This is a genomic window from Mesorhizobium sp. M0621, assembly GCF_040320745.1.
GTDB lineage: Bacteria > Pseudomonadota > Alphaproteobacteria > Rhizobiales > Rhizobiaceae > Mesorhizobium.
The window spans coordinates 1-42,500 of the sequence record NZ_JAMYQF010000054.1; the positions used below are offsets into that span (position 1 = coordinate 1).

General features: G+C 62.8%; 37 protein-coding genes (1 of these 37 running past the window's edge). 27 read left to right on the forward strand and 10 right to left on the reverse strand.

Annotated features, from left to right (window positions below; all coding sequences use genetic code 11):
• From NKI38_RS27055 to NKI38_RS27065, 3 genes are all read left to right on the forward strand, one after another.
• The coding region (locus tag NKI38_RS27055) for an Eco57I restriction-modification methylase domain-containing protein (protein ID WP_352663080.1) at positions 1 to 1,607 on the forward strand (1,607 nt) is incomplete at its 5' end.
• A complete protein-coding gene (locus NKI38_RS27060; RefSeq protein ID WP_502899394.1) occupies positions 1,604 to 2,545 on the forward strand; it encodes a BsuBI/PstI family type II restriction endonuclease in 942 nt (313 codons plus the stop codon). The genes NKI38_RS27055 and NKI38_RS27060, both read left to right, overlap by 4 nt.
• A 37-nt stretch (positions 2,546 to 2,582) precedes the next feature.
• A complete protein-coding gene (locus NKI38_RS27065; protein ID WP_352663086.1) occupies positions 2,583 to 3,443 on the forward strand; it encodes a restriction endonuclease in 861 nt (286 codons plus the stop codon).
• A gap of 153 nt (positions 3,444 to 3,596) precedes the next feature.
• Here NKI38_RS27065 and secA read toward each other — a convergent pair whose 3' ends face one another.
• Complete coding sequence (secA, locus tag NKI38_RS27070; RefSeq protein WP_352663089.1) at positions 3,597 to 6,329, reverse strand: preprotein translocase subunit SecA; 2,733 nt, start codon at positions 6,327 to 6,329, stop codon at positions 3,597 to 3,599.
• A 247-nt stretch (positions 6,330 to 6,576) separates the two neighbouring features.
• Here secA and NKI38_RS27075 point away from each other — a divergent pair, with 247 nt between their 5' ends.
• Positions 6,577 to 7,494, forward strand: a complete 918-nt coding sequence (locus NKI38_RS27075; protein WP_352663092.1) for a peptidylprolyl isomerase — start codon at positions 6,577 to 6,579, stop codon at positions 7,492 to 7,494.
• Positions 7,495 to 7,547: 53 nt separating this feature from the next.
• Here NKI38_RS27075 and NKI38_RS27080 read toward each other — a convergent pair whose 3' ends face one another.
• Both NKI38_RS27080 and NKI38_RS27085 read right to left on the reverse strand, forming a co-directional pair.
• The gene (locus tag NKI38_RS27080) at positions 7,548 to 8,144 is read right to left on the reverse strand and encodes a TetR/AcrR family transcriptional regulator (RefSeq protein ID WP_352663095.1); all 597 of its coding nucleotides are present in this window, start codon (positions 8,142 to 8,144) and stop codon (positions 7,548 to 7,550) included.
• 337 nt (positions 8,145 to 8,481) lie between these two features.
• Complete coding sequence (locus NKI38_RS27085; protein ID WP_352663098.1) at positions 8,482 to 9,765, reverse strand: caspase family protein; 1,284 nt, start codon at positions 9,763 to 9,765, stop codon at positions 8,482 to 8,484.
• A 115-nt stretch (positions 9,766 to 9,880) separates the two neighbouring features.
• On the opposite strand from NKI38_RS27085, the gene argJ reads away from it, so the two are divergent.
• From argJ to NKI38_RS27110, 5 genes are all read left to right on the forward strand, one after another.
• Positions 9,881 to 11,122 (forward strand): bifunctional glutamate N-acetyltransferase/amino-acid acetyltransferase ArgJ, encoded by a 1,242-nt coding sequence (argJ, locus tag NKI38_RS27090; RefSeq protein WP_352663101.1) that lies wholly within the window; start codon positions 9,881 to 9,883, stop codon positions 11,120 to 11,122.
• Between the two features lie 29 nt (positions 11,123 to 11,151).
• Positions 11,152 to 11,904 carry a GNAT family N-acetyltransferase gene (locus NKI38_RS27095; RefSeq protein WP_352663104.1) on the forward strand — a complete coding sequence of 251 codons (753 nt, stop codon included), beginning with the start codon at positions 11,152 to 11,154 and terminating at the stop codon, positions 11,902 to 11,904.
• A gap of 8 nt (positions 11,905 to 11,912) precedes the next feature.
• Positions 11,913 to 12,335: a (deoxy)nucleoside triphosphate pyrophosphohydrolase gene (locus NKI38_RS27100; RefSeq protein WP_352663107.1), complete on the forward strand. Its 423-nt coding sequence runs from the start codon at positions 11,913 to 11,915 to the stop codon at positions 12,333 to 12,335.
• Positions 12,336 to 12,463: 128 nt separating this feature from the next.
• Positions 12,464 to 12,781, forward strand: a complete 318-nt coding sequence (locus tag NKI38_RS27105) for a hypothetical protein (protein WP_352663109.1) — start codon at positions 12,464 to 12,466, stop codon at positions 12,779 to 12,781.
• Between the two features lie 109 nt (positions 12,782 to 12,890).
• On the forward strand, positions 12,891 to 13,076 hold the full coding sequence (locus NKI38_RS27110; RefSeq protein ID WP_352663112.1) for a Flp family type IVb pilin: 186 nt from the start codon (positions 12,891 to 12,893) through the stop codon (positions 13,074 to 13,076).
• Positions 13,077 to 13,104: 28 nt separating this feature from the next.
• Here NKI38_RS27110 and NKI38_RS27115 read toward each other — a convergent pair whose 3' ends face one another.
• A complete protein-coding gene (locus NKI38_RS27115) occupies positions 13,105 to 13,980 on the reverse strand; it encodes a methyltransferase domain-containing protein (protein WP_352663115.1) in 876 nt (291 codons plus the stop codon).
• Between the two features lie 65 nt (positions 13,981 to 14,045).
• On the opposite strand from NKI38_RS27115, the gene NKI38_RS27120 reads away from it, so the two are divergent.
• The 4 genes from NKI38_RS27120 to NKI38_RS27135 are packed head-to-tail and all read left to right on the forward strand — an operon-like array spanning position 14,046 to position 16,439.
• Positions 14,046 to 14,846, forward strand: coding sequence for a ComF family protein (locus NKI38_RS27120; protein WP_352663118.1), 801 nt, complete (start codon positions 14,046 to 14,048; stop codon positions 14,844 to 14,846).
• 27 nt (positions 14,847 to 14,873) lie between these two features.
• Entirely contained in the window at positions 14,874 to 15,143 is a 270-nt protein-coding gene (gene grxC / locus NKI38_RS27125; protein WP_352631733.1) for a glutaredoxin 3, read from the forward strand.
• Between the two features lie 10 nt (positions 15,144 to 15,153).
• Positions 15,154 to 16,017: a carbon-nitrogen hydrolase family protein gene (locus tag NKI38_RS27130; protein ID WP_352663121.1), complete on the forward strand. Its 864-nt coding sequence runs from the start codon at positions 15,154 to 15,156 to the stop codon at positions 16,015 to 16,017.
• A complete protein-coding gene (locus NKI38_RS27135; protein ID WP_352663124.1) occupies positions 16,014 to 16,439 on the forward strand; it encodes a DUF1178 family protein in 426 nt (141 codons plus the stop codon). The genes NKI38_RS27130 and NKI38_RS27135 overlap by 4 nt, the downstream gene beginning before the upstream one ends.
• Before the next feature lie 4 nt (positions 16,440 to 16,443).
• Here NKI38_RS27135 and NKI38_RS27140 read toward each other — a convergent pair whose 3' ends face one another.
• A complete protein-coding gene (locus NKI38_RS27140) occupies positions 16,444 to 16,929 on the reverse strand; it encodes a MarR family winged helix-turn-helix transcriptional regulator (protein ID WP_352631739.1) in 486 nt (161 codons plus the stop codon).
• A gap of 97 nt (positions 16,930 to 17,026) precedes the next feature.
• Between NKI38_RS27140 and NKI38_RS27145 the strand changes: the two genes are divergently transcribed.
• Positions 17,027 to 17,941 (forward strand): DMT family transporter, encoded by a 915-nt coding sequence (locus NKI38_RS27145; protein ID WP_352663127.1) that lies wholly within the window; start codon positions 17,027 to 17,029, stop codon positions 17,939 to 17,941.
• Positions 17,942 to 17,954: 13 nt separating this feature from the next.
• Here NKI38_RS27145 and NKI38_RS27150 read toward each other — a convergent pair whose 3' ends face one another.
• On the reverse strand, positions 17,955 to 18,554 hold the full coding sequence (locus NKI38_RS27150) for a winged helix DNA-binding protein (RefSeq protein ID WP_352663130.1): 600 nt from the start codon (positions 18,552 to 18,554) through the stop codon (positions 17,955 to 17,957).
• 105 nt (positions 18,555 to 18,659) lie between these two features.
• Between NKI38_RS27150 and NKI38_RS27155 the strand changes: the two genes are divergently transcribed.
• Both NKI38_RS27155 and NKI38_RS27160 read left to right on the forward strand, forming a co-directional pair.
• Positions 18,660 to 19,784, forward strand: a complete 1,125-nt coding sequence (locus NKI38_RS27155) for an LLM class flavin-dependent oxidoreductase (protein WP_352663133.1) — start codon at positions 18,660 to 18,662, stop codon at positions 19,782 to 19,784.
• 72 nt (positions 19,785 to 19,856) lie between these two features.
• Positions 19,857 to 20,372, forward strand: coding sequence for a flavin reductase family protein (locus NKI38_RS27160; RefSeq protein WP_352663136.1), 516 nt, complete (start codon positions 19,857 to 19,859; stop codon positions 20,370 to 20,372).
• Positions 20,373 to 20,407: 35 nt separating this feature from the next.
• On the opposite strand, the gene ubiG is transcribed toward NKI38_RS27160, so the two are convergent.
• Positions 20,408 to 21,157 (reverse strand): bifunctional 2-polyprenyl-6-hydroxyphenol methylase/3-demethylubiquinol 3-O-methyltransferase UbiG, encoded by a 750-nt coding sequence (gene ubiG / locus NKI38_RS27165; protein WP_352663140.1) that lies wholly within the window; start codon positions 21,155 to 21,157, stop codon positions 20,408 to 20,410.
• A 282-nt stretch (positions 21,158 to 21,439) separates the two neighbouring features.
• Between ubiG and NKI38_RS27170 the strand changes: the two genes are divergently transcribed.
• Together NKI38_RS27170 and NKI38_RS27175 are read left to right on the forward strand one after the other, a co-directional pair.
• Positions 21,440 to 22,003 (forward strand): putative glycolipid-binding domain-containing protein, encoded by a 564-nt coding sequence (locus tag NKI38_RS27170; RefSeq protein ID WP_352663143.1) that lies wholly within the window; start codon positions 21,440 to 21,442, stop codon positions 22,001 to 22,003.
• A 140-nt stretch (positions 22,004 to 22,143) separates the two neighbouring features.
• Positions 22,144 to 24,375 carry a diguanylate cyclase gene (locus NKI38_RS27175; protein ID WP_352663146.1) on the forward strand — a complete coding sequence of 744 codons (2,232 nt, stop codon included), beginning with the start codon at positions 22,144 to 22,146 and terminating at the stop codon, positions 24,373 to 24,375.
• Positions 24,376 to 24,407: 32 nt separating this feature from the next.
• Here NKI38_RS27175 and NKI38_RS27180 read toward each other — a convergent pair whose 3' ends face one another.
• Entirely contained in the window at positions 24,408 to 26,264 is a 1,857-nt protein-coding gene (locus tag NKI38_RS27180) for a CHASE3 domain-containing protein (RefSeq protein WP_352663149.1), read from the reverse strand.
• Between the two features lie 258 nt (positions 26,265 to 26,522).
• Between NKI38_RS27180 and NKI38_RS27185 the strand changes: the two genes are divergently transcribed.
• From NKI38_RS27185 to NKI38_RS27220, 8 genes are all read left to right on the forward strand, one after another.
• Positions 26,523 to 27,776, forward strand: coding sequence for an aspartate kinase (locus NKI38_RS27185; protein ID WP_352631755.1), 1,254 nt, complete (start codon positions 26,523 to 26,525; stop codon positions 27,774 to 27,776).
• 83 nt (positions 27,777 to 27,859) lie between these two features.
• On the forward strand, positions 27,860 to 30,130 hold the full coding sequence (gene ptsP / locus NKI38_RS27190) for a phosphoenolpyruvate--protein phosphotransferase (RefSeq protein WP_352631757.1): 2,271 nt from the start codon (positions 27,860 to 27,862) through the stop codon (positions 30,128 to 30,130).
• 10 nt (positions 30,131 to 30,140) lie between these two features.
• Positions 30,141 to 31,220 (forward strand): peptide chain release factor 1, encoded by a 1,080-nt coding sequence (prfA, locus tag NKI38_RS27195; RefSeq protein ID WP_352663152.1) that lies wholly within the window; start codon positions 30,141 to 30,143, stop codon positions 31,218 to 31,220.
• Positions 31,213 to 32,091: a peptide chain release factor N(5)-glutamine methyltransferase gene (gene prmC / locus NKI38_RS27200; RefSeq protein ID WP_352663154.1), complete on the forward strand. Its 879-nt coding sequence runs from the start codon at positions 31,213 to 31,215 to the stop codon at positions 32,089 to 32,091. The genes prfA and prmC overlap by 8 nt, the downstream gene beginning before the upstream one ends.
• A 302-nt stretch (positions 32,092 to 32,393) precedes the next feature.
• On the forward strand, positions 32,394 to 33,344 hold the full coding sequence (locus NKI38_RS27205; protein WP_352663157.1) for a DUF4167 domain-containing protein: 951 nt from the start codon (positions 32,394 to 32,396) through the stop codon (positions 33,342 to 33,344).
• 220 nt (positions 33,345 to 33,564) lie between these two features.
• Positions 33,565 to 36,171: an ATP-dependent chaperone ClpB gene (gene clpB, locus NKI38_RS27210; protein WP_352663160.1), complete on the forward strand. Its 2,607-nt coding sequence runs from the start codon at positions 33,565 to 33,567 to the stop codon at positions 36,169 to 36,171.
• A 58-nt stretch (positions 36,172 to 36,229) separates the two neighbouring features.
• The gene (locus NKI38_RS27215) at positions 36,230 to 36,595 is read left to right on the forward strand and encodes an MmcQ/YjbR family DNA-binding protein (protein WP_352631767.1); all 366 of its coding nucleotides are present in this window, start codon (positions 36,230 to 36,232) and stop codon (positions 36,593 to 36,595) included.
• A 151-nt stretch (positions 36,596 to 36,746) separates the two neighbouring features.
• On the forward strand, positions 36,747 to 38,252 hold the full coding sequence (locus NKI38_RS27220) for a L,D-transpeptidase family protein (protein ID WP_352663172.1): 1,506 nt from the start codon (positions 36,747 to 36,749) through the stop codon (positions 38,250 to 38,252).
• On the opposite strand, the gene NKI38_RS27225 is transcribed toward NKI38_RS27220, so the two are convergent.
• Positions 38,226 to 38,858 (reverse strand): TMEM175 family protein, encoded by a 633-nt coding sequence (locus tag NKI38_RS27225; protein ID WP_352663163.1) that lies wholly within the window; start codon positions 38,856 to 38,858, stop codon positions 38,226 to 38,228. The genes NKI38_RS27220 and NKI38_RS27225 overlap by 27 nt on opposite strands.
• Positions 38,859 to 39,012: 154 nt before the next feature.
• On the opposite strand from NKI38_RS27225, the gene NKI38_RS27230 reads away from it, so the two are divergent.
• Entirely contained in the window at positions 39,013 to 40,572 is a 1,560-nt protein-coding gene (locus tag NKI38_RS27230) for an MFS transporter (RefSeq protein WP_352663166.1), read from the forward strand.
• Positions 40,573 to 40,601: 29 nt separating this feature from the next.
• On the opposite strand, the gene NKI38_RS27235 is transcribed toward NKI38_RS27230, so the two are convergent.
• Positions 40,602 to 42,500, reverse strand: partial view of a M23 family metallopeptidase gene (locus tag NKI38_RS27235; RefSeq protein ID WP_352663169.1) — the 3' portion only. 69 nt of this gene lie beyond the right edge of the window; the window shows 1,899 of its 1,968 coding nt (coding positions 70–1,968); its start codon lies beyond the right edge, outside the window — the gene reads right to left on this strand; the stop codon is at positions 40,602 to 40,604.

The following is a 42,500-nucleotide window of genomic DNA, read 5'->3' on the forward strand; positions in this document are numbered from 1 at the left end:
CAGCCTGCCAGCAGTGGCGCGCTGATCAGCCCGGCCCATGCCGGAGAGCACGGCGACCAATGCCGCCAGCTACACCACGCCGCGGGACACGATCGATTGCGCCGCCCGAAGGTGCCTTGCACGATCAAATGCCGTTCCTGTTGGGAAACGAGAGTTTGCCCAACTCGACCAGCAACCAAGTTGTTAAAGCACCAAGTTCGAAAGCCTCGCAGCTCGGTCAGTTCATGACGCCCGAATCAATATCGAGATTTATGGCTGGGCTGTTTGGCGAAACGCTCCCTTCTGAAATTCGACTCTTGGATGCTGGGGCAGGCAAAGGCGCCTTAACAACGGCATTTATAAATCACTGGATGATCTCTCGTTCGGATGGAGTTATCCAAACAACTTGTTATGAAATTGATCAAGAATTCTCGGATATTTTGCGGGAAAACATTTCCCTTTTGGGACCAGATAGAAATATTTCTTCTGAAGTACGAAACGAAGATTTTATCGACCATGCATCTTCTATGATCCGCCTAGGAAAAGGTCAGAGATTTACCCATGCTATCCTTAATCCGCCATACAAGAAAATAAACACTGCATCGCATCACAGGGCATGCCTGAGTGCTATAGGCTTGGAAACCGTAAATCTATATGCTGGATTTGTTGGTCTTGCTATTGCGATGATGGAGAGCGGTGGTGATCTAGTTGCTATTATTCCACGTAGCTTCTGCAATGGCCCTTACTACCAGCCATTCCGGCATTTTATTTTTCGTCACGCCTCTATTCGACATATTCATCTGTTCGGCGCGCGCAACAAAGCCTTTAAGGGTGATGGTGTACTCCAAGAAAACATTATCATCCATCTAACGCGGGGCGAAAAACAGGGTGAGGTGACAATTTCGACCTCGACCGACGACACATTTTCAGATTACCGTGAGACCATTCATGCCTTCGGCAGCATTGTTTTGGCCCGCGACGCCGAGCAATTCATTCATATCCCGACAGACGACGGGCCCGACCTGCTAACAGGCTCAGCCTTCCAGTATCGGCTTGACGAATTAGGTGTGTCTGTTTCCACCGGTCCCGTCGTCGACTTTAGGATGAAAAATGATCTTCGTGCCGAGTACGAACCGGGCACGGTCCCATTGCTCTATCCCGGTCATTTCACGCGCGACGGATTCGCGTGGCCAAAGCCCGGCTTCAAGAAAGCAAACGCCATCCGCGAAACGCGGGAAACAGTTAAATGGCTGTTTCCGTGCGGCTTCTATACGGTCGTGCGCCGCTTTTCCTCCAAAGAGGAGCGCCGCCGCATCATCGCCAACGTGGTTGAGCCTGCGGCACTGCCGACCAAAATGATCGGCTTTGAAAATCATTTGAACGTGTTTCACGACAGGAAGCAACCGCTCAGCGAAGACATGGCGCGCGGTATGGCCGTCTATCTGAACGCCACGGTGGTTGATCAGTGTTTCCGGCGCTTCAATGGGCACACCCAAGTCAACGCAACGGATCTCAAGACTATGAGGTACCCCAGTCGCGATGCACTGACCTTGCTTGGCAAATGGGCAAAGAGTTACCCGCAACCCTCACAGGAGGTGATAGATGCGCGGGTGACCGAACTCGCATGAGACATCCTCACGTTGATGCAGCCATGCAAATTCTGACCGATCTTGGTTTTCCTCGTAGACAGAGAAATGAGCGCTCCTCGTTGACGCTGCTCGCACTTTTAAATTTGCATCCGAACCAAACATGGGACGCCGCGGCTGCACCCCTAATGGGCATAACACCTATAATGAATTGGTTCCGCGAGCATTACGGCAAGACCTACAAACCGAACACTCGGGAATCCATTCGCCGCCAGACGATACACCAGTTTGTTGATGCCGGGCTCGTTCTTCGAAATCCTGATGACTCCAATAGGGCGATAAACAGTCGGGATACTGTTTATCAGATCGCGCCAGGCGCTCTGGCTCTAATGCGATTGTACGCGACGGCGGAGTGGGACATCGCTCTGCCCCGTTATCTTGAACAATGGAAAACTCTAGCCGACCGCTATGCTCGCGAACGCGAAATGACTCTTGTTCCTGTTCGTATTGCGGATGGCACCAGCATCCACTTAAGTCCGGGCAAGCACAGTGACCTTATCCGTGCTATCATCGAAGAGTTCGCACCGCGCTTCGCCCCGGATAGCGCACTGATCTATGCCGGGGATACTGGCGACAAGACAGGCTATTTCGACCACGAGCGACTTGCCGCTCTTGGTGTTACCGTCGATAGCCATGGCAAGATGCCTGACGTTATCCTACACTACGCAGATCGTGGTTGGCTTTTACTCGTGGAATCAGTCACAAGTCACGGTCCAGTCGACGCAAAACGGCACGAAGAGTTGGTGCAATTGTTCACGACTTCGACTGCGGGCCTAGTCTATGTCACCGCATTCCCAACGCGAACTGTGCTTGCGCGTTACATCGCCGAGATTGCTTGGGAAACTGAGGTGTGGGTAGCGGATGCGCCTACGCATCTTCCATTTCAATGGCACGCGGTTTCTTGGGCCATATGCGGTTGAATGATGTCGTTAACAAGCGTGAGAAGAAGAACTCTCGATGAAAGCGACCGTCCCACCCTTCGCAGAGTTCTTTGTGCCGGTCTTGCGGGCGCTGGACGCGCTTGGCGGCTCGGCTTCGATCGAAGAGATCGACGATAAGACGGCTGTGTTGATGAACATTTCCGACGCCGCGCGGGCAGTGCTGGTTGGCGATGGGCCAAGGGCGAAATTCGACTATCGCTGCGCCTGGGCGCGGAGCTGGCTGAAGAATGCGGGCCTCACAAACAACAGCGAGCGCGGCGTATGGGCGCTCACGGCGGAAGGCCGTGCATCGCTGTCACTTGATCCGGAAGAAATCGTACGGCTTGTCAGGCGAGCCGACGCGGCATTGCGCAAGGCGAAAACTGTCGCTGCCCCTGAGCGTGCCGAGGCTGAAGCGGAAGCAGCTGATATCGCTTTGAAGGACTGGCGAGAACAATTGCTCGACGTTCTCCTTGCGCTTGATCCGGCAGCTTTCGAGCGGTTGTGCCAAAGGCTTCTCCGAGAGGCTGGCTTCATTAAGGTCGAGGTGACCGGGCGAAGCGGTGACGGTGGCATCGACGGAACCGGCGTATTGCGAGTCAACCTGCTTTCGTTCCACGTGCTGTTCCAGTGTAAGCGTTGGAAAGGCTCGGTGGGGTCAGGCGTCGTGCGCGACTTTCGCGGCGCAATGGTAGGTCGAGCCGACAAGGGTCTTGTCATCACCACCGGTACATTTACCGCGGATGCGCGGCGCGAGGCTGTACGCGACGGAGCTCCGGCCATCGACTTGATCGATGGGGACGGATTATGCGACCTGCTCAAGGATCAGAAGATCGGCGTGCGGGTGAAGATGGTCGAGGAAGTAACCGTGGACGAAGCCGCTTTCGCGGGATTTTAGCGGGCTAGTCGGCGCTAAGCCCCCCCCTCTGGCCTGCCGGCCATCTCCCCCTCAGGTGGGGAGATTGGCTAATCGCGAACGCCCGCGCCGCCCCTCATCCGCCCTTCGGGCACCTTCTCCCCGTAAACGGAGAGAAGGGAAGAGGGCGCTCCCTTACGCGAACGCCCCATGGCAGTGCTTGTATTTCTTCCCCGAACCGCAGGGGCAGGCTTCGTTGCGGCCGACCTTGCCCCAGGTAGCAGGGTTGTTGGGGTCGCGGTCTTCGGGAGCGACGATGGCGGTTGTTTCCGGGCGGACCAGGAGGGCGGTCTCGCCGCCTTCGAAATCGTTCTCGCCGGTGGTGCCGTCGATATGGGTGCCGAACATGTCGGGGGCCTCGGGCGGCGGTGCGTCGGCGGCCTGGCGGACCAGTTCGACGCGCATCAGCTGCGCGGTGACGGCCTGGCGCAGATTGCCCAGCATCGCCTGGAACAGCTCGAACGCCTCGCCCTTGTATTCCTGCAGCGGATCGCGCTGGGCGTAGCCGCGGAAGCCGACGACCGAACGCAGATGGTCGAGATTGACGATGTGCTCACGCCACAGATGGTCGAGCGTCTGCAGCACCACCGAACGTTCGACATAGCTCATCACCTCCGGGCCGAAGCGCTCGGCGCGCTCCTTGGCGGCGGCGTCGGCGGCCTGGGTGATGCGTTCGCGGATGTCGTCCTCGGCGATGCCCTCTTCCTTGACCCATTCTTCGATCGGCAGGTCGAGGTTGAGGAATTCGGCGACCTCGGCCTTCAGGCCGGCAACATCCCACTGCTCGGCATAGGCGTTTTCGGGAATGGCCTTGGCGACGATCTCGTCGATGACGCCCTCGCGCATCTCGCCGATGGTTTCAGAGAGGCCTTCGCCGTCCATCAGTTCGATGCGCTGCTCGAACACCACCTTGCGCTGGTCGTTGGAGACGTCGTCATATTTCAACAGGTTCTTGCGGATGTCGAAGTTGCGCGCCTCGACCTTCTTCTGCGCCTTTTCCAGCGCCTTGTTGATCCACGGATGGATGATCGCCTCGTCTTCCTTGAGGCCGAGCTTCTGCAGCATGCCGTCCATGCGCTCGGAGCCGAAGATGCGCATCAAATCATCCTGCAGCGACAGGAAGAATTTCGAGCGGCCGGGGTCGCCCTGGCGGCCGGAGCGGCCGCGCAGCTGGTTGTCGATGCGGCGCGATTCGTGGCGCTCGGTGGCGAGCACGTAGAGGCCGCCGGCGGCCAGCGCCTTTTCCTTCAGGCGCTCGACGTCGGCATTGATTTCCTTTTCGCGTGCTTCGCGCTCCGGACCGGCCGGCATGTCGCCGAGTTCCTCTTCGATGCGCATCTCGGCGTTACCGCCAAGCTTGATGTCGGTGCCGCGGCCGGCCATGTTGGTGGCGATGGTGATGGCGCCGGGCTTGCCGGCCTGGGCGACGATCGCCGCTTCGCGCTCGTGGTGGCGGGCGTTCAGCACCTCGAAATCGGTAAAACCTTCCTTGCGCAGGCGCTCGGCCAGCTGCTCGGACTTTTCGATGGAAGTGGTGCCGACCAGCGTCGGCTGGCCCTTGGCGCTGGCTTCGCGGATCTCCCTGACGATCGCCTTGTATTTCTCCTCGACCGTCCGGTAGACCTCGTCGTCCTCGTCGATGCGGATGACCGGCAGGTTGGTCGGGATCTCGGTGACGTCGAGGCCGTAGATGTTGCCGAATTCCTCAGCCTCGGTCAGCGCCGTGCCGGTCATGCCGGACAGCTTCTTGTAGAGGCGGAAATAGTTCTGGAAGGTGACGGAGGCCAGCGTCTGGTTCTCCGGCTGGATCGCCACATGCTCCTTGGCTTCGAGCGCCTGGTGCAGGCCTTCCGAATAGCGGCGGCCCGGCATCATGCGGCCGGTGAATTCGTCGATGATGACGATTTCGCCGTTGCGGACGATGTAGTCCTTGTCCTTCTGGAACAGCCGGTGCGCCTTCAGCGCGTTGTTGACATGGTGGACGATGGCGACGTTCTCGACGTCATAGAGCGACTCGCCCTTGAGCAGGTCGGCGTCGCGCAAAAGGTTTTCGAGCTTCTCGGTGCCTTCCTCGGTGAAGATCGACGTCTTCTGCTTCTCGTCGATCTCATAATCCTGCGGCTGGAGCTGGATGATGAAGGTGTCGATGGTGTTGTACATTTCCGAACGGTCCTCGAGCGGACCGGAAATGATCAGCGGCGTGCGCGCCTCGTCGACCAGGATGGAATCGACTTCGTCGACGATCGCGTAATTGTGACCGCGCTGCACCATCTGGGCGCGCTCGTATTTCATGTTGTCGCGCAGATAGTCGAAGCCGAGCTCGTTGTTGGTGGCGTAAGTGACGTCGGAGGCATAGGCGGCGCTGCGCTCCTCGTCGGACAGGCCGTGCACGATGACGCCGACCGAGAGGCCGAGGAACTTGTAGACGCGGCCCATCCATTCGGAGTCACGGGTGGCCAGATAATCGTTGACGGTGACGACGTGGACGCCCTTGCCGGCGAGCGCGTTGAGGTAGACCGGCAGCGTGGCGACCAGGGTCTTGCCCTCGCCGGTGCGCATCTCGGCAATGCCGCCATTGTGCAGCACCATGCCGCCGATCAGCTGGACATCGAAGGGGCGCATGCCGAGCACGCGGCGGGCCGCCTCGCGCACAGTGGCAAAGGCTGGCACCAGAAGGTCGTCGAGCGTGGCGCCGTTGGCGATGTCCTGGCGGAATTTCGCGGTGCGACCGACCAGCTCCTCGTCGGAGAGCGCCCGCATCTCGTTTTCCATGGCGTTGATCGCCTCGACACGGGGCCGGGTCGATTTGACCCGACGGTCGTTGGAGGAACCGAAAACCTTACGGGCGAGACCGCCGAGACTGACCATCCAATGGTCCTTTCGATAGAATTCTCAATCTTGAGATGGGCGCCGGCCGGCCCCATCAATTCCACGTGAACGTGGACAAACACAAAAAGCGCCCGGAAAACGGTTCTGGACGCAAAGTCGTTGGACAGATAAGAGGGGGCTCAACTGATGTCAACGCCGCGCTGGCCCTGCCGGGCGCGCCAAATTCCGCCACAATCTGGCTGATCTGGAAGCCACCCGTCCTTACAATCCCCACCGGAGTCGTCTTATGTCCTTGTTGTTTCGCCGTGCGTCGCTTGCCAGCCTTGGCCTGGCCTTCGGCTTGTCGGCCCTTTCGCTGTCGCCGCTGATGGCGCAGCAGACCGCTCCCGCTCCGGCGGATGCAGCAGCGCCGGCCGCGGCACCGGTCGATCCGAATACGGTTATCGCCACGGTCAACGGCCAGCCCCTGACCGAAGCCGACCTGGTGCTTGCCGAAGGCGAGTTGTCGCAGCAGTTCGCACAGCTGCCGCCCGAGCAGCGCCGCGCCGCCGCGCTTTCGGCCGCCATCGAAATCCGCGTCATGGCCGCCCAGGCGGTCACGACAGGGCTCGACAAGAATCCCGACTTCCAGCGCCGCATGGCCTTCCTGCAGCAGCGCGCGCTGCATGGCGAGATGGTCGAGAAGGGCGTTGTCGACAAGGTCACCGACGCCGAGGTTCGCGCCCGCTACGACCAGGAAATCGCCAATACGCCGCCCGCCAACGAGGTGCATGCCCGTCACATCCTCGTGAAGACCAAGGAAGAGGCCGAGGCCATCATCAAGCAGCTCGACGGCGGCGCCGACTTCCAGAAGCTCGCCAACGAGCACACCAGCGATCCTTCGGGCAAGACCAGTGGCGGCGACCTCGGCTGGTTCGGACCTGGCCAGATGGTGCCGGAGTTCGACAAGGCGGCCTTCGCGCTCGAGGTCGGCAAATACACCAAGCAGCCGGTGCAGTCGCAGTTCGGCTGGCATGTCATCAAGCTCGAGGACAAGCGCACCAAGCAGCCGCCGGCCTTCGACGACGTCAAGGACCAGGCCAAGCAGGCGGTCATCCGCGACAAGTATTTCGCGCTGGTCAAGTCGCTGCGTGCCGGCGCCAAGGTCGAGATCCCCGACGCGAACCTGAAGAAGGCGGTCGATACGCTGGAAAGCGCCAAGTAAGCCTGAAAGATTTTTTGAAAAGGGGCGCGGCAGCCAAGGGTTGCCGCGCCTTTTTACCTTCCGGGCGCCGCTATGCCTCGCATCACGTAGCCGACCACCTTGCGTATGGTCGCTTCGTCCTCGTCGAGCCTGTTGGTCAACAGATGCTTCCAGGCGAAGGAGGCGATCAGGTCGGCGACAACAGCTGAATCGATCTCAGCCGGGATTTCGCCCCTTGCCTTGGCGCGTTCGATGATCTGGCCGGTATGGGACCGTCGGCCCAGTGCATAGTCGGCAAGGGCCGCGGACGCCGTATCATCCGACTGCGCCTCGGCGATCAATGACCTGAATACGCTGCCCGACGATGTCTCGCGCCAGTGGGCGAACAGGTTTTTCAGGAAGCCGACGAGATCCTCCTCCAGTCGCCCGGTATCGGGAACATCGACGCGTTTCTGGCGCTGGTAGACTTCGAGCAGCAATGCCGCCTTGCTCGGCCACCAGCGATAGATGGTGGGTTTGCCGGCGCGGGCCCGCCGCGCCACCGCCTCGATCGAGAAACCGGCATAGCCGGCCTCGACCAGCACAGCCTCGGCAGCGTCGAGAATGGCATCGGCGCTGTCGGGGTTGCGCCGTGCACCGATCGATCTGCGCGGATCAGCGTCCTCGGCCATGTCTGTCGTCCTCGCCACCAGGTTTGCCGGCAGCATAGGTGACCTGACGCTCAAACGAAACGCCGCGTTTTCAAACTTCTGGACGGCGGTGATGGTCGCGCCAGCAACGAGTCCGCGATAACAACGAACCCGCGTTAACTTTGTCCCTTGGAGCCCTTACGTGTTGGGTGGAGAAGCCCCTAACGCAAAAACCCGCCTGCGCGGCGGGTCACTGGCGCAATAAGCACCATAGCCAAAAATCTAGCACAGCTGCCCTCACGGGTCAAGGAAAAAATTCCTATCGACATGAAACGCGACGGGCACAGAACTATCCGACAACGCCACCGTCGGATGATGTCTACTGCATCGCTTTCGATGTCTCGGACTCGATGCGCCAGCCGCCGTCGGCTTTGACCAGTCCAAGCGTGACGCGCGCCTTGCCGGTCAGGCGTGCCGCCGATTTGTCCTTTGGTACATAATCGTAGCGCATGGCAAAGATGGCCTCGGCGCGGTCCTCGCCATGCGGGGTGACCTCCAGGCTGCCTGATACCAGGCCCAGCGACCAGGAGGCCCACTGCGCGAACCAATCGGTCTTGACCCTAGCGATGGCATCGGCGTCGTAGCGCGCGCCGAAAATGATCGCGGACGGGCCGTAGAGGCGCTTGACGGTCTCGCTCATCGCCTTGATGTCCGGCGTCAGATAATCCTGGCGGAGGAATTTCTCGATCGATCCCTTGTCGTCGCCCACCGAGCGCTCAAGCAGAGCAACTTCCGTCGAGGGCGCAGGCGCCGCGGCTGGCTTCCGTGGCTGGGCGGGTTGTCCGTCCGAGACGAATTCGAAGCGTTCGAGCAGCGAGCCCTGCTCCCAGGGGCGCTGGGATTCGCGTGTTTGCGAAACCACGTCGCGGCGCACCGCGATCATCATGTCGTTGATGCTCTGGCCGGGTTCGGCGATGTGACGCAGCAGGGCGGCGGCAAAAGGCGAGTTGCGCCCGCTTCCGTCCATGGCGACGGCACCGGGTGCCGTCGAGAAGGCGATGAAGGAGCCGCGCGTCGAATCGAACTGCGCCAGCCCGGCCAGCGCCTTCGCCGAGCGGGTTGTAGCGGTGCGGCTCAAGCTGCGGGCAAATGGGTTGTTGCGGCAGGCATCGAGAAACACCAGGCTGACCTTGGTCTGCTGTTCCATGATGTCGAGGACTTCGTCGATCGGCACGGCCTCGAGCTGGAGCTTTACCGGCACGTCCAACCTGGCGTCGACCGGCACGATGTAGTTGCGCCCGTCGACCTGCAGGCCGTGGCCGGCATAGTAGAACAGCCCGACGCCGGCGCCTTCGAGCGCATCGGAGAACTCGCCGATGCTGCGTTCGAGCTCGCGCTTGCCGAGGTCGTTGCCCTCGATGACCTCGAAGCCGATGGAGCGCAGCTTGTCGGCGATATCGAGCGCGTCGTTCACCGGATTGGCCAGCGTGCCGGCTTCGGCGTAGGTGCCGTTGCCGATGACCAGCGCCACGCGCCGTTGCGGCTGTGCATCCGCGCTCAGCAGCAAAAGTCCCAGAAATGCCCATGCGAGGATCGCAAGCCTGCCCATGGGCAGGATCATAACGCCATCGGCCCCGGCGGCGCCAACAGATTTGAAATGCAAGCTTGATCCCAAATGGGGTTCCCGCCCCTGGCAAGAGCGGCGAAAACGCCCTTGCGCCCGCGCGGCGTATCGGGCAAACCGGCCTTCCCTTGCGATTTTCCCGCCCGAGGCCGCCATGTCCACGACGATTTCGCCGCTTGCGCCGAAGAAATACCCCAAAATGCCGGCCATTGAGGGGGTGCGCATCGCCACCGCCGAGGCGGGGATAAAGTACAAGAACCGCACCGACCTTTTGACCATGGTCTTCGATGAAGGCACCGCGGTCGCCGGCGTGTTCACGAAGTCGAAATGCCCCTCGGCCCCGGTCGATTTCTGCCGGCAGAATCTCAGCGCCGGCAAGGCGCGGGTGCTGGTCGTCAATTCCGGCAACGCCAACGCCTTCACCGGCAAGAAAGGCCGCGAGTCGACCGCCCTGACCGGCGAGGCGGCGGCGAAGGCTGCCGGCTGCAAGGCAGCAGAGGTTTTCCTGGCATCGACCGGCGTCATTGGCGAGCCGCTCGACACCAGCAAATTCAGCCACCTGCTCGCGGGACTGGTCAGCAACGGCAAGCCGGACCTGTGGACCGAAGCGGCCAAGGCAATCATGACCACGGATACCTATCCGAAAGTGGCGACCGCGACCGTCAAGCTCGGCGATACCGACGTCACCATCAACGGCATTTCCAAGGGCGCCGGCATGATCGCGCCCGACATGGCGACGATGCTTTCCTTCGTCGCCACCGACGCGCCGATCGCCGCCCCTGTTCTGCAGGACCTGCTATCGCGCGGCACGGCCAAGACCTTCAACGCGGTCACCGTCGACAGCGACACCTCGACCAGCGATACGTTGCTGATCTTCGCCACCGGCAAGGCGGCCAAGCGCGGCGCGCCTGCTATAACCGATCCCAAGGATGCCCGCCTTGGAGCGTTCCGCCGGGCGCTCGGCAAGGTGCTGAAATCGCTGGCGCTGCAAGTGGTGCGCGACGGCGAGGGCGCCCGCAAGCAGGTCGAAGTCACAGTCACCGGCGCCAAATCGGCGCGCTCGGCCAAGCGCATCGCGCTGTCGATCGCCAATTCGCCGCTGGTCAAGACGGCGGTCGCCGGCGAGGACGCCAATTGGGGCCGCGTCGTCATGGCCGTCGGCAAGGCCGGCGAGCCCGCCGATCGCGACCGGCTGTCGATCTGGTTCGGCGACAACAGGCTGGCGCATGAAGGCGAGCGCGATCCCTCCTATTCCGAGCAGGCGACATCGGCCTATATGAAGCGCGACGATATCCGCATCCGCGCCGATATCGGCATCGGCCGCGGCAAGGCGACGGTGTGGACCTGCGATCTCACCAAGGAATATGTCGCCATCAATGGCGATTATCGGAGCTGATGGTTTTGGGCTCCAGGCATCCGGCAAGCATGCTCGCGATCGTGCGCCGCTACGAGGCGGCCGGCTTTCGCGCCTGGCCCGCAGCGGCCGTCCACTATGACGGCACCTGGGTGGTGCGGCTGACCGCCGGCCATCCGGCCAAGCGGCTGAATTCGGTCAACCCGCTCGATCCCGGCGATATCATGCACATTGCCGACCGTATCGGCCGGGCCAGCCGCCGTTTCGACGCCTATGGCAGGCCGCTGACGTTCCGCATGTCGCCGCTGTCGGGTTCCGATCTCGCCAGCCATCTCGACGAGGAAGGCTGGAGCCGGTTCGACGAGTCGCTGGTGATGCGGCTGCCGCTGGCCGACGCGCAACTCGACGCCGCCATGGACCAGATTCCGCTAAAGGACATCAGCCGCTTCATCGGCGCCTCGCTCAAGGTCAGCGGTTCGGATGTTTCGCTGCGGCCTGGCCTGTCGGAGATCATCGGCGCCATCCAGCCCGAGGCCGGCCTGTTCGCGCTCGAAGATGGAGCCGAGCCGCTGGCAACGCTTATCTGCGTGCACGACGGCGATCTCGCCGGCCTCTTCGAGGTCGCCACCGACAAGTCGGCGCGCAACAAGGGCCACGGCCGTAACCTGATCCTGTCGGCGCTGAAATGGGCGCGGTTGCGAGGTGCGCGGGAAGCCTGGCTGCAGGTCGAGGCCGGCAACGTCCCGGCGCTGGCGCTCTACCATTCGCTCGGTTTCGACGAAGTCTATCGCTATCACTACCGCCGGCCGCCCGGGTATGAGTGAAGTTGGGCATGAGTGATATGACGATCGCCGGCAAGCGCCTGCTCCTGGTCGCCGCCTGCGCGCTGGTCGATGCCGATGGTCGGGTGCTGCTGGCGCAGCGGCCCGAGGGCAAGCAACTTGCCGGGCTGTGGGAATTTCCCGGCGGCAAGGTCGAGGCCGGCGAGACGCCCGAACAATGCATCGTTCGCGAACTGCATGAGGAAATCGGCGTCGATACCGACATTCCGTGCCTGGCGCCGCTCACCTTCGCCAGCCATTCCTATAACGACTTCCACCTGCTGATGCCGCTGTTCGTCTGCCGCCGCTTCCGCGGCATCGCCCAGCCCCGGGAAGGGCAGGCGCTGAAATGGGTGCGGCCGAAGCAGATGCGCGACTACCCGATGCCGCCGGCCGATGCGCCGCTGATCCCGTTCCTCATCGATCTTCTCTGAGGGCGCTCCCGTCCGATTGCCGATCGAGGCGTCGTATCAGTCAGCGTTAATGGAAGATTTATCTCGTCGTGAAAAATTGAAGCATGGTCGTTCGCGGCCGCGCCGCCGATTTGCTGGGGAGCGATAGCATGAGCCTAGACAGGGATTGGGACTCGATCCGGCCCGAGCGCGGCTTTCGCGCCGCCGACGCAGGCATGGGCATATTGCGCATCACGCTGCTGTTCGGTTCGGCCGCAGTGGCGCTGGCGCTGATCGCAACCCCGTTCCTCGACAGCCAGACACGCTCGCTGTCGGCCCGCGATGGTCTTGTCGGCGGGCTCGACATGACGGCCACCGGCTCGGTCAGCCATCGCGAAACCTATACGCTGCGCCGCAGTGTGCTGCAGCCGCAGCCCAGTTCGGTCTGCATCATCAGGTCCAATGGCAGAAGCAGCGGCGATTGCTGACATGGTTAAGAATTTTCCCGGGCGCGGCTGTTTCACAGCCTGTTAAGCCTTTGCCGTTAACCTTTCTTAACAGATCGGCAGTAAGGTCCGGGTGAGAGGGGTTCAGGCCATGAAAGCAGTGCTGCTGCGTTTTCTGAAAGACGAGACCGGCGCCACGGCCGTCGAATATGGCGTGATCATCGCCGTGCTGTCACTGGCCATCGTCGGTGGTATCGGTCAGGTCCGCGACGGGATCATCTGGCTGTTCAGCGACAACAACAGCAAGGTTGCGAACGCTTTCGCACCAACACCGTGATCCAATTCTTCAGCAATTGCGGGCAGGATCATTGCCCGTCGGGCGCCTCCAGGATTGCCTTCAGCGAGATCTTGGCCGAACCCGGCTTCAGCGGTTTTTGCTGCGATGCATCGGGCGCCCAGCCGGACATCCAGACAATCGAGAAACTTGCCCTCACGCGGCCGTCGGGATCGGAGAACCGCTCGGCGTAGATTTCCGCCGCGCGGGCAAACAGCGCGCGCGAGCCCGGCCGCCGGCTGCGATCGGTGAGCGCATTGGTCTCGCCCATGGCCCGCAAATCCGCCATCAGGTTGAACAGGCTATCGTAGCGCACCGTCACCGTCTCGACATCGGCGACCGGCAGGGCGAGACCGGCGCGCTGCAGAAGCGCACCGGCATCGCGCACGTCGGTGAACGGGATGACACGCGGGCTGGCGCCGCCATAAAGCTCGGTCTCGGCCGCAAGCAGGCTTTCGCGCAACTCGAAAAGCGTGCCGGCGCCGGCAAAGGCGCCGAGGAAAAGCCCGTCCGGCCGCAGCGCGCGGCGAATCTGGACCAGCATGCCGGGAATGTCGTTCATCGCCTGCAGCGACAGAAGCGAAACTGCCAGGTCGAGACTCTCCGGCTCGAACGGCACGGTTTCGAGCGGTGCGGTCAAGCCGGCGCCGCCACCGTTCAGGAAAGCCATGTCCGTCTCGACGCGGACAATGTCGGCGACCTTGCCGCTTTCGGCGAGCATTTCGGCCGCCGCCGGTGTCTGGCAAAACAGCACAGCCGCCTTGCCGAACCGGCGCTCGACGGCACCAAGCCGGTCGGCGAGGTCCTCGGCCGCGCGGCGCATGAGGAAGTCCGCGCCGTCAACCGGATGGGCAAGCGCGCGTCGCTTGTGCGCGAGCCACAGAGAGGTATCCATTATCGGCTGCAACAGGCAGATCCTTGTTTGTCCACGCCCTGATATAGTTGGTATACCTGGCACGGAGAACCAACCACGTGGCCGATCCGATGTCCAAGATCAAGCCCAGCGAGATCAAGCGTTTCGCCCGGTCAGCCCTCGGCTTGCCGGCGCGCATCCTGTTTCCGCCTGTCTGCGCCGGTTGCCGCCGACATGTCTCGCAGCCCGGTGTGCTGTGTGGCGTCTGCTGGCCGAAGCTCAGGCTGCTGGAACGGCCATGGTGCCCGGTGATGGGTACGCCGTTCACCCACCATATGGGCGAGGGCTTTCTGTCCGCCGAGGCCATTGCCGATCCGCCGCCTTTCGAGCGGGCGCGGGCGGCGGTGGCCTATTCCGGTGTCGCCCGCCAGATGGTGCAGGGGCTGAAATACCAGGATCGCACGGACCTCGCGCCATGGATGGCGCGCTGGATGGTGCGCGCGGGCGCCGATCTCATCGCCGAGGCGGATGTGGTGGTGCCGGTGCCGCTGCACTGGCGGCGCTTTTTCAGGCGGCGGTTCAACCAGTCGGCGGAACTGGCAAGGGCAGTCTCGGCGCTCAGTGAATTGCCCTTCGCGCCTTCGGCGGTGCGGCGCGTGAAACTCACCCGCCAGCAGGTCGGGCTGGAGCGTAGCGAGCGCGAAGAGAATGTGCGGGCCGCCTTTCGCGTGCCCGCCGAAGCGGAAATCGAGATTGCCAGTCGCAGGGTGCTTTTGATCGACGATGTCTACACCACCGGCGCTACTGTGCGTTCCGCCACCAAGGCGCTGAAAAGGGGAGGTGCGGCCGCCGTCGACGTGCTGACCTTTGCCCGTGTGTTGCCGGGGGACTTCCGGGCGGACGAGTCCGCGACTATATAAGTCGGCAACGAACAGTGGAAATTCGCCATGGTCGATGTCACCATCTACACCCGCATGATGTGCGGCTATTGCACGGCAGCCAAGCGGCTGCTCGAGCGCAAGGGCGTTGCCTTTACCGAGCACGATGCCTCCTTCTCGCCGGAACTACGCCAGGAGATGATCTCCCGCGCCCACGGCCGCTCGACCTTTCCGCAGATTTTCATCGGCGATACGCATGTCGGCGGTTGCGATGACCTGCACGACCTGGAGGCCGAAGGCCGGCTGGACAGGTTGCTCGCCAACAGCGCGACGATTTGAGGATATGACGATGGGTGTTTTCAAGGCCGCTGCGATCCAGATGCGTTCAGGCGAGAGCCCGGAGCGCAACGCGGTCGATCTCGAATGGCTGGTGCGTGAAGCGGCCGGGCAGGGTGCGACCTACATCCAGACGCCGGAAATGACCGGTGCGCTGATTCGCGACAGGCAAGCCCGCGCCGCGTCCTTCACGTCGGAGGACAAGGATGTCGTCGTCGCGACCGCGCGCAGACTTGCCAAGGAGCTCGGCGTCTTCCTGCATATCGGCTCGACCGCCATCGCGCGCGCCGACGGCAAGCTCGCCAACCGGGCGCTGCTGTTCGGGCCGGATGGCGCGACGCTCGCCACCTACGACAAGATCCACATGTTCGATGTCGATCTCGACAATGGCGAGAGCTGGCGCGAATCCTCTGCCTATGAGCCGGGGACCGAGGCTGTCGTGGCCGAGATCGAGGGCGCGAAACTGGGTTTCGCGGTCTGCTACGATTTGCGTTTCCCGCAATTGTTCCGCGCCGAGGCACTGGCCGGCGCGGACGTGCTTTCCGTTCCCGCCGCCTTCACCCGCCAGACTGGCGAGGCGCACTGGCACGTGCTGCTCAGGGCGCGCGCCATCGAGAACGGCGCCTATGTCGTCGCCGCCGCGCAAGGTGGGCTGCATGAAGACGGCCGCGAGACCTATGGCCATTCGCTGATCGTCGATCCGTGGGGCCGTATCATCGCCGAAGCCGCGCATGACGAGCCGGCGGTGATCGTCGCCGAGATCGACCCGGCGCAGTCGCTTGCCGCGCGCAAGAAGATCCCCAATTTGAAAAATGCGCGGGATTTTGCCGTCAACGGCTCGGGCGAGGCGCCGCGTCTCAGGGGTGCAGCCTCTTGATACGTTTTTCCCTGATTTGCGAGCATGAGCACGAATTCGAAGGCTGGTTTCGCAGCAACGATGATTTCGACACGCAGAAGAAGCGCGGCTTTGTCGATTGCCCGACCTGCGGCTCGCACAAGGTGCAGAAGGCGCTGATGGCGCCGGCCGTCTCCACGGCGCGCAAGCAGGAAACGATAGCGCTCGCCATGGGCGAGGCGCAAAAGCAGGCTTTGGCGCAGCTCAAGGCGATGGCCGAGAAGGTGCGCGAGAATGCCGACTATGTCGGTGACAAGTTCGCCGAAGAGGCGCGAAAAATCCATTTCGGCGAAAGTGATCCGCGCGGCATCTATGGCGAGGCGACGCTGGACGAGGCCAGGAGCCTGGCCGAGGACGGCGTCGAGTTCATGCCGATTCCGGTGTTTCCGGACGACCGCAACTGAGCGGCTAGCTGACGCTGCCGATCAGCTTTTCAAGCAGCCGAGAGAGCGCTTCCTTCTCTGCCTGCGTCAGGCTCGCCAGAATCTTGTGCTCGTTGGCAACGTGGGCGGTAACTGCCTCGTCGATCAAAGCGAGTCCCTTTTCGGTCAACCGTACCACAATGCCGCGCCGATCGTTGGGGTGCGGACCGCGCAGGATCAATCCGGACGTTTCTAGCCGGTCGAGCCGGTTGGTCATGGCGCCGGACGTCACCATCGTCGCTTCGTAGAGAGCGGTCGGCGTCAGCGCGTAAGGTGAGCCCGAGCGGCGCAGCGTTGCCAGCACATCGAACTCTCCCGACTGCAATCCATAACGGGCAAACAGCGGCGCGAGCCGCTCGCGGGCGATCAGCGAGGCGGCCTCGTTCAGCCGCCCGAGCACGGCCATCGGCGAGACATCCAGGTCGGGCCGCTCCCGCTTCCATTGTTCGATCGCTCTTGCTGCCCTGTCCAACTGTCTCACCATCATATATCTTGACGTTAAGAACCTTTCCGTTATCTTACTGCAAGATGCAATGCTGGCCAAGGGCCGCTCGCGACAGGGTTCGATTATGAAATTTCTCTGGGATTCGGCACTCGGACTGCTGGTCGTCACCGGCGGCCTGCTCGGCCTGACACTGCCCTTCGGCAAGCTCGCCACGGCTGCCGGCGTGCCGGCGATGGTCTGGGCTTTCGTCATCTCGCTCGGCGCCGGCGGCGTCTTGCTGTGCGTGCTCTTGGCTCGCGGCCAGCGTGTCCGGCTCACGGCGCACAAATTGCGCTATTTCTTCGTCACCGCTGCGGTGTCCTATGCCGTGCCCAATCTCCTGATGTTCTCGGCCATTCCGCATCTTGGCGCCGGCTACACCGGCATCATGTTCACGCTGTCGCCGGTGATCACGCTGGTGTTCTCGATCCTGCTGGGTGTCCGGCGCCCGAACATGCTGGGCATTGTCGGCATCGCCGTCGGCTTTGTCGGCGCCGTCATGGTGGCGGTGACGCGCGGCGAGGCCGGCCAGCCGGCCGATTTGTTCTGGGTGGTGATGGGGCTGCTGATTCCGGTCAGCCTTGCCGCCGGCAACATCTACCGCACGGTGGACTGGCCCGAAGGCACCGGCCCAATCGAGCTTGCCGTCGGCAGCCATTTGGCATCGGCGGCGATCTTGCTTGTCGGCATTCTCGCTCTGTTCGGCGTCAAGGCCTTCGCTCCCCTCGGCGGTGTGCCGTTGGTCGTCATCGCGCAGGCTGCATCGGCGTCGGCGATGTTCGCCTTTTTCTTCCGGCTGCAGGCGGTCGGCGGTCCGGTCTATCTCAGCCAGATCGGCTATGTGGCGGCGGCCGTCGGCTTGTTTGCCGGCACGATCTTCCTCGGCGAGCACTATCAGTTGCTGACCTGGGCGGGTGCGGTCATCATCACCGCCGGCGTGTTCATCACCACCAGGGCGCAAAGCCAGACCAGCATGAAGGCGCAAAGCCAGGCGGCGTGAGTGCCTTGGCGCCTCAGCCAGCGCCGGGTTCGTTCTCTTCACCGCCAGGTTCCGGCCTTGGGTGCCGGCGTCGATGGGTGGCCGCGGCGCGGGCCGCCTGCTCATAGATGCCGGTCATCAGTTCGAGCGTGCGCGCCGCTTCCTCGAGCTTGGCCGCCATCTCCGGAACGCGCGTCACCGCTTCGATGAGCAGGACGGAACGAATGTCGGCATAGCGTTCGGTCACGCGAAACCCAAGCGGCGTAACTTCGTAGGTGACGCCGGCCCTGCCGCTGCCGGTTCGCTTGACCAGGCCGCCCTTGAGCAATTTGCGCAGGCTGTACTGGATGTTGGGGATGTCGTCGCGGTTGGTCATCTGCGCCAGGTCGCGGATGCTCTTTGGCCGGTCGTTCATCCTGATGATGTGCAGCAGCGCATTTTCCGGCCCGCTGGCGGAAAACTCGATCACCGTCGCCAGGCATTCTGCCTGCCAGTGGCCGAACGCCTCATAGGAGCGCATCAGCGCATATTCGATTTCGGCAACGTCGATTTCGAGCGGTGTCCGCGCCAGATGCCAGCCGCGATCCAGCAGCTTGGCTTGCGTTTCCAAAGGTTTGCGCCGGTCGGTCATCATGTCTCCCCACCGGCAGCATGCGCCGATCCGGCCGATTGCGTCCATATGATTTTATGATAGACTTTCTATTATAAAATAAATCAAAAAATGAGGAGAACACGACCGATGAGCATGCTCGGCAAGACCGCAGCCAATGCGCAGCCCTTCTTTCTCGGAACCTTCGCGTCCAATTGTTCCGGCGGCATGACCGTCACTAAGGTCCCCGAACGATGGGTCAGTTCCTGGGACAACAATCTGCGGCTGGCGCAGCAGCTCGACGAGGCCGGCATCGATTTCATGCTGCCGATCGCCCGCTGGATCGGCTATGGCGGCGAGACCAATTTCCACGGCAATGTGCTGGAGACGATCACCTGGGCCGCCGGGCTCCTGGCGCTGACCCGCAACATCACGGTTTTCGCCACCACCCACACCGCGGCCAATCACCCAGTCGTGGTCGCCAAGCAACTGGCGACGATCGACCAGATCAGCCGCGGCCGTATCGGCCTCAACATCGTCGCCGGCTGGAACAAACCGGAATATGAAGCCCTCGGGCTGACGCTGCCCGACGATCACATCACGCGATATGGCTATGCGCAGGAATGGTTCGATATCGTCAGGGCGCTGTGGGATCGTACCGAGGCGTTCGACTGGGACGGCACCTATTTCAAGCTGAAGAACGTGCTTGGCGATCCGCGCCCGTCGGCGCGCCTGCCGATCCTCAATGCCGCCGGCTCGGAAGAAGGGCGCAAATTCGCGGTCCGCAATGCCGATTTCCTATTCACGCCGGCAATCGACCTGTCACGCTCCAAAGACGAGATCGCGGCACTCAAACAACAGGCGGTCGCCGCCGGCAGCACCGTCGACGTGCTGACCTTTGCCCATGTCGTCTGCCGGCCGACCGAGAGGGAAGCGACGGACTATCTCGAGCATTTCGGCCGCACCAATGCCGACTGGGCGGCGGTCGACAATCTGGTGCGGCTGCAATTTGCCCATGCGCAGTCGTTCCCGCATGACCTTCTCGCGCTCATCCGCGACCGGATGGCGGCAGGCCATGGCGGCTTCCCGCTCACCGGCACGCCCGAACAGGTCGCCGATGGGATCACCGCCTTGCACGAGGCCGGGTTTCGCGGTTCGACGCTGTCCTTCGTCGACTATGTCGAGGAATTCCCGTATTTTCGCGATACCGTCCTGCCCATCCTCGAGCAGCGGGGCATCCGCATCGCAGCGGCCGCCATGCAGTCGGCGGCGTAGAGCGGTTCATCGTTCACGAAAACGCCAAACCGCTCTACTTCTTTTTGTTTTGTCGCAAATTTGGAGCAAGCCATGACCGAAGCAAAGGTTCTTGAGGGAACTCCTGTCGATGTCGCGGATTTTCGGGCCGCGATGCGGCTGATTGTCGGCAATGTCAGCGTCATCACAGCCGGCACCGGCGAGGACCGCTCCGGTCTGGTGGTCATTTCGGTCGTCTCGCTGTCGGCCGAACCGCCCAAGGTGATTGCCTGTGTCAACCGGTCGTCGTCGACCTGGCCGGTGATCGAACGCTACCGGCATTTCGGCGTGAACTCGCTTGGCCCACAGCATCAGCGCGTGGCCGAGCGGTTCTCTGGCTTTGGCGGCATCAAGGGCAAGGACCGCTATGAGGGCGCCGAATGGACGACGCTCAAGACCGGAGCTTTATTGCTTTCGGATGCGGTGGCAGCCTTCGACTGCAGCCTCGACGAGATGATCGATCGGGGCACGCATTCCATCGTCATTGGTTCGGTCGAGGCCGTGCGCACCAGCGATGCCGGCCAGGCGCTGATCTACTGGCGCGGCGGCTATCGGCCGCTCGACGCATAGGATCCTGGAGCAAATTCCAGCAAAAGCGTGCAGGATCAGACCGAGTCTTTTTCCGCCAGGACCATGTAGTTGACGTCCATGTCCTTCGAGCGCGACCAGCGGTCGGCAAGCGGATTGTAGGTGACGCCGGTGCGGTCGATCACGGTCAGGCCGGCGCCGCCAAGCGCCTTTTCAAGCTCTTCCGGGCGCACCAGCTTGCCGAACTGATGGGTGCCGCGCGGCAGCCAGCGCAGCACATATTCGGCGCCGATGATGGCCAGCCCGAGCGCCTTCAGCGTGCGGTTGATGGTGGCCACGAACATGATGCCGCCAGGCCGGACCATTTCGCCGCATTTGGCGACGAACAGGTCAATATCAGCGACATGCTCGACCACTTCCATGTTGAGGATGACGTCGAATTTCTCGCCGGCGTCGGCAAGGTCCTCGGCCGTCGTGGCGCGATAATCGATGCTGACATTGCCCTCGGCCGCGTGCAGCTTCGCCACTTCGATGTTTGTTTCGGAGGCGTCCGCGCCCACCACCTCGGCGCCAAGCCGCGCCATCGGCTCGCACAACAGGCCGCCGCCGCAGCCGATGTCGAGGATGCGCAGGCCCTCGAAAGGTCTTGCCGCGCGCGGATCACGGCCAAAGCGCGCTGCCACCTGGTCGCGTATATAGGCGAGCCGAACCGGATTGAATTTGTGCAGCGGACGGAACTTGCCGTTCGGGTTCCACCATTCGGCGGCGAGGGCGGAGAAGCGCTCCACTTCTGCGGCATCGATCGTCGATCGTCGGGGCTCTGGCATCGGTTGGTCTCCTCGACACTACAGCGCCGCGCGTCCCTTGGACGTGCGAAGGACGCTGTAGCACTTTAGATTCTGCGCATGATCCTTTGCGAAATCGACTCCGATTTCGGCACCATGCGCTAGGAAGTCGGGCGTGAGACCGCGAATGTCAAGGCAACAATTTTCGATGCTGCCAAAGCAACAGGTTCTGTCAGGACATGTCACCTGTCGGGTACCTCATCGAAACACAATTGGCCCGCTGGGCGAAAAGAGGACAGGCTTTAAGTTCGAAGGAAACGACGAATGAAACAGGAAACGGCTTCGATCCTTTGGCGCCGGCTGGACCTGGAGGGCCATGACGCCTGCCTGCTTTCGCCGACCGACGGCGGGCACAGCCTCAAGGGGCAGGCCATCTTCATCCAGGACGGCAAGCCATGCTGCCTTGCCTATGAGGTGGATTGCGACGCCGGTTGGCACACACGAACGGCGCGGGTCGACGGCTTTCTCGGCACGCGCAAGCTGTATTATGCGATCGAACACGGTTCCGACGGCCAGTGGACGCTGAACGACGAAGCCCAACAGGATGTCGCCGGCCTCATCGACATCGACCTCGGTTTCACGCCGGCATCAAACTTGTTGGCGATCCGCCGGTTCGACCTCGGTCTCGGGATGGCAACGCCTGCCCCCGCAGCCTACCTGACCTTCCCTGAACTGCGGCTGGTGCGTCTCGATCAGACCTACCGACGTCTCGACACGGTTCGCTATGCCTACGCGGCGCCCATGTTCGGCTATGACGAGGTCCTCGAGGTTTCGCCGCACGGGTTCGTAGTCGACTATCCCGGCCTGTGGAGAGCCACCACAGGCTGACCCCAGCATCCCTCGGTGCCGGGTATCTTGCTGGAGACGCGGTCGATCAGGATTCTTAACATCAAATTTACGAGGTTGGCGGTTTCCTGACGCACGACCGGAATTCGGCATATACATTGCTTCTGGAATAGGATGGCTTGGTGCGGATCAAGACCCAGATTGTCGCAGCTTTGTCGAGCGCCGTGGCCTTGATCGGCCTTGTGGGCGGCATTGCTATAGTCTCCCAGATATCGCTGACCAGATCCGGTGCACTGGCTGAGGCGACAAGCGTTGCACGGCAACTGGCGGCGGCGATCGCCTTCAAGGCCGCCGATACGCCACGTCCGTTGTTCGAGAGACCCGAAGCGTTGCGTGAATTCGTGACCTCGCAGCACAGCGGCTCGAAACGCGACCTCGTCGTGGTCGATCGCGGCAAGATCATCTTGGCGGATATCCCGGGTGAGGAACAGAACGTCGGAACCGCCTTCGATCATGATCGCGGCAATGAAGTCGGCCGCACGCTCGATGACGGCGAGCCCCGCGACTTCGTCGAAAGCAGCGCCGACGTGGCGGAAGCGATCAATCTGGTCGCAGTGCCGATCAAGGATGCCGCCGACCAGACCGTCGGCGCGGTCCTGTTCGAGTACACGCCACTGCTGCGCGCTGCCCAGCAGCGCACCAACAACGTGCTCTGGCTTGTCGGCCTGTGCACCGCGGCCGCCGTGCTGCTTTCCGCGCTCTCGGCTTTCCTTTTGCTGCGCGGCTTTGGCGCCGGTCTTTCCGGCCTCAACCGCGGCATCGAATCGCTGGCGCGGGGCGACGCCGGGGCGCGCATCGGCCGTATCGCCAATGACGAGTTCGGCCAGTTGGCGCAAGGGTTCGACCGCATGGCATCCGAACTCGAATCCTCGCGTGGGCAGCTCGTCGAGCAAAAAGCCTATATCGAGGATATTGTCCGCACCGTTGCCGAGGGCATCGCCGTCATCAACGGCAGTGGCCAGATCGTCTCGGTCAATCCGGCAGCCGCCGAGATCGTCGGGCGGCGCAACGACAAGATCGAGGGGCAGGATTGGTCGTCGATCCTCGATATCAGAGGGCTGTCGGGAGACAGGTTGGCGCAGGGAACATCGCCGATCGAACTGGCGCTGAGCACGGGCCGTCGACATCAGGCGGAGGTGCGGCTGGCAAAACCGGACGGATCGTATCTGCCGGTGATTGCCAGCTGCAATCCGCTCAATCGCTCCGATGGCGGCATCGTGCTGACGTTGAGCGACATCAGCGAGTTGCGCAGCGCCGAAAGGGCGGTCAGCGATCGCGCCGAGGAAATGGCGACGCTGAACCGCGAACTGAAGGAAACGTCCCAGGCAACGACCCGCCTGGTCAAACTCGGCGAACTGCTGCAGGCTTGCGTCACCTTCAAGGAGGCATTTTCCGTCGTCGGTTCGGCCATGCCCGACTTCTTTGGTGGATTGAGCGGGACCGTTCATCTGACCAGTGCCTCGCGCAACCTGGTCGAGGAGATGGCGCATTGGGGGGCTGTCCGTTCCAGCGTTGGCCAATTTGCGCCGGAAGATTGCTGGGCGCTGCGGCGCGGCCAGGAGCATGTTGCCGGCCCCGGCATGCTGACGCCGCGCTGCAACCACATCACCGAGAATGGCGGCCGCGGTTATGTCTGTATGCCTCTGGCGGCGCAGGGGGAGACGCTTGGCATTGTGCATCTGTGCGAACCAGATGCCGTTGACAGGCCGGGCTGGCTGGCCGAGCGGCAGCAGATCCTGCGTGGTGTCGTCGATACGCTGGCATTGGCGCTCGCCAATTTGCGCCTGCGCGAAACGCTGCGGCAACAATCGATCCGTGACCCGAATACCGGGCTCTACAATCGCCGCTATCTCGAAGAGACAAGCAGTCGCGAACTGAGGCGCATGGAGCGTTCCGAACAGCCCCTGGCGATGATCATGCTCGATGTCGATCATTTCAAGCAGTTCAACGACACGTTCGGCCATGAAGCCGGGGATCTCGTCCTCAAGCAGGTCGCCGGCACGCTGCTCGACCATGCCAGGGAAAGTGACGTGGTGTCACGCTATGGCGGCGAGGAATTCGCCCTGATGATGCCGGCGACTTCGCTGGCGGATGGCGCCGAGCGTGCCGAGGCGCTGCGAAAAGCGATCAAGCAGCTTCATCTCGCTCATCGCGGCCGCACGCTTGGCACCATTACCGCGTCATTCGGGGTGGCTGCCTTTCCGGAGCTTGGCGCCTCATGGGCGGAGATCGTCAACGCCGCGGATCGCGCGCTCTATCAGGCAAAGGCTGACGGGCGTGACCGCGTCGTCGTCGGGTTGGGCAACGCGCATGCGGACCGGCAACAGGCCAAGGCCAGCAAAAGCGTGGCTTGAGGTCCGGCGTCCCGCTGTCGCGGCCGGCGAGATTATTCCGGTGTGCCTTGTTTCGTGTCCAGCACGTCGCGCAGTTTCGCCGCCAACTGCTCGATGGTGAAGGGCTTGGCCAGGAAATGCACGTCATGGTCGAGCACGCCGTTGTGAACCACGGCGTTTCGGGTGAAGCCGGTGGTGAAGATCACTTTCAGCCAAGGCCTGCGCGCGACCGCTTCTTCCGCCAGCTTGCGGCCGTTCATGACCGGCATGACGATATCGGTGAACAGAAGTGCGATGCCGGGGTTTTCCGCCAGCTTCTGCAACGCTTCCTGGCCGCTTGCGGCATCGATGACGGCGTAGCCGAGTTCGCGCATGGCATTCGTGGTGGAGGCACGCACCTGGGCATCGTCCTCGACGACAAGGATCGTTTCGGTGACCGGTGCCGCGGGGTTCCCGCTGCGCCCACCCGGTACGACGGGCTCCTGCGGGTCGAAGAATCGCGGCAAGTAGATCTTGACCGTCGTGCCTTCGCCGGGTTCCGAATAGATCTTGACGTGGCCACCCGACTGTTTGACGAAACCGAACACCTGGCTCAGTCCCAGGCCGGTACCCTTATTGACCGGCTTGGTGGTGAAAAAGGGCTCGAAGGCCTTGGCTATGATTTCGGGGGCCATGCCCGAACCGGTGTCGCTGACGGCGATCATCACATACTGGCCGGCCTCGACATCGGCATGGGTGGCGGCGTAGCTGTCGTCGAGATGGCTGTTGGCGGTCTCGATGGTCAGCCTGCCGCCATCGCCCATGGCGTCACGCGCGTTGACGGCGAGGTTGAGAATGGCGTTCTCGATCTGGCTCGGGTCGGCATGGATCTTCCACAAGCCGCCCGCCAGCACGGTTTCGATGCGAATGGCTTCGCCGAGCGCCCGCCGGATGAGGTCCGACATTCCGGTCAGCAGGCGGTTGGCGTCGACGATCTGCGGCGCCAGCGGCTGCTGGCGTGAGAAGGCGAGCAGCCGGGCCGTCAGGTTGGCAGCACGGTTTGCCGCGTCGACCGCCGCCTCGATGAATTTTGCGATGTCGTGCTCGCCGCGCGCCAACTTGCGCTGGGCGAGGTTCATGGCACTGATGATCACCGCCAGCATGTTGTTGAAATCGTGGGCGATACCGCCTGTGAGTTGACCGACCGCTTCCATCTTCTGCATCTGGCGGATCTGGGATTCGGCCTTTTCGCGCGTCTGGATCTCATGGCCGAGCGCGATGTTCTTGCGCATCAGTTCTTCCTGGGCGGCCACCACCTCGCGGAAGCGGCGGCGCGATTGCCTGATCGTGTAGGCGGCAAGCAGGAAGATCGCCAGCAGCGCCGCCAGCGAACCGACGCGCAGCCAGGTTTCGACCTGGTCGGTATGGTCGTCGCGCGTAGCGACGGCGGCGGCGCCGATGCGTCGGATCGTATCCATGCTGGTCCGGATTTCGTCCATGACAGCCTTGCCCTGGCCGCTGCGGACCAGATCCAGCGCCTTCGTCGCATTGCCTTGGTCGTACAGCGCAATCGTCTCGGCCAGTTCAGCCTGCATTTGCGAAAGCGCGTCCTTGATGTGGTTGATCTGCTGGACGATTTGGTCGTCCGGGGCCGTCATGCTGTCGATGCGTGCAAATTGCCCCGGAATTGCGCTCACAGCCCGTCGATAGGGTTCGAGATAGGATTTCTCGCCGGTCAGCAGATAGCCGCGCTGGCCGCTCTCCGCGTCTTGCGCCAGCGAAAGCAGGCCGGAAAGCAATTCCTGATACTCGATTGCCTCGCGCGCGGCGGCGCGATTGGCCCTCTGGCCCTCGACCAGCATGGCACGGCTGCCGACGATCAGCGCCAACACCGCGAAGCCAATGATGAGCGGGAGCGATTGCCATCGCATGGCGCGTCGAAGACGAGCAATCATCTGTAATGCTGAGCCAAAAGGAATTCCCCCGGGGCAACATTTCGTAAGCGGCGCGGCGTCGGAACGCAATATGCCGTCTTCTTGAAGCCGGCAATCCGCCGCCAGCCTTGCGAAACCTTCATCATTTGGCTAAGGAGGCCGCGCATTCAGCGGCCGGCGTCAGCCGGCCTCCCGCTTTTCGGGATTCCCGCTTTTGGGCTGGGGTCCGGCTTCAGTCAAAGGCATTTCGCTTCCATGGCGCGCATCGTGATGAAATTCGGCGGAACCTCCGTCGCCGACATCGCCCGCATCCGCAATGTGGCGCGTCACGTCAAACGCGAGGTCGATGCCGGCCATGAGGTGGCGGTGGTCGTTTCGGCGATGTCCGGCAAGACCAACGAACTGGTCGGCTGGACGCGCGAAGCCTCGCCGATGCACGACGCACGCGAGTATGACGCGGTGGTCGCTTCCGGCGAACAGGTCACGGCCGGCCTTCTGGCAATCACCCTGCAGAACATGGGCGTGCATGCTCGCTCCTGGCAGGGCTGGCAGATCCCGATCAAGACCGACAATGCGCATGGCGCGGCGCGCATCCTCGACATCGACGGCGCCTTCCTGATCAAGCGCTTCGGCGAGGGCCAGGTGGCTGTGATCGCCGGATTCCAGGGCATCGGCCCGGACAATCGTATCGCCACGCTTGGTCGCGGCGGCTCCGACACCAGTGCGGTCGCCATCGCGGCGGCGGTCAAGGCCGATCGTTGCGACATCTACACCGACGTCGACGGGGTCTACACAACCGATCCGCGCATCGAGCCCAAGGCGCGGCGGCTGGCCAAGATCTCGTTCGAGGAAATGCTTGAAATGGCCTCGCTCGGCGCCAAGGTTCTGCAGGTGCGTTCGGTCGAGCTTGCCATGGTGCACAGGGTGCGTACCTTCGTGCGGTCGTCCTTCGACGATCCCGATGCGCCCGGAATGGGGGATTTGCTCAATCCGCCCGGAACGCTCATTTGCGACGAGGAAGAGATCGTGGAACAGCAGGTCGTCACCGGAATTGCCTACGCCAAGGACGAGGCGCAGATTTCGCTGCGCCGGGTCGGCGACCGGCCGGGCGTTGCCGCCGGCATCTTCGGGCCGCTGGCCGAAGCCAACATCAATGTCGACATGATCGTCCAGAACATTTCCGAGGACGGCAAGTTCACCGACATGACCTTTACCGTGCCATCGGGCGATGTCGACAAGGCGCTGGCCGTGCTTGAACGGCTGAAAGCCGAGATCGGCTACGATGTCGTGCAGTCGGAAGCCGGCATGTCGAAGGTTTCGGTCATCGGCATCGGCATGAGGAGCCATGCCGGCGTCGCAGCCACCGCTTTCAAGGCGCTGGCCGACAAGTCGATCAACATCCGTGCCATCACGACCTCGGAGATCAAGATTTCGATCCTGATCGACGGTCCGTACACCGAACTTGCGGTTCGTACTTTGCATTCCGTCTACGGTCTGGATAAGCAGTAGCGAGAACGATTTGAGTTGTTGCGTGTGCGCCGGTCGCAGTGGAAACTGCGACGGGCAGAATGTCCATTGGAGAAGAAGCCGCGATGCGTGATCAGGCCAGTGGCCCGCGCGTTTTGCTCAAACGGCTCCGCGAGCTCATGCAAGAGCCGCTGGAGCCGCAGGAGCGGCTTGACCGGATCGTGCGCGATATCGCCTCCAACATGGTCGCCGAAGTGTGCTCGCTCTACGTGCTGCGCGCCGATTCGGTGCTCGAACTCTATGCCACCGAGGGTTTGAACCCGAACGCCGTCCACCTGGCGCAGCTCAGGCTGGGGCAGGGCCTGGTCGGCACGATCGCGGCGAGCGCACGGCCGCTCAACCTTTCCAATGCGCAGGAACACCCGGCCTTCGCCTACCTGCCGGAGACCGGGGAAGAGATCTACAACTCCTTCCTCGGCGTGCCGGTGCTGCGGGCAGGGCGCACGCTGGGCGTGCTGGTGGTGCAGAACAAGACCATGCGCCATTACCGCGACGACGAGGTCGAGGCGCTGGAAACCACCGCGATGGTCATCGCCGAGATGATCGCCACCGGCGATCTGGCGCGGCTGACCAGGCCTGGCCTTGAACTCGATCTGCGCCGCCCGGTCAGCTTTACCGGCCTGTCCTTCAATGAAGGCGTCGGACTTGGCCATGTCGTGCTGCACGAGCCGCGCATCGTCGTCACCAATCTGTTCAACGAGGACAGCGAGGAAGAGGTTCGCCGGCTCGAAACCTCGCTCGGTTCGCTCAGGCTCTCCATCGACGACATGCTGGAGCGCCGCGACGTCGCCTTCGAGGGCGAGCATCGCCAGGTCTTGGAAGCCTATCGCATGTTCGCCAACGACCGCGGCTGGGTGCGCCGGCTGGAAGAGGCGATTCGCAACGGCCTGACGGCCGAAGCAGCCGTCGAAAAGGTGCAGAGCGACATGCGCGCCCGCATGCTGCATATGACCGATCCTTATCTGCGCGAGCGGATGAGCGATTTCGACGACCTTGCCAACCGGCTGCTGCGCCAGCTGATGGGGCGCGGGCCGGAGGATGTCGCCGCATCGCTGCCGAAGGACGCCATCATCGTTGCGCGTTCGATGGGGGCCGCCGAACTGCTCGACTATCCCCGGGACAAGATGCGCGGGCTGGTGCTCGAGGACGGCGCTGCGACCAGCCACGTCGTCATCGTCGCGCGCGCCATGGGCATCCCTGTCGCCGGCCAGATGAAGGGCGCCGTTTCCATGGCGGAAAACGGCGACGCCATTATCGTCGATGGCGAAGAGGGCGTGATCCATTTGCGGCCGCAGGCCGATCTTGAAGCCGCGTATGCCGAAAAGGTGCGTTTCCGGGCGCGCCGGCAAGAGGTTTATCGCGAGCTGCGCAAGAAGCCGTCGACGACGAGGGATGGCGTCCAGGTCGATCTGTTGATGAACGCTGGTCTTGCCGTCGACCTGCCGCAGCTGGCCGAGGCGGGTGCGGCCGGCATCGGCCTGTTCCGCACCGAACTGCAATTCATGGTCGCTTCGACCTTTCCCCGTGCCGAGGCCCAGGAAAAGCTTTACCGCGACGTGCTCGAGGCAGCGCGCGGCAAGCCGGTCACCTTCCGCACCATCGATATTGGCGGCGACAAGGTGCTGCCCTACTTCAAGGGCTCTATCCAGGAAGAGAATCCGGCGCTTGGCTGGCGGGCGATCCGCCTGACGCTGGATCGGCCGGGGTTGCTGCGCACCCAGATCCGTGCCCTGCTCAAGGCCAGCGGCGGGCGTGAGCTCAAGCTGATGCTGCCGATGGTGACCGAGCTCGGAGAGATCGCCCAGGCACGCGAGATCATCGACCGCGAAGTGCGGCATCTGTCGCGTTTTGCCCATCATTTGCCGACCAGCCTCAAGCTGGGCGCCATGCTGGAAGTGCCGTCGCTCTTGTTCCAGCTCGACGAATTGATGAAGGCCGTCGATTTCGTCTCGGTCGGTTCGAACGACCTGTTCCAGTTCGTCATGGCCGTCGACCGCGGCAACACGCAATTGGCCAACCGCTTCGACACGCTGTCGGCGCCGTTCCTGCGGGTGCTCAAGCAGATCGCCGATGCTGGCGTGCGCAACCATACGCCGGTGACACTGTGCGGCGAACTTGCCGGAAAACCTATCTCGGCGATGGCATTGATCGGCCTCGGCTTCCGCTCGATCTCGATGTCGCCGGCCTCGATCGGCCCGGTCAAGGCGATGCTGACGGAACTGCCGCTGGATGAGTTGGAGGCATTCTTCGACGACAATCTGATGGCGCCGGCGCAGGGGTTGCCGATGCGGGCGCTGCTGCAGGCCTTTGCCGACGACCGCTCGATCCCATTATAACAGCCTCATCATGGTCAACCTGCCCCGCGATCGTATGGATCAAGTCGTCAAGCGTTTCGAGATGCTCGAAGCGCAGATGTCGGCCGGTCCGGCGCCGGATGCCTATGTGCGGATGGCGTCCGAATACGCCGAAATCCAGGACATGGTGGCCAAGGTCAGGGCGCTGCGCTTGGCCGAGCATGAGCAGGCCGACCTCGAAGCCATGCTTGCCGACAAGGGCACCGATGCCGAGATGCGGGCGCTCGCCGAGGCCGACCTGCCGGAGGTCGAGGAACGCATCGAGGCGCTGCAGAAGGACATCCAGATCCTGCTGCTGCCCAGGGATGCCGCCGACGACAAGAACGCCATTCTCGAAATTCGCGCTGGTACCGGCGGCGATGAAGCAGCCCTTTTCGCCGGCGACCTGTTTCGCATGTATGAGCGCTACGCCGCCGAACGCGGCTGGCGTTTCGAGACGGTGTCGGCCAGCGACGGCGATGCAGGCGGCTACAAGGAAATCATCGCCACGGTGTCGGGCAAGGGCGTTTTTGCGCACCTGAAATTCGAATCCGGCGTGCACCGCGTGCAGCGCGTGCCGGCGACCGAGGCGAGCGGGCGCATCCACACGTCGGCGGCAACCGTCGCGGTGCTGCCGGAAGCCGAAGAGGTCGACATCGACATCAAAGCCGAAGACATCCGCATCGACACGATGCGCGCCTCGGGTTCGGGCGGCCAGCACGTCAACACCACCGATTCGGCCGTCCGTATCACCCATCTGCCGACCGGCATCATGGTGGTGCAGGCGGAAAAGTCGCAACACCAGAACCGGGCGAAGGCCATGCAGATCCTGCGCGCCCGCCTCTATGACCTGGAGCGCGGCAAGGCGGACGAGGAGCGTTCCGAATCGCGCAAGTCGCAGGTCGGTTCCGGCGACCGCTCCGAGCGCATCCGCACCTACAATTTCCCGCAAGGCCGCGTCACCGACCACCGCATCAATCTGACGCTCTACAAGCTCGACCGGGTGATGATGGGTGAACTCGACGAGATCATCAACGCACTGATCGCCGATCACCAGTCGAAGCTGCTCGCCGACATCGGCATCGATGGGTGATCAACTGCCCGAGACGCTGGGGCGGTTGCTGCGGGAAGCGCAGGCTCGGCTTGCCGCTGCCGCCATCGACGATCCGGCGCTCGATGCGAGGCTGATCGTCGAGCATTTTTCCGGCACCACGCGCACGCAAGCCATCGCGGACCCCGAACGTAAGGTCGACGCTGGCGTTGTTGCCGAAATCGATGCCGCCTTGCGACGCCGCGCCGGCGGCGAGCCGGTGCATCGCATCCTCGGCTATCGTGAATTTTACGGTTTGCGGCTGTCGCTATCGCCGGAAACGTTGGAGCCGAGGCCAGATACCGAAACGCTGGTCGAGGCGATGTTGCCCTTCGTCAAGGCAGTTGCGGCGCGGGAGGGCGCGTGCCGCATCCTCGATCTTGGCACCGGCACCGGCGCCATTGCGCTGGCGCTGCTCAGCGTCGTGCCAGGCGCGATCGCCACCGGCGTCGATCTGTCTGCGGGCGCGCTGGCGACGGCGACCCGCAATGCCGGGCAATTGGGCCTTGCAGGGCGGTTCACTGGGCTCCAGTCGGACTGGTTCGAAAAAGTTTCTGGCCGGTACCATGTAATTGCCGCAAACCCTCCCTATATACCGTTCGAAGACGTTGGAAATCTGCAGGACGAAGTCCGCAATTTCGACCCGCGCTTGGCCTTGGATGGCGGCGCGGACGGTCTGAACCCCTATAGGATCATCGCCGCAGAGGCGGCGAGGTTTTTGGAAACTGAAGGCAGGATTGCGGTCGAGATCGGCCACACGCAGCACAACCAGGTTTCGGAGATATTCACTGCTGCCGGCTACGTGCCGGGCGGTGCTTTTCGAGATTTTGGCGGAAACGACAGGGTTCTTGTCTTTGAAAGGGTAAAGCCTTGACGCAGTGCAAAAAAGCGCTTGGCAATGCCGGGGAATGCGGCTAGGGTCGCCTTAACCGGATGAGACGAAGCAGGCAGTGCTCTTAGCGATTCGGTTTTCCTTGGAAATAGCTGCCTTCTTGCGCAAACGATGCCCAAGCTTCGTGCGGGAATCGTCCGGCAAGTGATGTAACCGGAACAGGATGGCACGTGGCGCCAACGCAATTGATGCGGGCGAACGCCGGTGAAGAGACGAAACGGCTGGCTGCATGAGCGCCTCCGTTCGTGAAGAGTTTTCGAAAATTTCAAAATGAAGAGAGTTTGATGAGGCCACAACAGCAGAACAGGCGCATGCGCGGTCGTAACAACAGCGGCGGCGGTGGTAACAATAACAATAATAATAACAACAACAACCGCAAGGGGCCGAATCCCCTGACGCGCAACTACGAGAGCAACGGCCCGGACGTGAAGATCCGCGGTTCGGCCCAGCAGATCGCCGAAAAATACGCCACCCTTGCCCGTGATGCACAAAGCTCCGGCGACCGGGTCATGGCGGAGAATTATCTCCAGCATGCCGAACACTACAATCGCATCATCGCGGCCGCGCAGGCACAGATGCCGATCCAGAACACGCAGCAGAATCGCGATGATTTCGACGATGACGGCGACGAGGATCGCGACGATTTCGACAATGCCGGCAACACCGGCAACAACAGCAACACTGTTTCCGACGCCCAGGTGCCGGTGATCAACCATGGCGCCGGCCCGCAGCCGGTCATCGAAGGCATGCCGGCCGAGGTTGCGCTCAACCGGGAAGGTGGCCGCGACAATCGCGACAATAGTGGGCGTGACAATAGCGGGCGCGACAATAGCGGCCGCAACAATGGCGGCCGCCATCGCGATCGTCGCCCCAATGGCGGTTACGGCCAGAGCGGTCAGCGCGACTATTCATCGTCCGCCGAGCAAGGTGGCCAGCCCCAGAGCAACGAGCCCGCAATTCAGGGCGAAGCCGCTTCGCCGACCGAGTCCGTTGCGGCGGCCGAACCTGCTCCGTTGTTCGAGAACCTGTCGCCGGCAGGTCTTGCCGCACGGGCCGAACTCAATGAGGCGGCCGCCGAAAGCGGTGCTGCCCGTCGCCCGAGGCGTCCGCGCCGTCCGCGCGTGAACGCAGATCAGGTTGAGGGCGGTGGCGACAACGCCGAAGCCGGCGAGGTGGCTGCGGCCCCGGTCGATAGCGGCAACGCCGAACCGGCCAGTGTCGACATCGACAATTGATCGAACGACACGTCAAGACGTTGAACGGCGGGGAGAAATCTCCGCCGTTTTTGTTTGGGGCGGCTGTGCAATATTATGCGGTTGCCGATATCGAGACGTCTTGAGGGTTCGGGACCTGTGCACCATATCAGCCTCAACAGGATCCGGCTCGAATGGGCGGGTCCGTCACCGCAATCTGATCCGGTGCCGCAAAGCGGGCCGGTGATGGAAGGAGACAGATATGAACCTTGAGAAATACTCAGAGCGCGTGCGCGGCTTCATCCAATCCGCGCAGACTATGGCGCTCTCCCGCAATCACCAGCAATTCACGCCTGAACACATCCTGAAAGTGCTCGTCGACGATGACGAGGGCCTGGCCGCGTCGCTGATCGAGCGCGCCGGCGGCAACGTCCGCGACGTCAAGCTTGGCGTCGAGACGGCGCTCGAGGCGATGCCCAAGGTCGAGGGCGGCAATGGCCAGCTCTATCTGGCGCAGCCGCTGGCAAAAGTGTTCTCGACCGCCGAGGAACTCGCGAAGAAGGCCGGCGACAGCTTTGTCACGGTCGAGCGCCTGCTGCAGGCGCTTGCCATGGAGAAATCGGCCAAGACGGCTGACATCCTGGCCAAGGCCGGTGTTACCGCGCAGGCGCTCAACCAGGTCATCAACGACGTCCGCAAAGGCCGCACCGCCGATTCGGCGAGTGCCGAACAGGGCTATGACGCGTTGAAGAAATATGCGCGTGACCTGACCGCGGATGCGCGCGCCGGCAAGCTAGATCCGGTCATTGGTCGTGACGACGAGATCCGCCGCACCATCCAGGTGCTGTCGCGCCGCACCAAGAACAATCCGGTGCTGATCGGCGAACCGGGTGTCGGCAAGACGGCGATCGCCGAGGGCCTGGCGCTGCGCATCGTCAATGGTGACGTACCGGAATCGCTGAAGGACAAGCAGTTGATGGCGCTCGACATGGGCGCGCTGATCGCCGGCGCCAAATATCGCGGCGAGTTCGAGGAGAGGCTGAAGGCCGTGCTCTCCGAAGTTACTTCGACCAATGGCAACATCATCCTGTTCATCGACGAGATGCACACGCTGGTGGGCGCCGGCAAGGCGGACGGCGCCATGGATGCGTCGAACCTGTTGAAGCCGGCGCTTGCGCGCGGTGAATTGCACTGCGTCGGCGCCACCACGCTCGATGAGTATCGCAAGCATGTCGAGAAGGATGCAGCCCTTGCCCGCCGTTTCCAGCCGGTGTTCGTCGATGAGCCGACGGTGGAGGACACGGTTTCGATCCTGCGCGGCCTGAAGGAAAAATACGAGCAGCACCACAAGGTGCGCATTTCGGATTCGGCGTTGGTGGCGGCGGCGACGCTGTCCAACCGCTATATCGCCGACCGCTTCCTGCCCGACAAGGCGATCGACCTCGTCGACGAAGCCGCATCGCGGCTGCGCATGCAGGTCGATTCCAAGCCCGAAGCACTGGATGAGATCGATCGCCGTATCATGCAGCTCAAGATCGAGCGCGAGGCGCTGAAGGTCGAGACCGACGATGCCTCGAAGGACCGGCTCGCCCGTTTGGAAAAGGAACTCGTCGGCCTCGAAGAGGAATCGACCGAGATCACCGCCAAGTGGCAGGCCGAGAAGCAGAAGCTCGGGCTCGCCGCCGATCTCAAGAAGCAGCTCGACCAAGCGCGCAACGACCTCGCCATTGCCCAGCGCAAGGGTGAATTCCAACGCGCCGGCGAGCTTGCCTATGGCAAGATCCCGGAACTGGAAAAGAAGCTGAAGGTGGCCGAAACCCAGGACGGCAAGGTCGGCATGGTCGAAGAAGTGGTCCAGCCCGACCATGTCGCCCATATCGTCTCGCGCTGGACCGGCATTCCGGTCGACAAGATGCTGCAGGGCGAGCGCGACAAGCTGCTGCGCATGGAAGACGAGATCGGCAAGCGTGTGGTCGGCCAGGGTGAGGCGGTGCAGGCTGTCTCGAAGGCTGTGCGTCGGGCTCGTGCCGGCTTGCAGGATCCGAACCGGCCGATCGGCTCGTTCATGTTCCTCGGGCCGACAGGCGTCGGCAAGACCGAACTGACCAAGGCGCTGGCGAGCTTCCTGTTCGACGACGAGAGCGCGATGGTGCGCATCGACATGTCGGAGTTCATGGAGAAGCACTCGGTCGCCCGGCTGATCGGCGCGCCTCCCGGCTATGTCGGCTATGAGGAAGGCGGCGCGCTGACCGAAGCGGTGCGGCGGCGACCCTATCAGGTCGTGCTGTTCGACGAGATCGAGAAGGCGCATCCGGATGTCTTCAACGTGCTGTTGCAGGTGCTCGATGACGGCCGCCTGACCGACGGGCAGGGCCGCACGGTCGACTTCCGCAACACGCTGATCATCATGACGTCGAACCTGGGTGCTGAATATCTCGTCAATCTCGGCGAGGGCCAGGATGTCGATGAGGTTCGCGACGAGGTGATGAATGTCGTCAGGGCGTCGTTCCGGCCGGAGTTCCTTAACCGCGTCGACGAGGTGATCCTGTTCCACCGGCTGCGCCGGCAGGATATGGGCCGCATCGTCGAGATCCAGCTCAAGCGGCTGGAAAGCCTGCTCGTCGATCGCAAGATCACGCTGTCGCTGGACCAGGAGTCGATCGACTGGCTGGCGGCCAAGGGTTACGACCCGGCCTATGGCGCGCGGCCGCTGAAGCGGGTGATGCAGAAGGAACTGCAGGACCCGCTGGCGGAGAAGATCCTGCTCGGCGACATCCTCGACGGCTCTACCGTCAAGGTGACAGCCGGTTCCGACCGGCTGAATTTCCGCTCCAAGCCGACGATCGTCGCGGCTGAAGCGGCAGCCTGATCCAACGCCGCGCGTCCATCCTGGACGCGCGGCTTTTTTCATATAAACGGGGGCGGGGATGACGCTGGACGACTATAACGGCTTCTGCGCATCGCTGCCTGCGACGAGCCATGTCGTCCAGTGGGGCGGAGCCCATGTCTGGAAGGTCGGAGCCAAGGTCTTCGCGATCGGCGGCTGGGACCAAGGCCAGCAGCTCTTCGTTACCTTCAAATGCTCCGAAATCGCCTATGATGTGCTCAAGGAGCAGCCGGGCCTGCGACCCGCGCCCTATCTTGCCTCGCGCGGCATGACATGGATCCAGCGTCGGACAAGCCAGAGCATGGATGATGCTGCGCTGAAAGACTATCTGCGCGAGAGCCATCGCCTTGTCGCCCTGAAGCTGACGAAGCAGGCGCGCAAGGAATTGGGGCTTGCCGCAGGCTAGCCAATATTCGTCGAGGTGCCGGGAAACCGCCATCTTCATGCCCGGTTCATATTGGAACCATAGGCTGGGCAAATGGTTTGCTGGCGAAGGGGTTCGCCTTACAGGGACAACGCCGGGCGGCGGCAATTACGGACCGGAGAGCTTCGCCACCATGCTGCGCACGATCTTCACCCTTTCGGTACTTGCCGGCGGGTTTTTGTCTTCGAATTCCCTCGCTGCGCCGACGCAGGACAGCGCACCACCGATCGTCTGCGCCGCCAATGACGGTGGCATCCTGCTCGCGCAGGACGGCAATGTGGACATTTACTACGACGCCAGGGGCAACCGCGTCATTGTCGATGCCGATACCGGCAAGGTCATCGCCATCCAGCCGCCGCAGACGCGGCTCGACCGCCGCGTGCTGCGTCGCGAGACACGGCTGCGCGAACTGGGCCGCGCCCCCGATGACAATGACCGCTACTATCTCGACGATCCGGAAGACATGGCGCGGTTCCGCCGCAAGCAGCTGGAAGAGGAAGGCCGGGTCATCCCGCCGCCGGCGGACGAATACGATCCCAACAGTGACAATTCCGCGGAAGCCTATCCGCCGCCACTGCAGGACGATGGCAGCTACGACAACAATTATCCCGATGCACCCCAGCCGGCAGAGCCGCAAATCATAACGCGTCAGCCGCTGGACGAGGCCTCGATAGACCCTGGTCAGCCGGCCGAGCCAGATGATCAAGCGGCTTTGCCGCCAAAGGCTGGCGACAAGAACACTGTTGCCCCATCGCTTTCGCTGGGCGCACGCCAGGATGTGGCGGCGCTGCAGGTGCTGCTCGACCGGGGTGGCGCTTCGCCTGGCGTCATCGACGGGCGATTCGGTTCGAATGTCGACAAGGCACTCGCCGCCTACAACCAGATCACCGGAAGCAATCTGCGATCGACCGATGCTGTCGGCATCCAGTCAGCACTGGCGCAATCCGGCGGCGACGCTTTCGCCAACTACACGATCACGCCGGAGGATGCGGCCGGCCCGTATGTCGCCTCGATCCCGGAAGACTACAGCCAAAAGGCGCAGCTCGACCGCATGGGCTATACGTCTGTGACCGAAGCTCTGGCGGAGCGCTTCCACATGGACGAGAATTATCTCAAGGCGCTCAACCCGGACATCAACTTCAATCGCCCCGGCACGATCATCAAAGTCGCCAATTTCGGCAGGCTGGTCTCGACGCCGGTGGCCCGCATCGTCGCCGACAAGGACAAGAAAGAGGTTTTCGCCTATGATGCCGGCGGCAGGCTGGTGGCAGCCTATCCCGCCACCATCGGCTCGTCGGATACGCCGTCACCGTCCGGCACGCATGCGGTATCGCGCGTCGCGCTCGATCCAAACTACACCTACAATCCCAGCATCAATTTCAAGCAGGGTCAAAACAACAAGATCCTGACCATTCCGCCAGGCCCGAACGGTCCCGTCGGCTCGGTCTGGATCGCCCTGGACAAGCCGACCTACGGCATCCACGGCACGCCGGACCCATCGAAGATCGGCAAGACCGAAAGCCATGGCTGCGTGCGCCTGACCAACTGGGATGCTCGTGAACTGGCCAAGCTGGTGTCGCCGGGTGTGACGGTGGAGTTTGTCGGCGGACCTTCAGCCGATGACTTTGCGCAGCAGTGAACTCCGAAGTGCGGCGGCATAGATCAGCTGCACGACCAGGATGAAGCCGATGCCGAGCAAGGGATTGACGAATGACAGTGCGGCGCCGATCGCCCACAGGATTTGCGCCTTGACGATGCGCAGATAGACCGTGCGTTTCGTTTCCGCGTCGACGCCCTCTGCCAGGAAGCCGTTTTTCTCCGCATAGCGCCAGCTCGCGAACAGCGTGACGCCGAGCATCAGCAGATTGAGCCAATAGACGAGCACCGCGGTTCTGAACTCGAGGAAGTCGGCCAAAAGGTCGGTCGAGAACGGCAGCAGGGCGATGAAGCCAAGAAAGCAGAGGTTCAGCGTGGCAAGCCGTCGGTCGGATCTGGCGATCAGGCCATGCTGCGCCTGCTGGCCGAACCAGAAGATGGTCAGCGTCAGGAAGCTCAAGGCGTAGGTCAGGAAACGTGGCGCCAGTGCCGCGATCGCGGCAAGCAGGTCGCGTTCGGAATGGATTGCTTCGTGCGCCGGCACCCTGATTTCGAGAACGATCAGGGTGAGCGCGATGGCAAACACCCCGTCGGTGATGCCGACGATACGGCCGCGTCCCTCCGCCGATGCTTCAAGTGGCCGCCTCATCGATGTCTTCCCCGTTTGCAAGTTTCCAGGAAACCTAACATGGCTGCCGCCGTTTGCATCAGAACAGGCGCAATCCCGGCAATGTGGCTGGTTTCAAGGATAGCAGACCACTGGCCGGTTGTTGCCGTTGCACCGGAGGTCTAAGCAAGGTTCCATGCATTCACCAAGCGCAGCCGCCGCCGTCCCGCTGACCAATCCGGCCACGAACGGCACGTTCTGTCCGCAAGCGCAGCGGCGATTTGTGCTGATCGCGGCCATCCTGGCTTCGGCGCTCGGCTTCATCGACGGTTCGATCCTGGCCATCGCCACGCCGGCGATCCGCGTCAATCTTGGCGCCAGCCTCGCCGAGGCACAGTGGATTTCCAACGCCTATGCCTTGACGCTATCGGCACTGATCCTTGCCGGCGGTGCCGCTGGCGATCGATTCGGGCTGCGCCGCGCCTTCGTGGCCGGCATCGCGCTGTTCATTACCGCTTCGCTTGCCTGTGCGCTGGCGCCGAATGCAATTGTGCTGATCGCATTTCGCGCCGTGCAGGGCATTGGTGCGGCTATCATGGTGCCGGGCAGCCTCGCCATCATCGCCAAGGCCTACCCGAAAAAGGAACGCGGCCGCGCTATCGGCATCTGGGCGGCGGCTTCGGCGCTGACCACGGCACTTGGCCCGGTGTTCGGCGGCTTCGTGCTGTCGGCTTTCGGCGACGGCATCTGGCGGGCGATCTTCGCCATCAACCTGCCGCTCGGCCTTATCTCGATCTATCTCCTGCTGGCCAAGGTTCCAGCCGATACGCCGACCGAGAAACGCAGCCTGGACCTCGGCGGTGCCGCACTCGCGACATTGGCCTTCGGTGCGCTCGCCTACGGGCTGACCTCGATGAGCGCCAGCGGTGAGGGCCACATTGCCGGGCCGAGCATTGCCGCCGGCGTCGTATTGCTGGCTGTCTTCATCGTCTTCGAGCTTCGGCAGCGCGAGCCGATGATCGACCTCAGCCTGTTTCGCGTCGGCGCTTTCGCCGGCGCCAATGTCGCGACGTTTTTCCTCTATTTCGCGCTGTCGGCCAATCTTTTCTATCTGCCGATGCTGCTGATCGCCGGCTGGGGACTGAGCACGGCCGAAGTCGGCTTCATCTTCGTGCCGCTGTCGGCATCGATTGCACTTCTGTCAGGACCGGTCGGCCAGCTGTCGGACCGGATCGGCCCGCGTTTTCCGATCGCCAGCGGCAGCCTCATCGTAGCTTTCGCCTTTGCCGGACTTGCCTTGCTTGCCCATGCCGGCATCCACAATTTCTGGACGGGAACATTCCCGCTGATGGCGCTGATGGGGCTCGGCATGGCGCTGGTCGTGTCGCCATTGTCGACCGCGATCATGACGGCGGTGGAAGACAAGGATACGGGTGCGGCATCCGGCATCAACAATGCCGTCTCGCGCATCGGCGGCCTGATCGCGGTGGCGGCGATGGGCTCGCTTGCCGCCTGGGTCTACGCGCATGCACTGGATGGCAATGCAACGCCCGGCGTGCCGGGCTTTGGCGAACCGGCGACGGTGGGGCTTGCGCCGGCCGTCGATGCGGCAAGGCTCGCCGCCAGCGACGCTGCGTTTGCCGCGGTCTCTTCGGTGACCGCGCTGCTTTGCCTGCTTGCGGCTGTCATCGCCTGGACGACCATTTCCGGCCAACGGCTGCCATGGCCGCAGCATGCCGAAAATCCGCAAGGCTGAGAAATCGGCAAAGCCAGAAAGCCGACGGATCAACCGTCGATCTTGGCACTCGCAACCTTCAGCGAATCGCTGTCTTCCTGCTTCAGCAGTTCGTCGATGCGTTCGCGTTCACGTTTGAAAGCGACGAGATCGTCACCTTTCAGCACCTTGCCGACCGGCAGCCGGACGCGCATCGAATCGACCTTGGTGCCGTTGACGATCAACTCGTAGTGGAGGTGCGGACCGGTGGAGAGACCGGTCTGGCCGAGATAACCAATGATCTGCCCCTGGCGCACGCGGGCGCCGGGTTCGATGCCTTTGGCAAAGGCGCTCTGGTGATTGTAGGATGTCTCGTAGCCGTTGGCATGGCGCAGGATGATCTGCTTGCCATAGCCGCCGGCCCAACCCGCCTTCTCGACGACACCATTGCCAGCGGCGATGATCGGCGATCCGATAGGAGCGGCCCAATCGGTGCCGGTGTGCATGCGGACATAGCCAAGGATCGGATGTCTGCGGGCACCAAACCCGGAGGTAAATCTGCCGTTGGGCAGCGGGTTGCGCAGCAGGAACTGCTCGGAGCTCGAGCCGTTCTCGTCGAAATAGTCGGTGCTGCCGTCCTGCATCTGGAAGCGGTAGAAGTTGCGCGTCTGGCCGCCGAACGTCGCCGAGACGTAGAGAAGCTCGGAGCTGTCCGAGGTCTGGTCGTCGCCATCGGGCTGCGAAAACAGCACTTCGATGCGGTCGGCGGGGTTGAGCCGGGACTGGAAGTCGACGCCAGACGCCAGCAGCTTGATCAACTGCTTGGTCATCGCCTTGGACATGCCGTAGGAATAGGCGGTGCGGTAGATGCCGTCATAGATGTTAGGCAGATTGCCGCGCACCACCACCGGAGCCGACGAATCATCGAAGGCCGTGAGCAATTCGGGATTCGGATCGGGTTCCTGCGCCGGCACATACTGGCCGCGATCGTCGAGCGCGATGGTGACGATGTGCTGTGTCCTATCGTAGACGCTGGTGCGCACCACCTTGGCGGCATCACCGTGAACCTCGAGGCCGACACGCAGCACGGTCCCGGCCTTGAGCGCCGTCGCGTTCAACAGCTTGGCGATGGCTTCGGCCATGCCGGTGGCGTCTTCACCTGTGTAGCCCGAATCGGCAAAGGCCTCGGTGATGTCGAGATCCTTGGTGAAGGGGATGATTTCCTCGGCGAAAGCCGGCGCCTGGTCGTCGGCGGTGGCGCGCGGCGCCACCGAGACGTTCTCCGGCACGATCTTGACGTCGTAGGAGCCTGCCATGCTCTCGGCAAAGGCTTCGCCGAATCGCTGTGGGTCGACATAGTGGAGTGAAGCCACTTGCACGGCACCGTCGCTGAGGTCGGTGCCGGCTTCGCGCACCACCTTTTCTACCTCGTCGGCGGACAGGTCGCTCTTTTCGTCGAAGGAAGCCGTCTCGATCGGGAAATCGACGGTCTTCAGGCTCATCTCGCTCTCGACCTTGGCGCCGTAGATCTGGCCGGAAGCGGCCGAGGCTGTCGCAGGCTGAGCACTGTCGTCGCCGTCGTCGCCGAACACCTGCATCGGGTCGAAGGGCGGGTAGGCGCGGCTGGTGGTGTGGCCAGCGGCCAGCGCCATCTTGATCTGCACGAAAGGCATGGTGTGGATGACGTCGCGGTCGCCGACCTTGGTCACCATCGACACTTCCATGCGGCGACGGTCCTTGGCCTTGGCGATCTGCCGCGGCGCCACCAGCCTTGTCGTCTTGGCGACTTCGCCGGAATCGCCGTTACCGGCAAGATTGATCAACTCGGCGATCTCGGGTGGGGTGGCCAGCTGCTGGCGACCGTCGAGGGCGGCGAACAGCGCCACGCCCATCAACACGCTGGAGGTAACGCCGGTGAGAAAGGTTCCCGACAGCCAGCGTGCAGAAACCTCGCGCCGGTCGGGCGGGCC

Bases quoted from the DNA above. Each gene is read 5' to 3' on its own strand.
- NKI38_RS27060 (WP_502899394.1), top strand. From the start codon at position 1,604: ATGAGACATCCTCACGTTGATGCAGCCATGCAAATTCTGACCGATCTT.
- NKI38_RS27065 (WP_352663086.1), top strand. From the start codon at position 2,583: ATGAAAGCGACCGTCCCACCCTTCGCAGAGTTCTTTGTGCCGGTCTTG.
- secA (WP_352663089.1), bottom strand. From the start codon at position 6,329: ATGGTCAGTCTCGGCGGTCTCGCCCGTAAGGTTTTCGGTTCCTCCAAC.
- NKI38_RS27075 (WP_352663092.1), top strand. From the start codon at position 6,577: ATGTCCTTGTTGTTTCGCCGTGCGTCGCTTGCCAGCCTTGGCCTGGCC.
- NKI38_RS27080 (WP_352663095.1), bottom strand. From the start codon at position 8,144: ATGGCCGAGGACGCTGATCCGCGCAGATCGATCGGTGCACGGCGCAAC.
- argJ (WP_352663101.1), top strand. From the start codon at position 9,881: ATGTCCACGACGATTTCGCCGCTTGCGCCGAAGAAATACCCCAAAATG.
- NKI38_RS27095 (WP_352663104.1), top strand. From the start codon at position 11,152: ATGCTCGCGATCGTGCGCCGCTACGAGGCGGCCGGCTTTCGCGCCTGG.
- NKI38_RS27100 (WP_352663107.1), top strand. From the start codon at position 11,913: ATGAGTGATATGACGATCGCCGGCAAGCGCCTGCTCCTGGTCGCCGCC.
- NKI38_RS27105 (WP_352663109.1), top strand. From the start codon at position 12,464: ATGAGCCTAGACAGGGATTGGGACTCGATCCGGCCCGAGCGCGGCTTT.
- NKI38_RS27110 (WP_352663112.1), top strand. From the start codon at position 12,891: ATGAAAGCAGTGCTGCTGCGTTTTCTGAAAGACGAGACCGGCGCCACG.
- grxC (WP_352631733.1), top strand. From the start codon at position 14,874: ATGGTCGATGTCACCATCTACACCCGCATGATGTGCGGCTATTGCACG.
- NKI38_RS27130 (WP_352663121.1), top strand. From the start codon at position 15,154: ATGGGTGTTTTCAAGGCCGCTGCGATCCAGATGCGTTCAGGCGAGAGC.
- NKI38_RS27145 (WP_352663127.1), top strand. From the start codon at position 17,027: ATGAAATTTCTCTGGGATTCGGCACTCGGACTGCTGGTCGTCACCGGC.
- NKI38_RS27150 (WP_352663130.1), bottom strand. From the start codon at position 18,554: ATGATGACCGACCGGCGCAAACCTTTGGAAACGCAAGCCAAGCTGCTG.
- NKI38_RS27155 (WP_352663133.1), top strand. From the start codon at position 18,660: ATGAGCATGCTCGGCAAGACCGCAGCCAATGCGCAGCCCTTCTTTCTC.
- NKI38_RS27160 (WP_352663136.1), top strand. From the start codon at position 19,857: ATGACCGAAGCAAAGGTTCTTGAGGGAACTCCTGTCGATGTCGCGGAT.
- ubiG (WP_352663140.1), bottom strand. From the start codon at position 21,157: ATGCCAGAGCCCCGACGATCGACGATCGATGCCGCAGAAGTGGAGCGC.
- NKI38_RS27170 (WP_352663143.1), top strand. From the start codon at position 21,440: ATGAAACAGGAAACGGCTTCGATCCTTTGGCGCCGGCTGGACCTGGAG.
- NKI38_RS27180 (WP_352663149.1), bottom strand. From the start codon at position 26,264: ATGCGATGGCAATCGCTCCCGCTCATCATTGGCTTCGCGGTGTTGGCG.
- NKI38_RS27185 (WP_352631755.1), top strand. From the start codon at position 26,523: ATGGCGCGCATCGTGATGAAATTCGGCGGAACCTCCGTCGCCGACATC.
- ptsP (WP_352631757.1), top strand. From the start codon at position 27,860: ATGCGTGATCAGGCCAGTGGCCCGCGCGTTTTGCTCAAACGGCTCCGC.
- prfA (WP_352663152.1), top strand. From the start codon at position 30,141: ATGGTCAACCTGCCCCGCGATCGTATGGATCAAGTCGTCAAGCGTTTC.
- prmC (WP_352663154.1), top strand. From the start codon at position 31,213: ATGGGTGATCAACTGCCCGAGACGCTGGGGCGGTTGCTGCGGGAAGCG.
- NKI38_RS27205 (WP_352663157.1), top strand. From the start codon at position 32,394: ATGAGGCCACAACAGCAGAACAGGCGCATGCGCGGTCGTAACAACAGC.
- clpB (WP_352663160.1), top strand. From the start codon at position 33,565: ATGAACCTTGAGAAATACTCAGAGCGCGTGCGCGGCTTCATCCAATCC.
- NKI38_RS27215 (WP_352631767.1), top strand. From the start codon at position 36,230: ATGACGCTGGACGACTATAACGGCTTCTGCGCATCGCTGCCTGCGACG.
- NKI38_RS27220 (WP_352663172.1), top strand. From the start codon at position 36,747: ATGCTGCGCACGATCTTCACCCTTTCGGTACTTGCCGGCGGGTTTTTG.
- NKI38_RS27225 (WP_352663163.1), bottom strand. From the start codon at position 38,858: ATGAGGCGGCCACTTGAAGCATCGGCGGAGGGACGCGGCCGTATCGTC.
- NKI38_RS27230 (WP_352663166.1), top strand. From the start codon at position 39,013: ATGCATTCACCAAGCGCAGCCGCCGCCGTCCCGCTGACCAATCCGGCC.